The 40,402-nt window shown below is 55.5% G+C and carries 29 protein-coding genes and 5 pseudogenes; 29 read left to right on the forward strand and 5 right to left on the reverse strand.

Translation table 11 applies throughout. The annotated features are described in order from the left end of the window. The 7 genes and pseudogenes from QWJ46_RS27965 to QWJ46_RS27995 form a co-directional block, all read left to right on the forward strand. Positions 1-187, forward strand: a 187-nt coding sequence (locus QWJ46_RS27965) for a transposase (RefSeq protein WP_302755517.1), incomplete at its 5' end; no start/stop codon positions are given. Positions 188-885: 698 nt separating this feature from the next. Continuing rightward, positions 886-2,397 carry a tyrosinase family protein gene (locus QWJ46_RS27970; RefSeq protein WP_004668600.1) on the forward strand — a complete coding sequence of 504 codons (1,512 nt, stop codon included), beginning with the start codon at positions 886-888 and terminating at the stop codon, positions 2,395-2,397. Positions 2,398-2,428: 31 nt separating this feature from the next. Then, on the forward strand, positions 2,429-2,884 hold the full coding sequence (locus QWJ46_RS27975; protein WP_004668602.1) for a hypothetical protein: 456 nt from the start codon (positions 2,429-2,431) through the stop codon (positions 2,882-2,884). A gap of 472 nt (positions 2,885-3,356) precedes the next feature. After that, complete coding sequence (locus tag QWJ46_RS27980; RefSeq protein ID WP_004668604.1) at positions 3,357-4,886, forward strand: hypothetical protein; 1,530 nt, start codon at positions 3,357-3,359, stop codon at positions 4,884-4,886. A 65-nt stretch (positions 4,887-4,951) separates the two neighbouring features. Further along, a pseudogene (locus QWJ46_RS27985) lies at positions 4,952-5,121 on the forward strand (IS21 family transposase); the annotation flags it as partial. Between the two features lie 426 nt (positions 5,122-5,547). Continuing rightward, entirely contained in the window at positions 5,548-6,201 is a 654-nt protein-coding gene (locus tag QWJ46_RS27990) for a DUF3141 domain-containing protein (protein WP_004668605.1), read from the forward strand. A gap of 37 nt (positions 6,202-6,238) precedes the next feature. Continuing rightward, positions 6,239-7,939: pseudogene (locus tag QWJ46_RS27995) on the forward strand (DUF3141 domain-containing protein). Between the two features lie 223 nt (positions 7,940-8,162). On the opposite strand, the pseudogene QWJ46_RS31330 reads toward QWJ46_RS27995, so the two are convergent. Together QWJ46_RS31330 and QWJ46_RS28000 are read right to left on the reverse strand one after the other, a co-directional pair. After that, positions 8,163-8,488: pseudogene (locus QWJ46_RS31330) on the reverse strand (HipA domain-containing protein); the annotation flags it as partial. Positions 8,489-8,648: 160 nt separating this feature from the next. Then, a complete protein-coding gene (locus QWJ46_RS28000) occupies positions 8,649-8,984 on the reverse strand; it encodes a helix-turn-helix domain-containing protein (RefSeq protein ID WP_026188835.1) in 336 nt (111 codons plus the stop codon). A gap of 596 nt (positions 8,985-9,580) precedes the next feature. Between QWJ46_RS28000 and QWJ46_RS28005 the strand changes: the two genes are divergently transcribed. The 11 genes from QWJ46_RS28005 (at position 9,581) to QWJ46_RS28055 (ending at position 20,140) form a co-directional block, all read left to right on the forward strand. Next, positions 9,581-10,261: a GntR family transcriptional regulator gene (locus QWJ46_RS28005; RefSeq protein ID WP_004668612.1), complete on the forward strand. Its 681-nt coding sequence runs from the start codon at positions 9,581-9,583 to the stop codon at positions 10,259-10,261. A 314-nt stretch (positions 10,262-10,575) separates the two neighbouring features. Further along, positions 10,576-11,460 (forward strand): NAD(P)-dependent oxidoreductase, encoded by an 885-nt coding sequence (locus QWJ46_RS28010; protein ID WP_004668614.1) that lies wholly within the window; start codon positions 10,576-10,578, stop codon positions 11,458-11,460. A gap of 77 nt (positions 11,461-11,537) precedes the next feature. After that, complete coding sequence (locus tag QWJ46_RS28015) at positions 11,538-11,966, forward strand: carboxymuconolactone decarboxylase family protein (protein WP_004668619.1); 429 nt, start codon at positions 11,538-11,540, stop codon at positions 11,964-11,966. 77 nt (positions 11,967-12,043) lie between these two features. Continuing rightward, a complete protein-coding gene (locus QWJ46_RS28020; protein WP_004668622.1) occupies positions 12,044-12,427 on the forward strand; it encodes a hypothetical protein in 384 nt (127 codons plus the stop codon). After that, positions 12,424-13,320: an alpha/beta fold hydrolase gene (locus QWJ46_RS28025; RefSeq protein WP_004668623.1), complete on the forward strand. Its 897-nt coding sequence runs from the start codon at positions 12,424-12,426 to the stop codon at positions 13,318-13,320. Before QWJ46_RS28020 ends, QWJ46_RS28025 begins: the two co-directional genes overlap by 4 nt. 25 nt (positions 13,321-13,345) lie before the next feature. Then, positions 13,346-14,512 (forward strand): ABC transporter substrate-binding protein, encoded by a 1,167-nt coding sequence (locus QWJ46_RS28030; RefSeq protein WP_004668626.1) that lies wholly within the window; start codon positions 13,346-13,348, stop codon positions 14,510-14,512. A 91-nt stretch (positions 14,513-14,603) separates the two neighbouring features. After that, positions 14,604-16,157, forward strand: a complete 1,554-nt coding sequence (locus QWJ46_RS28035; protein WP_004668627.1) for a sugar ABC transporter ATP-binding protein — start codon at positions 14,604-14,606, stop codon at positions 16,155-16,157. After that, positions 16,154-17,128: an ABC transporter permease gene (locus QWJ46_RS28040; RefSeq protein ID WP_008534336.1), complete on the forward strand. Its 975-nt coding sequence runs from the start codon at positions 16,154-16,156 to the stop codon at positions 17,126-17,128. The genes QWJ46_RS28035 and QWJ46_RS28040 overlap by 4 nt, the downstream gene beginning before the upstream one ends. 11 nt (positions 17,129-17,139) lie before the next feature. Beyond that, positions 17,140-18,159 carry an ABC transporter permease gene (locus QWJ46_RS28045; protein WP_004668632.1) on the forward strand — a complete coding sequence of 340 codons (1,020 nt, stop codon included), beginning with the start codon at positions 17,140-17,142 and terminating at the stop codon, positions 18,157-18,159. Positions 18,160-18,182: 23 nt separating this feature from the next. Next, the gene (locus QWJ46_RS28050; RefSeq protein ID WP_004668634.1) at positions 18,183-19,670 is read left to right on the forward strand and encodes an NAD-dependent succinate-semialdehyde dehydrogenase; all 1,488 of its coding nucleotides are present in this window, start codon (positions 18,183-18,185) and stop codon (positions 19,668-19,670) included. Positions 19,671-19,954: 284 nt separating this feature from the next. Continuing rightward, the gene (locus tag QWJ46_RS28055; RefSeq protein WP_004668636.1) at positions 19,955-20,140 is read left to right on the forward strand and encodes a hypothetical protein; all 186 of its coding nucleotides are present in this window, start codon (positions 19,955-19,957) and stop codon (positions 20,138-20,140) included. Between the two features lie 68 nt (positions 20,141-20,208). Here the strand turns inward: QWJ46_RS28055 and QWJ46_RS31335 are convergent. Together QWJ46_RS31335 and QWJ46_RS28065 are read right to left on the reverse strand one after the other, a co-directional pair. Next, a pseudogene (locus QWJ46_RS31335) lies at positions 20,209-20,669 on the reverse strand (reverse transcriptase domain-containing protein); the annotation flags it as partial. A gap of 551 nt (positions 20,670-21,220) precedes the next feature. Beyond that, a pseudogene (locus tag QWJ46_RS28065) lies at positions 21,221-21,671 on the reverse strand (helix-turn-helix domain-containing protein); the annotation flags it as partial. Between the two features lie 398 nt (positions 21,672-22,069). Between QWJ46_RS28065 and QWJ46_RS28070 the strand changes: the two are divergent. Continuing rightward, positions 22,070-24,079, forward strand: a complete 2,010-nt coding sequence (locus QWJ46_RS28070) for a methyl-accepting chemotaxis protein (RefSeq protein ID WP_004673275.1) — start codon at positions 22,070-22,072, stop codon at positions 24,077-24,079. A gap of 521 nt (positions 24,080-24,600) precedes the next feature. Beyond that, a complete protein-coding gene (locus QWJ46_RS28075; protein WP_004673279.1) occupies positions 24,601-24,786 on the forward strand; it encodes a hypothetical protein in 186 nt (61 codons plus the stop codon). A 70-nt stretch (positions 24,787-24,856) separates the two neighbouring features. Here the strand turns inward: QWJ46_RS28075 and QWJ46_RS28080 are convergent, their stop codons facing one another. Continuing rightward, positions 24,857-25,852, reverse strand: coding sequence for an AraC family transcriptional regulator (locus QWJ46_RS28080; protein ID WP_004673281.1), 996 nt, complete (start codon positions 25,850-25,852; stop codon positions 24,857-24,859). A 1,195-nt stretch (positions 25,853-27,047) separates the two neighbouring features. Between QWJ46_RS28080 and QWJ46_RS28085 the strand changes: the two genes are divergently transcribed. From QWJ46_RS28085 to QWJ46_RS28125, 9 genes are all read left to right on the forward strand, one after another. Then, positions 27,048-27,797, forward strand: a complete 750-nt coding sequence (locus tag QWJ46_RS28085) for an SDR family oxidoreductase (RefSeq protein ID WP_011053351.1) — start codon at positions 27,048-27,050, stop codon at positions 27,795-27,797. Positions 27,798-28,008: 211 nt separating this feature from the next. Next, positions 28,009-30,522 carry a methyl-accepting chemotaxis protein gene (locus QWJ46_RS28090; protein WP_008534365.1) on the forward strand — a complete coding sequence of 838 codons (2,514 nt, stop codon included), beginning with the start codon at positions 28,009-28,011 and terminating at the stop codon, positions 30,520-30,522. Between the two features lie 184 nt (positions 30,523-30,706). After that, positions 30,707-31,906, forward strand: coding sequence for an ABC transporter substrate-binding protein (locus QWJ46_RS28095; protein WP_018247148.1), 1,200 nt, complete (start codon positions 30,707-30,709; stop codon positions 31,904-31,906). A gap of 431 nt (positions 31,907-32,337) precedes the next feature. Further along, positions 32,338-34,896 (forward strand): EAL domain-containing protein, encoded by a 2,559-nt coding sequence (locus QWJ46_RS28100; protein WP_004673285.1) that lies wholly within the window; start codon positions 32,338-32,340, stop codon positions 34,894-34,896. A 340-nt stretch (positions 34,897-35,236) separates the two neighbouring features. Beyond that, a complete protein-coding gene (locus QWJ46_RS28105; protein ID WP_237350508.1) occupies positions 35,237-36,133 on the forward strand; it encodes an MBL fold metallo-hydrolase in 897 nt (298 codons plus the stop codon). Positions 36,134-36,145: 12 nt separating this feature from the next. Further along, complete coding sequence (locus QWJ46_RS28110; protein WP_004673287.1) at positions 36,146-37,273, forward strand: zinc-dependent alcohol dehydrogenase family protein; 1,128 nt, start codon at positions 36,146-36,148, stop codon at positions 37,271-37,273. Continuing rightward, a complete protein-coding gene (locus QWJ46_RS28115; protein ID WP_018247149.1) occupies positions 37,273-38,067 on the forward strand; it encodes an N-acyl homoserine lactonase family protein in 795 nt (264 codons plus the stop codon). Before QWJ46_RS28110 ends, QWJ46_RS28115 begins: the two co-directional genes overlap by 1 nt. Before the next feature lie 120 nt (positions 38,068-38,187). Further along, complete coding sequence (locus QWJ46_RS28120) at positions 38,188-38,877, forward strand: GntR family transcriptional regulator (RefSeq protein ID WP_004673291.1); 690 nt, start codon at positions 38,188-38,190, stop codon at positions 38,875-38,877. Between the two features lie 129 nt (positions 38,878-39,006). Continuing rightward, positions 39,007-40,236, forward strand: coding sequence for an alpha/beta fold hydrolase (locus tag QWJ46_RS28125; RefSeq protein WP_004673293.1), 1,230 nt, complete (start codon positions 39,007-39,009; stop codon positions 40,234-40,236). The last annotated feature ends 166 nt before the right edge of the window (positions 40,237-40,402 follow it).

The following is a 40,402-nucleotide window of genomic DNA, read 5'->3' on the forward strand; positions in this document are numbered from 1 at the left end:
GGCAAAGCTGCACTCGACGAATCCAATTGAGCGTCTCAACGGCGAAATCAAGCGACGCACCGAGGTCGTCGGCATCTTTCCGAACGACGAAGCCATCGTCCGTCTCGTCGGTGCATTGCTGCTCGAACAGAATGATGAATGGGCCGTTCAACGCGCCAGGTATATGACGCTTGAAGTCCGACAGTAAGCCCGAATGAGTGGGCACAATGGGACTGAAAGTGGGATCACTTGGTGAGCCCGTTGTTCCCGCGCGGAGATCCCGCCGCTATTCTCGCAAATGTCGGACAGCCGCCGCCCTTTGTCGCATTTGTCGAGATCACGACAATCGGTTTGTCCCGCTCTGCTCTACGCACCCGTCAAGCCACGGAGTGGTGCCTGCTTCGCAGTTTTGAATTTGAGAGCGAGCGGGCTACGGCTCCGTCATTGCTGGGGGTCCGATAGCGAAAGCCTGTTCGAGATGCGTGCTTCTCTATCGTCGCACAGGGCGTTTTCAGCATCTTGGGCCCTCTCACCGGTCTGAACAACTGTTTCAGCTTGATCATTTGAGGTTTTCGCAACCGAACGTGCTTGCCGTGGCTGGTCGGCAAGCCGTCGCTCGAACGATCATGGAATGCGATACTAAGTTTTCCGGAATCTGGATTCCAACTGGAATGCAGGAAGACGATCGGTAGTAGCGTTTTTAGCTCGCATTTTACGCTGCATTTTCGAGTGGCACGTCGCTTGCTTCATTTCTCGTGCCGCCGATTCACCGAAACTCAGAAAGAGCCAACGCAAGCTCTATGGTGGTGCGAATTGCCCACTGCTCCCGCGCCCAGACGGCGCGGAACCGTCCTAAAAGCGGCATTAATCTTGGCGAAGGACAATTCAAATCCAAGGGAGAGTAAGATGAGCATCACACGCAGACATGTCATCGTTCAGGGTGGCGTCATTGCAGCAGGCCTGCTCGCCAGCGGCCTACCGGGGACAAAAGCCTTCGCGCAGATACCGTCAATCCCTTGGCGGCGCTCACTGCAGGGCTTGGCCTGGAACGACCCGATCATCGAGACCTATCGCGACGCAGTGCGCCTTCTCAACGCCCTTCCCGCCAGCGACAAATTCAACTGGGTCAACCTCTCGAAAATTCACGGCAGCGGTGACGTCGTCAAATACTGCCCGCATGGCAACTGGTATTTCCTGCCGTGGCACAGGGCCTATACGGCTATGTACGAGCGCATCGTTCGGCACGTGACCAAGAACAACGATTTCGCTATGCCGTTCTGGGACTGGACCGACAATCCGTACCTGCCCGAAGTGTTCACAATGCAAAAGACGCCCGACGGCAAGGACAATCCACTTTATGTTTCGTCGCGCACCTGGCCAATCACGCAGCCGATGCCGGACAATATAGTTGGGCCACAGGTTCTCAACACCATCCTAACGGCGAAGCCATACGAGGTCTTCGGCACCACCCGCCCCCAGGGACAGAACTCACTCGATCCTTCCTGGGTCACCACCAGCAGCGGCACGCAGGGGACGCTGGAATACACACCGCACAATCAGGTGCACAACAATATCGGTGGCTGGATGCCGGAAATGTCGTCGCCCCGCGATCCGATCTTCTTCATGCATCATTGCAACATCGACCGCATCTGGGCGACGTGGAATTTGCGCAACGCCAACAGCACGGATCGGCTCTGGGCCGACATGCCGTTCACCGACAATTTTTACGATGTCGACGGCAACTTCTGGTCCCCGAAGGTCTCTGACCTTTATGTTCCAGAGGAACTCGGATACAATTATGGTTTCCGGACCTACTTCAAGGTCGCGGCGGCGAGCGCCAAAACGCTGGCCCTGAACGATAAACTCACGTCCGTGATCGCGGCGACGGCGACCGATGCTGCAGTCGCCGGCGTGACGACCACCTCCACGGACAACAGCAAGGCGGCAACGGAAAACGTGCCGCTTTCGCTGCCGATCAAGATCCCGGCGGGCGCATTGCAGGAGATCGTCCGCCAACCGCCTCTGCCATCCGGCATGGATACAATGGATTTCGGCGCGGCACAGGAGCAGGCGGCCTCCGCTCCTCGTGTGCTGGCATTCCTGCGCGATGTCGAGATCACCAGTGCCAGCACGACCAGCGTTCGGGTGTTTCTCGGCAAGAACGACCTTAAGGCCGATACGCCCGTCACCGATCCCCATTACGTCGGTTCTTTCGCCGTTCTCGGTCATGACGGCGACCATCATCGCAAACCATCCTTCGTCCTCGATCTGACGGACGCGATCCAGCGGGTTTACGGCGGAAGGGGGCAGACGGATGGCGAGGCCATCGACCTGCAGCTCATTCCTGTCGGATCGGGAGCGGGCAAACCCGGCGCCGTAGAGCCCGCAAAGCTAGAAATAGCCATAGTGTCCGCCTAACATCCGGACTGGCTGGGTTGTGGAGACATCGATGCGCTATCATCGTTGGGTGCTTATCGCTATTCGTGCGGCGGCATTATCGATGCTGCGCATCGTCAGCCCGGTTCAAGCTAACGAGAGCGACATGCGGGCAACGACCAGTAAGCCCGCGACGATAACCATATCGAGCAGAGCAGTCCACTCATCGGCTGATACCAGTGCGCGGGTCGTCCTTACTGTCACTGGTTATGAACCGTCGACTTCAGGACCAGTGACGACGGTCGTTTCGCTTGACTGCGGCAGTAACGTTCGCGAAATTGGTAGGTTTGGTATTTTTCCGAACAAGGCGTTTTCGGTATTGGACGGGGCAAAGCCTCAACGATTTGGGTTTCCCTTGCCCGATGACCCGTCTTGCCGTCAGCCACAGACCGTCATTATCCGGCTGGAGCCTCAAACAGGCGGCGGTTCGGGCGCCAGCATCACTATCAGCGACGCAAGCATCGAATAGATTGGCAGTCGGGGCTGATTTGCCGCTAGCTCCAGAACCTTGGCGGCAATGAAAGTCCGCCGGATAAAATAGAGGGTTTTGATAGGTTGTTGTGACAAAGGTCCAACGCGCAGCGCCTATCGTGGTCAACAGTTTACAGTCTTGCCGCTGCATTCGGCGACTGATGGTCGTCTGCAAGCAGGCAAAGGTTTTTGGCCGACCCGAGACTAGGCTCAAGATAAAGTCGCTCTTAAAGGCATTGAACCAACGACGCGTTCCTAGATCAGTAAAGTGACTCTTCAACCACTTCAGATGCTTGCGCGGAGTCTGTCCGAAAGCTGCATTGACTTCGCACGCGGTCCAAAACCGATTCAGACTGCGCGTTCAATTCAAAACTGAAGATTAGACGTGTGCTTTTAATGGCACTGGATTTGCAAGGACACGGGCGGCGTGCGGCCATAGGTATCGTGATAGAGAGGCGCGGAGGTTAGTCTTGAAACGAAGAGATTTTTCGACTGTTGGGCTCACTGCTCTTCTCGCCGGGATCGTATTCCCGGCTTTTCCCAGCACCGGATTCAGTGAGCAGCGAAAGCCGTCCATCCCCGCACTCCCTGATCAGCGGAAACTTTGGAGTTGGATCAAAAGGCTCAACAGTTTCGGCCCCCGATTGACCGGCAGCCCGGCGCAAGCACGGGCAATCGATTATCTTGCTGGTGAGTTGAGAGGGATGGGCCTTGAGGTGAAGCGCGATCAACTCACGATGCGCCGGTGGATGCCACGAACCACCGCGTTCAAACTGTCAAATGGTGAAGTAATTGAGGTAGCGGCGCCGTTCCCGTATTCCGGGCTTACACCTCCCGGCGGTATCTCGGGTAAGATGGTTCTTTTCAACGGTCGGGTTCAGGCGTTTGAGAAAGCCCGCGGCAAAATTGCGGTGGTGACGGTAAAGCGTCGGGATCTGGCGGCATTCCTCGAACTGGTGACCAATCGACGCGGCAGCCTGCCGGAAGGCATAGACTTTCCCAAAGCCGTAACCACGCCGCTTATCACCGGTTTGCTTGGCGTACCGATCGACAAGGCGCGTGAAGCAGGGGTTTTAGCCGTCGTTTGCATTTTCGAAGGCGTCTCGGAAGTGCAGTTGAAGGGGCAGGTGCTGCCATTCACCACACCGTATTGGGGCTTACCTGCAATATGGGTGGCGCAATCTGAAGGAGAGCGGATCAAAGCCGCGATCAAGCACGGTTTGAGCGGTCGCCTGACCTTGGATGGCACGTTGGAAGACGTTGCGACCGATACGATTTATGCGGTTTTGCCGGGCTGCAACCTGCTTGAGACAATCATCATCAACACCCACACCGATGGACCTAATGCGTGCGAAGAGAACGGCGGTGCTGGGGTACTCGCTCTGGCGCATTATTTCTCCTCGCTACCGAAATCTGCCCGCAACCGAAGCCTCGTCTTCGTACTCGTCACGGGTCATTTCCAGCTTGCCCAGTTCGGCCGCCACGGGAATCAGGCGACGGCGACCTGGCTCGAAATGCATCCAGAATTGTGGGACGGCAAACCCGGCCATGCTAAAGCCGTTGCAGGAGCTACGATTGAGCATCTTGGATGTACCGAGTGGCGAGATGACTTTGCAAAAGGGCACCCCGCGCCCACCGGGAAGCCGGAACTCGATTTGATCTATACCAGTAATAAGTCGATGAGTGGCGTGTACATCGCTGCCGCACGCGGGCGCAAAAAGGTACGCGCGCTGATAGTCGCCCCAGCGGCGGCGCAGGTGATGTTGGGCGAAGGACAGCCATTATACGCATCAGGAATTCCGACGATATCAAGCTGTCCGATACCGGACTATCTTTGCCAGGTCTTGCCGGGCGGAGGCTTGGACCGGCTCGACCCTGATTACGCCTTTCAGCAAGTCGAAACCTTTGCCCGCACGGTCGACTTGCTCGACAGGATGCCGCGTGGTGAGATCGGAATCGTTCCGTTTAACCTGTCCACTGTTATCGGTGATCTGCTGTAAACCTGACCAACACTAACGCCAGCGAAAATGGCGGTGTCACGCGATCGGCACTTTAACTGGCGCCGAGGATCATCTGGCAGTTCACGATAGTGCCGGGTCATAGCCGTCCCATCTGGGCACGCTTCGTCATGCATGAGATGACCGGCCTGCGTTTCCACATCGCGGCCTTCGAGGCTCTCGGCGGCGCTCCGCGGGAGTGCTTTGCGACCGGATGAAGACTGCCGTCATCGGTGAGCGTCAGACAGAAGGCATCGTCTATAAACCATGCCACCACCAGCCTTAGCCCCAACCAAAGCCACGCGGACGGCCGCTGAAACATCCTAGTTGGTGGGATCCCACACCGCAGGCGAATCCATCACCTCCTGTCCTCCGATAGTCTCCAACGAGCTGGGAGAAACTGCTGATCCAGGCTGAATGAAGACTTTGTGTGGCATTCCCTGGCGACGAGCTTGCTGCCCCTCTCCCGGCGTAGCTGGCTGACCCAGTGCTTGGCATAGACATTGCAGGGGATGAATGCGGCGGTAACTCGTTGGGGTCGGAAGTCGTCAAACTGCTTTCCTAGGCGTCGGCATTGCCTACCGAGCACCTCGCCAGACGGAAGCACGATCGATCTGGCACGTATGTATGCGTACGGGATCATAACCATAGAGGAGTTGAAACGATGGCGGATATTCTTACATCTCTAAACCCGCTCCGGTGGATTGAAGCGCCATCCACGGAACTGGAGAGCCAAGTGACCCAAAGTCTATTCCCGATGTTCCAACGCTTGGCGGAAGCGGGCGCTGAAACCGCTAAAATTCTGCAGGTTGCCTTATTGCGCCGCGTGCAAGTCATGTGCGACAGCCACTCTACCCGCCAGGGAAAGCTCTTTACTGAGGCCGAACGTCTTGCCGAGAGTCTACGCGAGGTGCACGGCAATGGGAATTTGGGCTACGCTTGGGCGGAATACCTGCGCGACGCTAGTGAGCGCGCCATATTGTGCATGGATCTTCTCCGACAGCGCGGCGACATCTTCCTCGAACATGAAGCGGCAGGCTGTCCGCCGGTTTTCTTCTGCGACTACGAGACAGTTATGGATGGAAACGATCTGCCCTTGAAATCCAATTACGTGTTACTTCGAATGATCCCGCCCCAAGGTGTTAACGTCGATGACACGAAGCGCCCCTTCATAATCATTTGCCCGCGCGCCGGACATAGTCCCGGCGTCGGTGGCCACAAAGAAGACAGCCAGGTCGGCGTAGCGTTCCGGGAAGGTCACCCGGTTTATTTGGTGTCCTTCCGCCGAGAGCCAGAGGGGGGGGCAGTATCTCTCTAATGTCACGTATGCGGAAGCGGCCTTTGTTCGTGAGGTCATGCGCCTGCATCCGCTTGCCCGCCTTCCAGTCGTAGTCGGCAACTGCCAAGCTGGCTGGGCTACCCTTCTGATGGTTGCGACAAATCTCGACTTAGCTGGCCCGATCATCCTCAACGGATCGCCGGTGACACCTACCTCGGGAAATATCGGTGAAAATACCCTCCGCTACATGGCGGGCCTCTTCGGGGGAGCTTGGATAACCATGTTTTTGTCAGATCTGGGCGGAGGCATCTTCGACGGCGCCCATCTCGTACAGAATTTCTAAACGCTCAATCCCGAGCGCCAGTTATTCATGAAGTATGTCGAACTGTTCCGAGATGTGGATGCGGCGAGCGAAGCCTTCCTTAAGGCTGAGAAGTGGTGGGGCGGCTTCTGCCTGATGCGGGGAGACGAGATCCGCTGGATAGTTGAGCACCTCTTTGTTGGTAATCGACTGGCGCACAACAAGGCGTATGGGGAGCCGGACCGGCGGCATTTCGACCTTAAGAAGATCAGGGCGCCTATTATCATATTTGCCAGTCATGGCGACAATGTAACGCCGCCGCAGCAGGCGCTGAATTGGATCCCCGAAATCTATGACAACGAGGAGGAAATCCGCCTTCTCGGCCAGCACATTATTTATATGGTACACAACGACGTCGGTCACCTCGGTACATTCGTTTCCTCGAGAGTAATCAACAAAGAATACAATGAGGTTGCAAGCACGCTCGAGGCAATTGAGGCGTTGTTGCCTGGCCTTTACGAGATGCGCATCACGGACATTCAAGAAGATGCTGGACACAAGAGCTATAGTGTTGAACTGATCGAGCGCACCTTCGAGAATATCCGTGAGTTTAACGATGGCCATGACGATGGAGGTCCCTTCGCTGCCGTCGCCCGCGTCTCTGAACTGCAAGCGCAGATCTATCACACAGTTGCCCGCCCCTTTGTGCAGGCCGCGGTCACAGACATCTCAGCAGACGCCAGCCGAATGTTCCATCCAAAGCGGCTGGAGCGATCGCTGCTGTCTTCTCAGAATCCGATCATGGTTGGCTATAAGTCAATTTCAGAGCAGGTACGGAACTCCCGGGCGAACGCAGCAGCGGAAAATCCTTTCCTGGCTGCGGAAGCGCTCTATTTCAAGGCTGTCGAACAGGCGATCGTGGTCATGCGCGACTGGCGCGACATGGGTTATGAGCTCGCGTTTCACATGATCTGGAACAACCCTTGGCAGCGATATTTTGACAATCCCCACGAAGCATACCGCAAAGGGACGACACTTGACGATATGAGATGGCAGCCGGACATCGCCAATGCGCTCAGGAGGATCGCGATCGGCGGACTCGCCGATGCCATCATCCGTATGGTCGTACTCCTGGTGAGCGATCGTGGCGGGATCCGACGCGACCGCCTGGCGCGCTGGTCACGGGTGCTGACCGAGGACGAGCCCTTCCGCTCACTAAGCGCTGATCATTTGGCCGAAATCACTCGCGTGCAGACGGCTATCGTCACCTTTGAGCCGGAGCAAGCAATGGAGACGCTGCCGCTGTTGCTAACGGAACCGAGGCAACGGCAACTCGCTTATGCAGCCGCTTGCTATATCCCGGGCTCCAGGGCGGAGATGTCATCGAGTACTGTTGCCATGCTACAGCGCTTCGCGGACGTGCTTGGCCAGCCATCGATCGTCGATGTGATTGAGGATCCGCTGGCAGTGACATAGTTTGTTCGTAGAGTAGCGTCTCGATCTCACCGAATCACATAATTATTGGTTTTCGCTCGTTGGTCACGGAGGCGCTTGAAACAATTCCATCGCAAATTCAGCCAGGACCGCAGATCGGAAAATTGCCATTGGACATCCGTCCTTTACAACGCAACGATGCCGTAATCCGGTTCAGTGATCGGGCCGGCAGAGGGCGGATTGAAACTGTGGAGGAAGGCTCTCGTCATAGGGCTGGCGCTCGCTGCAAATCATCGTGATCGAACGCACTGGCCATACGGTTGATCTCGGCTGACCGCGCACCGACCGCCTTGGCGGTCTCGCGCCACCTTGCGGTGTCGCGACTTCCTTAATGATCGCGCGAGCCTCGGCGAGCGTTAGGGCGTAGAGCCCTGCAGCTTCTTCCAGCAGGTCAAGGGAGCAGGTGCCTTCATCAAGATCAATGTTTGTCGTCAGCGCGCGCGCCTTGACATCCGTAGGCACTGGATTGAGGTCATAGGCAGGGGACAACGACCAGCTGGCTTTATTGAGCCACAGAAAGCCGTGATTTTTCTCCCCAGCTCAGAGCTAGAGCGGGCTGCAGCGAGAAGCGGCCGGGGTCCTCGAGCCAGGCACGATCATACTCAAACACGATTGTTTCGGCACCACGGGCGCGATTGCTCCGGGCCAGATGGGACGTGTGCGGCCGTGAAGGTCGAGATGAACTTCCAAATCAGCCATCGCGTGACGATCCCGGTGATCGCCTTGGGTGAGCGTGCTTGGGCAACTCTGCATTGGCCAGAGACTGGCCGACGCTGTCGTTACGGATGTCGGCGACTTGGCTCAGCCCATCTAGCAGGCCGAGTGCCTGGAGGACGCCTGCATAGATGCCGATGCTGACATTGGTGTCGCCGGCCTCGATCTTTTGAAGCGTTGAGCGTGAGGTGAAGGCACGTTCGGCTACTACCGCCATAGGCAGGCGGCGACGTCGACGTGCGTCGTGGATGTCTGCGCCCAGTTTGCGCAGCGCGCGCCGCACAGCGGCCGGAGCGTTGTGAGGTGTCGGAATTTGTCACCTTCGCACTACAGATTGCACTAGATATGTAGCACGAAGGTTACAATTTTTCAAGAGAGATGGTCAGAGAGAAAAGTGGTTAGAATGGGAATCGCGGGAGCGATAGCGCAAGTACGAGCCAGGCTGGCAGGCGAAGAAAGATGGCGGATCTTGAGGTGCTCAAGATCGATGCCGCCTCCGGACTGGAAGCGCGATCGGAACCACTATCGTCTGCTGATGCGGCTTTTGCCGATTGCCAAGCTGCACCCGGCCCTTAGTCGAACGGGTGCTCCTGGAAGATGCGGTGGTGTCGGTGACCGTGGACACCTCGTCGATCAGGGTCGCAACCGTGGCTGGTTTTGAGAAATCGGCGGGCGGACATTGTCGGCCATCAGGACACCAATTGAACTAGGCCATTTGGACTAGAATTTCCACTTATGGCGCGCCAACCGATCGGTTCCTCATGGATCGGGAAGCCGACCTCTACACAGCGGGCTCAATCCTCTAGAATAGTTGCTAATGACCGCTCATCAGACAATCTGATTGAAAGTTCCCCGCGAAGCAGCCATATATTTAGCTCAAATTCATTAGTGCTACGTAGGACATTGATCATGGTAGATGTGGAGCTGCAGGTCGCTCGGCAAAATGCCTCTCTTCGAGTGCAAGTCGAAGAAAGGCTCAGACAGGCTATTGCGACGGGCAAGTTCAAGCCGGGGCAAAGGCTCGTCGAGCGCGAGCTTTGCGAAATGATCGGCGTGGGTCGCACGTCCGTCCGTGAAGCGCTTCGGCAGCTTGAGGCAGAGGGATTGATCACAAGCTTCCCCCACAAGGGTCCAGTTGTCAGTATCATAACCTATGAGGAGGCCGCTCAGCTCTACACCGTCCGCGCGCTGCTCGAGGGGTTTGCTGGTCAGCAGTTCGCCGAAAATGGAACGGCGGAAGATATTGCCACTTTGCAAGATGCCGTTAGAGAATTCGAAGCGTCGGCGGAAAGCGGCGTGGGACACAGGCTCATCGCTGCCAAAAACGCCTTCTATGACTGCTTGATGGATGGCAGCAAAAACGTCTTCGTCAGGCAAATGCTAACATCGCTGCACAACCGGATCAATCTTCTGCGCATGACTTCGATGACACAACCGGGGCGCCTCAAACATAGCATTGCAGAAATCAAAGAGATTGCCGAAGCGATCCAAAATCGCAACGGACCCAGGGCTGCGGCCGCTTGTAAGCACCACATTGATATGGCTGCGAAAGTCGCACTCGAGTACCTGCGCAACAACACCTCAGGCTGATGCCATAAGATTTTCTGAAAATTGACAGATTGTCTGATGCTGGAGGTGGCCGGGTGTAATTAAATCCTTCAGGGCACGGTGCTTTTGACAACGCAACAACCTCTCTGGTGTCCATCGGACGATAAGATGGGTGCTGCTTGCACGGTCATTTTAAGTGAGGTGATTGAAGAAGCGACGGCAAAATTGGCGTCGTAGCGAGGGAGGGCCGGCCCAAGCATGAATTTTCCGATTGACAGATTGTCTGATAGGTCGTTAACTACTCCTCACTAACGGAGGTAGCTGATTGTGCTTGCCTCACATTCGGGAGCGGGACGTTGTCACCACGAAAAAATCTGCGCGTCGCCTTTATTGGTCTCGGCGCAATGGGCGGGCCGATGGCACAACATCTGTTGTCGGCTCAATTCGAAGTCACTGGCTTTGATCTATCGGCCGAGGCTAGGGAAAGGTTCGCGGCCGTCGGCGGCGTTCCGGCAGAGACGGTAGCGGAAGCATTCAATGGGGCCGATGTTGCGGTTACCATGCTTCCCAACGGCAAGGTTGTTCAAGACGCGCTCTTCAAGGATGGGGCCTGGCAATCCCTGAGTGCTGACGCGCTTGTCATCGACATGAGCTCATCGGCGCCCAATGATACTCGTGAGCTCGCAGAACGCTTGCATCAGAAGGGCTTGCGGCTGGTCGATGCTCCCGTGTCAGGCGGAGTGAAGCGAGCCGTCGAAGGCTCTCTTACTATCATGGCAGGCGGTGCTTCTGACGATATCGATCAAGCTGATCCCATCCTGTGCGCCATGGGCGGCCAGATTTTTAGGACAGGCCCGATCGGCTCAGGGCACGCCATGAAAGCCATCAACAATTTCGTATCGGGAGCCGGGGTTCTGGCAGCTATCGAAGGCGTTCTTCTTGGCCGAACGTTTGGTCTCGATCCTAGAACGATCGTCGATATTCTCAACTCGTCGTCTGGCAAGAACAACGCAACAGAAGTGAAGATGAAGCAGTTCATCCTCTCGGAGACTTTTGGCTCTGGTTTTGCTTTGGGGCTTATGGCGAAAGACATTAGGATTGCAGCGGACTTGTCGAAGGCGCTCAATCTCCAGCTGCCGACATTGGCCGGTACCGCTGATGCCTGGGATGCTGCTCGGCATGCTTTAGGCCCCGATGTCGACCATACGAAAATTGCGCAGTTCGTGAAAGATCAGGCCTGACCGCGAAAAACTACGCCAAACTGACAGTTGAAAATTGTCTGATAATCTGTCAAATATGATGAAGGGAGCGAAACCCAATGGCCACTTTGGACAGGAAAGATAAGGGGTCTAAGGCCGGCGAGCGAACAGCTCCATCGGAGCAGTTCAAGCGCGGACTTGCTACTCGTCGGCAGGTGATGGGGGACGCTTACGTTGATGCGGCCCTCGGAAAGGCGACCGACTTCACCTGGCCGATGCAGGAACTCGTCACCGAGTATTGTTGGGACAATATCTGGAACCGACCTGGCCTCGACCGTCGCGCTCGATCGATCCTCAACCTTGGAATGATAGCGGTTTTAAACCGACCGCACGAGCTCAGAGGCCACATCCGCGGCGCCATCAACAACGGTGTTACGAAACAGGAGATCCAGGAGATCTTCCTTCAGGTGGCTATCTACGTTGGTGTGCCAGCAGGCATCGACAGTTTCAGGCATGCCCAGGAAGTATTCACCGAAATGGGCATTTGAGAATGTGCTGTCCCGTGAGGGGGCATGTACAACATGCGCGGAGTTCTCAGCGCTTATCAACAAGGGAGGAGCCTAAAATGGCGATAGATCTCAAGAAATTCATAGAATTCGTGCGGGAGGATTTCGAGTTCAAGCGCGAAACTCGTTATCTTAACGGTATATTAAAATGCGATTTCCCTACCCGCAGTGTAGCGCTTCATTTCGAGGACGGTACGTTGCTAAAGGTGGAAGAGGCCGAATACGACGACGACAAGTGCACTATCGTCATACGCGGGACCGGTTCACAGTGGGAGGCGCTGCTTCAGCACAAACCCTTGCCGTTTTATCAGTGCTTGCAGTCATCAAACATCAAGCATGGCCTCTACCTTAGCAGTAACAACGAAACCTTCGCGTATCTGCCTGCTCTCAACCGCATGACCACCCTGATGCGCAATGCCCGTTCTGAAGGAGCAGCAGCATGACCAAGTTTGACCCCATTATCGGCCGTTATCTCTATCTCACCGTAGAAGGTATCGAGTACCGCGTCTATTACGAAGAAGCGGGCCAGGGGATTCCGCTTCTCGTCGGTCATACGGCAGGGTCCGACGGTCGCCAATACCGTCATATGCTTTGCGATTCCGACGTGACGAAAAATTTTCGCGTCATCGCGTTCGATCTGCCGTATCACGGCAAGTCCCTTCCCCCCTACGGCGTTCGCTGGTGGGAGAAGGAATACAACATGACCAAGAAGTTCATGATGGACTTCCAGCTCGAACTCTCAAAAGCGCTCGACCTAGACCGCCCCGTTTATTTGGGCAGCTCCATGGGCGGCCATCTCGCGATCGACCTGGCATCGAACTATCCGGACAACTTCCGCGCCACGATCTCGGTCGAAGGTGCGTTGCGCTCGGCGGCGGAGTACGTCGACGTCGGTATGGCTGGCATCCGCAGGGAGTTCGACAATCCAAACGTCAATCGCACCTCCATCGGTGCGGCGATGATGCTGAATATCTCACCGTACTCGCCAGAAGCGAATGTCCGTGAAATCCAGTGGGAATACAGCTGCGGTGGACCGGGAATCTTCGCGGGTGATCTTTATTACTACTACTACGACCACGATGTGTCGCCAGAAGAAGCCAGCAAAATCGATACGTCGAAATGTATGCTATACTTCCTCACGGGCGAATACGATCCAAACACGTCCCCGGCCGATACCAAGATTGCTGCAGACCTGGTCAAAGGCTCCAAGTTTTGGACAATGGAAAAGCTCGGACATTTTCCCGTTACTGAGGACTATAGCGAGTTCCGGAAGTATCTGTTGCCGATTCTTGAGGAGATCCAACAGTCATCAGCAGCCCGGTCTAAGGTTGCCTGATCCTTTTCTCGGGAGGAGAACTTCAATGAGGTGCATTCTGAATGTCACACTTGGGGCGCTGATCTCGGTTAGCGCCCTGGCGACAACCGCTTACGCGGATGGTGTCGATCAGCTACCGGCTACAGAAAAGAAGATCTATGAAACTGTAGATCCGCAGATTCCATTGGGGGCGAGCGCCTACAAAGACTTCAAGCCCAAAAAGGGTCCTCCGTGGAAGATCGGCTATGCAAGCAGCTACGCTGGCAACACCTGGCGAGCCGCAGCTCTCGATGCGGTCATGAGCGATCTTTTACCGCGATCAAAGGCTGCGGGCCTGGTGTCTGATGTCGTGGTCACCCAGTCGGATCTTAAAGACGCCGTTCAGATCCAGCAGATGCGTCAAATGGTGGACGAAGGCGTCGATGCAATCATCATCTGCTGCTCGAACGTCACGGCTCTTAATCAGACGATCGAATATGCCTACAAAGCCGGTGTGCCGGTGTTCTCATTTTCGGGCTACGTGACGTCGCCATACGCCATCAATGGCGCGGCCAATCACGCGCAGGGCGGTGCCGAGATGGCGACGTGGCTGGCGGAAAAAATAGGAAAGAAGGGCAATATCCTTCTCGTTTCTGGTATTCCCGGTTTCGCTTCTTCGGACAGCTTTGACAAAGCGGCTAAGGAAGCACTTGCTAAGTACCCCGACATAAAGATCGTCGGTGAAGTTGCAGGGAAGTGGACCGACCAGGTGGCCCAGGTCGAAGTTCAGAAGTTTCTTGCGACGAACCCGACGAAGATTGATGGGATCCTCACGCAGGGGGCCCAAGAGAACGGCGTTCTCAACGCAATGCTGCAGTCAGGTCGAGACATGATCCCGATTACTCTCGGGGGGGAAGCTTCCGCCGCGTGCTACTGGCGCAAGAACCCCGAGTTTGTGGACAGGAGTTTCCATATTTGGCCGCCGCGTCGCGAGATGCAACAGATGTGGGAGATCATGCTCCGCACATTGGAGGGACAAGGCCCTAAGGTTCAGTCCTTCCTTCGACCCGTCTTGCCTTACACCATCGATGAAGTCCGCGCGGCAATACCAGAAGATTGCGACTTGAACTCGACAGACTTCGTGGAGCCCAAGGCGGACGGGTGGTTTCCTGCTGCGATTGCTGCAGACTACTTCGAACGCCCGGCTAATCCCTGGAAGCCTGTGTCGAAGTGAAACTGTTCTGCCCGGTGGGTCTTGCCACCGGACAGAAGTTTCTCTTGTGGGAGGACCGCCTCGCGCGGCCGTTGGGATTAGAGGATCTCCGATGCAAAACCAAACTACGATCAAGTTGATCAATGTTGCCAAGTCTTTCGGCGAGACTAAGGCCTTAAAGAAGTGTGATTTTGAAGCCCGGGCCGGAGAAGTGCACGCCATCGTCGGAGAGAATGGAAGTGGCAAAAGCACGATGGCGAAGATCATGTCTGGAGTGTTGCACCCAGATTCCGGGAGCGTTTCGGTCCTTGGAGAAGAGATTTCGACTCCGACTGACGCCAAGCGCATCGGGCTGACAACGATCTTCCAGGAAGTGCTGGTGGCCGACGAGGCCAGTGTATTGGAAAACCTGTATGTCGGGCGCGACGGCATCTTCCGCTCGCAGGGCGGCAGTGGTCGGCGTACCGAGGCTGAGGAGATCCTGAAACGCCTCGTCGGCAAGCCCGTGGATCTCGATCAGAACGTTGGGGCATTGCCTCTGAGCGTCAAGCAATGGATAGTTATTGCGCGAGCGGTCTTGCGCAGGCCGAAGGTCCTCATCCTCGATGAATCGTCTGCGGCATTAGACCTCGATTCCACGATCCGCCTCCACGAGGAAATTGATCGTCTCCGTAGGGAAGGTGCGACCGTGCTGATCGTAACGCATCGGATCGCTGAACTTGTCCGCATCGCCGATCGAGCCACGATCCTTCGCGACGGCGTCACCATTGGTACGCTCGAGAAGCATGAAATAACTGAAGAGAACCTGCTTTCAATGATGACGCCCGCGGACCGAAACGCAAGCGACGCGAAGGCGTACGAATCAAAGCAAGTAGGCGCCGCCGCGCCGGCCGTGGTAGCGGTAAGAGACCTCGTTACTCACAGCGCGGCAGCGCCCTTCGATTTCGATCTACCGAAAGGAGCGATCATCGGTGTTGCAGGACTCGACGGGCAGGGGCAGGACGCTTTCGTACGCGCCGTTGCGGGTATCATCCAGCCTTTTGGTGGTAATGTCCAAGTCTGGTCATCCAGCACCGAGAGAATGAAAAAGGTCGCATCGCTCGAAGACGCTACCAAAGCAGGAATCTCGTATATTTCCGGCGACCGCAAGCGTGAAGGTATCTTCCCTCAGCAGAGCATCTTCGAAAATCTTGCCATCGGCGTCTATCGAAAGAACCTCGGTCCTCTTGGTATAATCAATAAGGCCGGCCTCAAACCCATGTTCAAACGCGAGGTGGATCGGCTCCGGATTAAGATTGGAAGTCCGGCGAACAAGATCACCTCACTGTCGGGCGGAAATCAGCAAAAAGTTTTGATCGGCCGTGCCTTTGCAAACGAACCGTCCGTCATCGTCCTTAACGATCCCGCTCGCGGTGTCGACCTCGGAACGAAGCGCGATCTCTACCGCGAACTGCGCCTGTTCACGGAGAAGGGTGGCAGCGTGATTTATCTATCAAGCGAAATCGAAGAGTTCATCGGCTTTGCGGACCGCGTCGACGTCTTCTTTGCTGGAAGGCTTTTCCGGTCGCTAGCAGGCGAGGACATAGCGGAAGAGCCAATCTTGGCCGCAATGTTTGGAAAATCGCCAAACGCCTCCATCGAGTTCGATCTGGAAAGGACTGCATGATGTCTGGAATCGCATTCCGTCAAATCACCCAGGACCGTTCCCTCTTCGTGCCGGCCGGCCTATTCATTGTCCTTTTGGTCGCCGTTGCCCTACGCGGACACGGGCTATTCACGAACAACGGCCTCGCAGGTGCAATCCTTGTCGCCACGCCCTTGATTCTAACGGCGCTTGCCCTCACCCCCATTGTCATGGCGGGTCGTGGAGCAGTGGACCTTTCAGTTGGCCCCTTGATGGGGTTCATCAACGTTACCCTTATTACCTGGCTTGTGGGTAACGGAATTACCAACCCTATCGCAGTGATAGTATGGGCAGTCGGCCTGGGAGCGGCATTCCAGCTACTCCAGGCGCTGGTTATCATTTATGTGCGTGTCGCTCCGATAATCGTTACGCTGTCGGGTTTTCTTGTCCTCTCCGGGTTGAACCTGATGGTGATGTCCCGACCGGGTGGAGTCGCGCCCGACTGGATGCTTAGCTGGGGGGCGGGGACCGACATCATGTCACCTGTTTTGCTGTTGCTGGTTGCAGCGTATGCATTATGGCTCCTTCTCAGGGGGACTATGTTTTACCGCAACCTTCGCATGACGGGTGCGGATGAGCGCATGGCGTATACGAGCGGCGTTCGAGTGGACGCAGTCCGCATCATCGCCCACGTTGTTGGTGGAGCATTCGCTGGACTTGCCGCCCTCAGCTACACGGCGCTGATCTCCTCTGGTGATCCGACGCAGGGCAGCACCTACACCCTTCAGGCTGTTACGGCCCTGGTTCTCGGAGGTGCGAGCCTCTCCGGTGGTCGTGGTGGAGCACTTGGATCTACGCTTGGCGCGATCAACATGTTCCTCATCTCCTATCTCCTCTCCACCTTCAACTTCGGCACGGTTTCGGGGTTCGTTACCCAGATGGCATTCGGCTTAATCCTCGTCGGATCACTTCTCGTGAACGTCTTTGTCATCAGTCGCCGCGCGGTTGTGTAAGGAGCAAGATAATGGTCGCGACAGTTATGAATTCCGAAATCAAATCGGCTCAGAAGTCTAACCCGCTCAAGGCTCATCGGAGCATCGTCATTGGCTTTGTTCTTCTGGCCTCTCTCTTAGCACTCGGTGCATTGCTGGTCCCCGGCTTCGTATCATCCCAAAACGCGCGTTCAATCCTTCTTCTCGCAGCGTTTCTGGGGCTTGCCTCCATTGGCCAGACCCTGTGCGCTCTGGTCGGTGCGCTCGATCTTTCGATACCATATATTATTGGAGGCGCGAACATCCTCCTTCCCAGCCTTATGGTCGCAGGTATTCCCGCTCCCCTCGCGATGCTGGTTGTCATGCTCCTCGGTGCGCTTGTCGGGGCCGCCAATGGCGCCCTGAGCTTCCGTCTCCAAGGGCAAGCGCTGATCATGTCGCTCGGAGTTGGCTTCGCGGCCGTCGGTGCGGTCCAGATCTACACCTCACTCGGCTCGGCGTTTGGTGGTACAGTGTTTGCTCCGGTACCCGAATGGCTGAGGAACATTTCGGCGTTCAACGGAAAGTTTTTCGGCCTGTCGCTGCCTCCGGTCATCGTGATCTGGGCTATCGTCGCCATCGCGCTTGGATGGTTCATGTACAACACCTGGTTTGGCCGCAGCATTTACGCCGTCGGCGGAAGCCGGACGGCGGCCGCCCGCCTCGGAATCTCCGAATTCAAGGTCTGGACCGTCATCCATAGCGTCAGCGGTGCCATGTCTGCAATCACGGGCATGCTGCTACTAGGGTTTTCCGGTGGTGGCTTCGTCGGCGTGGGCGACCCTTATCTTTTCACCACCGTAGCAGCGGTGGTGATTGGAGGGACGTCGCTTCTTGGTGGGGCGGGCGGCTATGGCGCGACAGTGCTCGGTGTTCTTGTCCTGACTGTACTGACCTCGCTTCTAGTTGGCCTCGGACTGAACTTTCCGGCGCAGCAGGCTGTCGTCGGTCTGCTCATCGTTCCGATGGTCGCGATATACGCACGGTCACCACACATTCGAAATCAGATATGATCAATGCATAGAAAGGAAGATCCATGGCAATCTCCAGCACCCTGCTAGGCCGTTTGAAGGACCAGACTCTCGTTCGCGAGCAGATGCTGGTTGGAGGAAAGTGGTCGAGCGAAGGGGTAAACGGCACACGCATCAACGTGCTAAACCCCTCCACGATGGACGTCCTTGCCTCTTTGCCTAGCGCTGGCCTTGCTGAAGTGCGAGCCTCTATCGATGCTGCAAAGGCTGCACAGAAGAAGTGGGCTAGGGTTTCGGCGAAGGAACGCTCGCTGATCATGCGGAAGTTCTACGAAGAGGTGGTAGCTAACGCTGAAGACCTGGCCGTAATTCTGACATCGGAAATGGGCAAGCCACTGGCGGAAGCGCGTGGCGAGATTGCTTACGGCGCTTCCTACATCGAATGGTTCGGTGAGGAAGCCAAGCGTGTCTATGGTGACACCATTCCAGGTCACCAGGCCGACAAGCGACTGCTTGTCATCAAGCAGCCGGTTGGCGTTGTGGCCGCCATCGCTCCTTGGAACTTTCCGTCGGCGATGGTGTGCCGCAAGATCGCGCCGGCGCTCGCGTCCGGCTGCGCGATCGTATTCAAGCCTGCTGCCGAGACTCCGTTATCGGCGCTTGCATTGGCGATCCTCGCGGAGCGTGCCGGAATACCCGATGGCTTGTTCAGCGTCCTCCCGACGGATAATGCAAGAATGTTTGGCGAGGAGGTCTGCTCCAACCCGGTCGTCAAGAAACTGACCTTCACCGGTTCGACCGAAGTTGGCCGTATCTTGATGGCGCAAGGCGCCCAGAAGATCATGAAGCTGAGCCTGGAACTCGGCGGCAATGCGCCGTTTATCGTTTTCGACGATGCAGATCTCGACCAGGCGGTCGAGGGGGCTATGCTTTCTAAGTTTCGTAACGCGGGTCAAACCTGCGTGTGCGCGAACCGTATTTACGTACAGAGCGGGATCCATGACAGGTTCGTCGAGAAGCTGGCAATGCGCGTGAGTGCCTTGCAGGTTCTTGACGGGTTTGAGAGCGGGGCGACGATCGGCCCGTTGATCAACGATGAAGCGGTAGCAAAGCTCTATGGTCATATCGATGACGCTGTGACCAAGGGTGCGACTGTCGTGGTTGGTGGTGACCGCGATGCTCGCGGAGGCACGTTCGTCCAACCAACGCTTCTCTCGGGTGCCACAAAGGATATGAAGGTTGCGCGTGAGGAAACCTTCGCGCCTCTGGCTCCGGTGTTCAAGTTCGATACTGTCGAGGAAGTCATCGAACTCGCGAACGATACGGAATTCGGCTTGGCAGCCTACTTTTTCGCCAACGACCTCAGGAACGTTTGGAAGGTCACAGAGGCGCTGGAATACGGCATGGTTGGCGTGAACACGGGTCTGATTTCCACCGAATTAGCGCCATTCGGCGGCGTCAAGCAATCCGGCTTCGGCCGAGAGGGCTCAAAGTACGGAATGGATGACTTCTTATCCATGAAATACGTCTGCATGGGCGGGATCGGCGCATAGCGATCGCCCAAGGGTCGCTCGCCGACTGAACTTAAAGGGGGAGAGGTCTGTTGAATAGAGGCAGGACAGCAACATCCTCTCCGCCGGTTGCGAGGTCTCAAAAGGCTGGACTTTTCTAGAGGTTTCGCGGGAGCTGTCCTACGGATCTTCCCTTCCGACCCCTTCTGGGGCCGGCCTTGCAGACGAGATTTCTGCCTGTCTTTTCGATTGTCGATCCTTCCGCCAATGCCCTACAAGGTAAGTCTTTCCCAGATAGCTTGTAGCCTTCGAAGAGGTAACACGACATGAACGAGCTGTTGCACCGTGGCGTTGTCGTTTCAACGTATCGGAGTCCTGAGCAGGAGCATGATCACCACCCGATCGATGCACGCGTTCGTCCTGAAATCGATCAGGCCGACGATGCTGCACGTGCCAGCGTGGAGGGTCAAGCGAAAGCCATTCGCGTCAACCAGCGACGCGTCAAGGTGTAGTTGTCGGCGGCCGCACCCTCAGTGTCGGTTTGACGTAGCCGCCGATCTTCGCCGGCGCCAGGCCTTTATGGTAGATCCGGATGCGTCCGGGTCATCCAGACGTCAAACGCGTAATGCAGGAAGAGATTCGATAGGATCGGGCTGACCACGCCCCCTTGCGGGGTACCACGCATCCGCTCAATGACTTCTCCGTTCTTTTCCATAGGCGCGGTCAACCATCTTTCGATGTAGAGCAGAGCCCAGTTGCATTTAACGTCTTTTCTGACCGTCTTCAGCAAGAGATCATGCGGAAGATTGTCGAACAGCTTTGATGTCGGATTCCGGATCAATCATCTGCTTGACCACCATCTGCGCGATCCGATCACTGACCGCCGATTCCAGATCTTGTAGAGATTTCTCGCAAGGTCTTTGTCAAACATCTCCAGGGTCTCACCGTCCACCCGGCTGCACCACGGTTGGCTTTGACCGCTTTGTAAGCTTCGTACACTTGCCGCTTCTCAATCCGAAACGGCTTGTCTGTCGTACCTATCGAAGTCCTGTTTCCAGTTGTTCCAAACAATACGACCACCTGATCCGATCCCTTTGCTCCGGCCCCATTACAGGGCCCTCAACGCTCATACGGATCGGTCCGCCCCAGTCTCCTGCATCGGTACTCTCGCCTTACGGTTTCTCCGCTTGGGCTTCTCCCTTGGCATCAGGAGCCTGGTTCCTGCAGTTCCGGGTGAAAGCCTGTGTCCAACTCACGCCCCCTCTACGCCGGTCGCCGCCCGCCCAATCATCAGGCACCCGGCGGACTTGTCCCAGGATGACGAAACAGTCCTGGTTTCGACGACGCTTATATTCATAACGGCGCGTCTTCGGAGGGTTCACTTTCGTTCGTCTTCGGACACGCACCTGCTCGGATCTCGTCCGAACTTTTCATCCGGCGCTCACCACCACGGCTCTTTACCGCAGCAGCTCGGACTGGTTTGAGACCCGCTCCTGAAAGCCGATCCCGGAGGGCCATCCTCCATCATTCACGCAGCTTCACGTTACGGGGTTAGCTCACACTGAACTCCTTCCGTGCCTCTGCAGCACACTTTCGTCGATGAAGATCAGTTTCTCCGGATCGAGGTCCAATTGACCATCGAACCAGGCGCGCCGGCGCTTCAGGACGTCCGGTCGGTCCTGCTCCAGTGCGTGTGCGGTCCTTTTTAAAGGTCCACCCACGGCTTCGAAGCCAAGCGCCAAGTGCGCTGCGGCTGATCTTCACCTGCCGCTCGACGGACAAGCGCTCAACCATCTCATCGAGCGTCACATCCCTACGCTCGTTGATCAACGCGACAACGAATTCCTCGTGTGCATCCACTGCCGAAGGTCGTCTCCAGCCCTGTGGCCGAGCAGTCAGCTCACCCTCTTTCGCTCTTGCAATCCAGCGGATCGCCGTCGAAATCCCAACTCCGAAACGAGCCGCAGCCTGTCGAGCCGACATGCCCGCCGCAGACGCTTTCAAAACCCGTATTCGAAGATCATCGCTCAGGGCCTGTCCCATCATCCACCTCTTCTCTGTGGAGTTGAATCAGCTTCGATGGACGCCGTCACATCACAATCGATTCATCGATCGCAGGACTTGCTCTAGGTCGCTCGTGGCGGGGCGAAACTCGGTTGCTGAAAACGATGATGCTCTTCGAACGGCGCCAAATGAAATTTTGCCGGCTGCATCCTCCTTGTAAGCGCGGACGATCCATTGGACGCCTGACTATCCTTAAAACGTCGTCTTTTTGCATTCGAGACGGGCAGGAAAGGCTTCATTAACCAACGCAACCAATAGGTATTCTCAGCTATGTCACAGACCCACAAGATTGATCTGCCGTTCGAATGAATGAAACGGCAATTGGAAGATTTGAGTAGACAAGTCGATCGTCCACCTCACCTAAAAGGTTTGCCTTTATGCCCAAGTCCATTAGACTCGCTTTATCTTTGATATTTGTTCTGCTCTCTCTTCTCGCGGCGGGCCAGGGCATCGTGAGTATCGTCAAGCTGCTGTCCATTAGGAGCAATATATCCGAAGTTGCCAGCAACTGGCTGCCATCGATCGATGTGATAAATCGGATCAATACGATCACCGGGGACTACCGCATCCTGCAGTTCAGGCTGGTGACAAACTCATCAGATTCGACGAGCCTTGCGCATAATATCACCACCTTCCGCCAGAAGATGGAGGATCTCGCGAATGCCCGTGGTGAATATGAGCCGATGGTGACATCCGGCGAGGAGCGTCAGGCCTATGACGCGTTCTCCGCTTTGTGGACGCAATATCAGGAGGATGGCGAGCGGATTGTTAAACTAATGCAGGCAGGCAAGAAGGATGAAGCATTTGCTCTTCTAACGAGTGACGCCACGACGAAACTGTATAATGATAGCGGAGCGCTCCTTGACCAGGATGTCGCAGTTAACAAGCGTGGTGGAGTCGCGGCCGTCGGAAACACGATGGGCGCCGTTTCATCGACGGTTTTGGTCACCATTCTTGCCATGGCGCTGGCAACTACGACGGGCATTATAGCCCTGCTTTACTGCATCCGGAAGATTACCGATCCGATCTCGCGGTTGACTACCACGATGGGCGTACTGGCAGATGGTAATCTCGACACTGAGGTTCCTTTCGCAATGCGCGCCGACGAAATCGGCAAGATGTCGAGAGCCGTTGAGGTATTCAAGCAAAACAGCATCAAGGCCCGCGATCTGAACGCGCAGGAGGCCGCGTTGCAGGCCAAGAGCGCCGACTTGCAGTCGAGCATTGCCGAGGTGGTGTCAGCCGCCGTAGCCGGTGACTTCACCCATCGCATCACCAAGAAATACGGCGATGCGGCTCTCGACCGTTTTGCAGGAAGCGTCAATGAGCTGGTCACCTCTGTTGACCGGGGCATCGCCGAAACTCGCCGAGTTATCTCAGCGCTTGCCGATGGGGATCTGACGGAAAACATGTGCGGCGAGTTTCAGGGAGCCTTTGGTGAACTGAAGAGTAATGTCAACGCCACCATGGCAGCCCTTCGATCCGTATTAGGCGAGGTTCGCTCCGCCGTCGACACGATCAACGGCGGAGCCGGCGAGATGCGCATCGCCTCAGGCGACCTTTCAAAGCGCACGGAACAGCAAGCCGCGGCCCTGGAGGAGACCTCTTCGGCGCTTGAGGAAATCACGGTGGCGGTAAAAAGCTCGACAGAAAGAGCCACGGAAGCCAGCCATATGGTCGATGAGGCACGCAGAAGCACCGAGCAGTCGAGCGCGGTTGTCAAAGACGCGGTCGCCGCCATGGGCCGCATCGAGCAGGCCTCGGATGAAATCGGCCAGATCATTAACGTCATTGACGAGATCGCCTTCCAGACCAATCTTTTGGCCCTTAACGCCGGCGTCGAGGCGGCGCGTGCGGGTGACGCTGGAAAGGGTTTCGCCGTTGTGGCTCAGGAGGTGCGTGAACTGGCACAGCGCTCCGCCACTGCCGCCAAGGATATCAAGGCGCTGATCAACCGGTCCGGCGACGAGGTCAAAACTGGGGTCAGGCTGGTAACGGCCACAGGCGATGCCCTTGGTCTAATCCGAGGCCACGTGATCAAGGTGAACGAGCACGTTCATACGATCTCGACGGCGGCACGAGAGCAATCGACCGGGCTGGCGGAAGTCAGCACTGCGGTCAACCAGATGGATCAGACGACCCAGCAGAATGCGGCGATGGTGGAAGAATCGACGGCGGCCACCAACCGGTTGGCGGATGAGGCTTCCAATCTGGCGCGGCTTATTGCGCGCTTCAGGCTCGACGGTTCGACTTTTGTACGGCGTGTTGCCCACCAGAACGGTAAGCCGGCCGCCTCGCCAGCGCGTGCCCTCTCCCAGAAGCTTGCCGGCGCCTTCGGCGGACGTACTACAGCCGCTGTCGCGACTAAGGAATGGGAAGAGTTTTAATGAATCATGTCATAATTCACCGCAGGATATTATCGGTTTCCATCTGGCAGCCAGCAGTTCTGCATGAAGACGACGTTGATCCCGGAAATCCGGGGGTTAGCAGAGGCGACGCCGCTGCCCCTAACGCATGTTCTCGGTTCAGGGATCTGCCGGTTCTGTCATTCCGGTGATAGAGCTTGCTGCCGAGATAACCAATCCCATCGGTCTAGCCACAGCGCCATTGTCGTCGTTGAGGTAGCAGATGGTATCATCGGCCCGGTCGTCGATCAGGTCTCTGGCATTCTATCGATCAACGGCGATCGGATCCAACCGGTTCGGACTTAGGCGCGACTTCGACCCAACCTTCAGCTACGGAATCACTCCGCTTGAACAAGGGATGGAATGCTCCCTTAGTTTTGAGCAAAGGTTTGGCACCAATCAGGACGCATCGCAGCTGCCTAGCAGACTTTTGCTTTTTCACCTTCCGCGACTGTCTTCCTTCAAGACGCGGAGTATTAACGAAATTCAACGAGAGTTCGAAGATGTCCAAAGTTATCGCAATCAATTTCGGGCAACAGGCTAAGACAGATACCCACTTAGAAAGCCACGAAGATGCACAGTCGCAGCGCCTGGAGCAAGAGCGGCTGCAAATGATCCAAATCACCAATCACCTTGAAGCACTGTACGCTCGGCTGCTGACCGTCTGTGGCGACAGACCGAAAAATTAAGGGCGCAGCGATGGTATAGCCCGGTGGAGCGCTGCGAACCACAGCGCCATCGCGAAGGGCTATTTCCGGGTCAGCTTTCGGGCGGAGAGGCCATCATATGCACTGTTTTAGATGGCAGTTCGCCGTAACGTCTCTTGTACTCTGCAGCAAAACGGCCGAGGTGTGTGAAGCCCCACTTAAGCGCTATTTCCGAAACGCTGATTTTAGCGCCGTTTTGCAGCAGTTCCTGTCGAGCTGCGCACATACGCAAGTCTCGGAGGTGCATTGTGGGGCTGGTATTACGAAATTGTCGGAAGCCGTGCTGCAAAGTCCGCACGCTGACCTTGGCCGCAGCGGCGATATCGTTAAGGGAAATGGGTTGAGCCATATGCTCTTCCATAAACTCCATTGCCCGTTTCACGTGGCGAGGCGTGGGAGACGGAGACGGACGACGAAGTTCATCGGTATAGCGATGCATACAGCTTTCGATCAAAAGGTACTCTATCGCGTCGAGGAGCGAGCTATAGGCCGACGGGCATTGTCGCAGAGCCCCCCCGGCACTGAGGCCGCGATGGGCAGACAGGGCTAGTTCTCGCATGAGCGTTCCCGCGCTCGATGCAAGATCAAGGGTCGGCTGAATTTGCAGATTTCCGCTGATCGTCCGATCGAGCATGCGAGAAAGCTTGTCACGCAAGGATTGCGTATCGATCGTCAATGACAGTTGAGATCTTATGCCATCTTGTCGGGCATTCAGCGGAGCATTTGCAACATGCGGCGACTCTACCTGTTGCCCAGACCAATGAAAGACTGCATTCCCGGACGCCGGCAGGAAGACCGTTACGACGTCAACTGGGGAATCTATCATGACCGAGAACGCCCCTTCATGATGGGCATCCGCAACGCCAAAACCATCAAGGGAAATTCGACTGCAGCGAGAGTTAAGCGATCTACTGTCGTGTTGAGCAAGGTCAGAGGACGCCAGGGGCGATGATATCAAAGGCAAAAGACGTTCGGGATCGGAGCCCTCGATAAAGTTGTCTTTCACTAAGGTCCCTTCATCGGGCTTGCTGAACAAACTTTCGGTCATCCAATATAAACCTATCTATGAACACCAACTCGCACATGCCGGGACTAGTTTTCCAAACCTTCAAAGCTCGAGACCGGATGGCGTGCGAGCGATTTTGATCGCGTACATGACCGATTCGGACCTTTGTGGAGGCCGGTTGAATCTCTCATTCCCTAGGCTTTCGTCATGGCGGATCATCACCAGCACCGACATCCACGTTCTCCCGCTCGAGATGGCCTCCTAGTTTTTCAGCGCTGCAGTTGGGAAGCCTCTAATGATGCGATGACTGGCTTCCACAAGCCTCGAACAGATTGACAGATTGTCTGATATACGTTAATGCTATTCCTGATCAAAGGCAAGGCAGCATCAGGGAAATCTGCCACGGTTCTAGTGGAGTTCCCGCACGGCAAATCAATCTAAAGATGCCTCCCAAGGCGAGGGGTGACGGGCTGCTTTCGATCGCAGCCCGTCACGGGAAGGGTGGGAGTGCTATGAGTGGGAGAGAACCTACGCCAACCGACCTTGGAGGCCGTTGAGTCGACACGGAGAAAAATGATTGTGCTGTAGGATGGCCCCACGATTTCGCCACACGCTGGTCCTCTTATCCTGCGCATCAGCATACTTCGGTTATGACGTATAAGAGAGGCACGCTCCAGGCTCAACACTCGGAGACGCAAAGACGTCGACGAGTTCTTTTGGCCTACTAAGCGAGGCGGTCGCGGCAAATATCAATGCGTAAGCCGCGCCTCGTCGCATTGAGTTGACTTTGCGCTCTTCTTAGCGGGTACGGACTCCGGGCGTCTGATTGGGCAAAAGAAGAGCTTAAGGACGAAACCTGATGATGGTCAAACAGCTTGTGCTGCCATAGGCGTGCTGTTGTCTGTGCCGCGCGAACGCGAAAAGCGCGATCAAATCGGAACGTGGCGGCGAGAGAAGACTAACAGGAAAGACCACATCAAACTCAACCGGGTGTCGGAATACCGATGCTTACGGCATTGCGTGCATGAGGCCTCAAAATGACGCCGGTCTCGACCTGTGTCCGCCGAAAATCGCAAAAAGGAATTGACAGATTGTCGGACAAAAATTTTACTATATCGCCCGCGCATTGCTTGTTCGCGGGAGACGCAGCGACGGACCGGGAGTTATAAGTGCTAAACTTGGCCAAAAATGCACAAATTGTCGACCTTCTTAATCTGCCGGAAGCGGCGACCGGCGCGTGATACAAGCGTCTCTGACTCACAAGGCGTGTCATACTCCATCGACCGAGGTACTGGTTGAACGTGACAGTGACGCCAACATTTCTCCTGGGGAAAAAGTCTGTGTCTTGATAGGCGCGTCAAATCCTGTTGGTCTTTGTTTGGCGCGCTCATTTATAGAAAAAGGCTATCGGGTCGCCGTAGGCGACGCCAATCCCGCCGACTTCGCCTCCCTGGCTGAAGGCCAGGGAAACAATTTTTTACCGGTCAAAGTCAACCCGAACAGAGACGTTTACGTCAACTCAATGGCTGACCAGGTGTATTTGCGCTGGAGACGGGTCGACGTTCTGGTGAACATAGTTTTCCGCAGAAATGAAACAACCCAAACTGTAACGGGATCGCTATCCAGCGCGAATCTGGGGCTTGATGCCGTATCCAATCTAATCAGAGTTACAGGTGCCTTTAGCTCTCGACTTCAGGGCGCGGAGCTTGCCGTAGTGGACGTCGCATGGTTCGAAGAGACGACCTCGCTGGAAGCAGAAGCCGTCCTTCAAGCGGCGTTGCGCACTACTACCTCCGCAATTGCTAGGCAATATTTCGGTTCCGGGCTGAGGATAAATGCTGTACACGCCAGCGATGTGAACTCTACGTCTTCAAGCGAAAATGACGTGCTTCGAACAGTGATCCACGCCGTGCAATTCCTGGCGAATTCGGAACTGTCCGGAAAGCTGACAGGGAACGTGCTGGAGATCGATCCTCGGTGCAGATAGATCCACTCCCACGTTCTGATCCGGCAAATCTGCAGGTATTAACCTTCCGTTAAGTTTCTCGAAAGACGCAATGGGCAAGAGGTCAAATCCTAACAACACGTAAAAAAGTTTCGATTGTTTTAGTGAAACTCTTATCCATGTTCGTTCAGGCTCAAACATTACTATTCCAAAAGCGAGGCCCCAGCACCGTTTGAGCCCTTTGGAGGTAAGTATGTTCGTCGATCGCCTGTTGTCCACCTTTACCATAAGAGCAAAGGTGTTATTGGTACTTGTACCCTTGATCCTGATATTGGCGGCAGTTGGTGGGGTCGGCTTAAAAGCAACTGGCTTGCTTCAGTCTCGTCTTCGGCTTTCAAATGAGGTTCTTCAGACCTTGAGCGGGTTTCGAAGTGTCGCGGAAAGTATGAACCGCTTTTTGGCGCAAAGCTCAACGGAGTACCGAGATGAGGCGCTGACAAGTTTAAACGGGCAGAGCGCAACCATGCAGTCGCTCCAGGAAGCGGCGGCAGGTAGCGGGAGCGAAACTGGTGCGCTCGAAAACAGTGTATCGGCAATGTCCGTTATCTCGGGCAGCATCGGCCGCATGTGGTCTTTGCATAATGACGAGGAATCCGTTCGCAGCGACATTGTTTCCAACTTGTCGAAGATCAAGGAGGTCGGAGGCGCCCTTAAATTGGCTGCGGTTGATGTGCGCTCACAAGTACGCAATCAGGAGAACTCCGGGAAAACCATGCTCCGGGAGGCTACCCGCTCACTCGATACGGCATCAGTTATGCAACACATGGCGGAAGACTTGGTGAGCTTGCCGGACGGAGCGAAGCAGCCTCCGACTGTCGCCCAGCAAGGGCTTGTGATCAAAAAGTCGCTAAAAACAGTTAAGCGGGTAGTCTCGACTGCTGACGAGCAGGCCGTTACTAAAATTGAGAGGACTATCGCCAAGCTAATCGCCAACCCCGAATTTGTCGACCCTTCCACACGGCTTGCCGGCTCTGACCTACAGAGCTTTGCGACGAACCTGCGAGTGGATGCGATCCAGCACATGATTGAAGGAACAAATGCGATCCGGGCGTTGGATAAAGCGTTGACGGATTCCGAAATGCTTGTTGCGACGGCGACAACGATCGGCCAGGACGCCGATTCGATCGAAATCGAAATCAATAACCTGTTCCGTACAGCCAACGCAGAGAATCAGCAGCGCCTCGTTGAGCAACTTACAAAATTGGCGCGTGACACCGTGGCAGTTGGAGGCGTTGCCAGCTCGATATCTGGCTTCGATAAAATGCAGGAAGATCTATTCGCCCAGGTGGATTCTATCCAAGAGAACACAGAGAAGCTGGTCAAGATAGCGGAAGCCCGCCAAGCGCAATATTCTGAGGCGGACAAAACCGGCCAGGAGATCTGGAAAAACCTCGTAACCTTTGCAGCAACTCAGGAAAACGATGCTCGCAATGAAAGCAATCTTGCCCGCTTGCTGTCAACTATCGCCACAGTGTCCGGCGTCTTGGTAGCCTTGGCGGCTGGCGCCGGCCTGATGGCGACACTTCGCGCCCCGATCGAACGGATCGCGAAGCGCATGCAAGAGCTGGCAAAGGGCGATCTTCGATCGCAGATTGTCGGACGTGACCGGAGAGACGAAATAGGTGAAATGGCTCGCGCACTCGAGGTTTTCCGTGAAAATGCTGTCTCGAAGATGGACATCGAGACACGAACGGAAGCCGATAGGAAAACCGTTGAACAGGAGCGGATGGATCGTGAACGCGAACGCGCTCAGATGGAGGAGGAGGTCGCAACTGCCGTCACCATTCTAGGAGAGGCGTTATCTCGATTGGCGCGTGGCGACATCTCTCAAGAAATTGACCGCCAATTCCATCCCAATCTTGAGCCGCTGAGGCGCGATTTCAATCACTCGCTTTCGATCCTGAGAGAGACAGTGTCTCATATCGACGAGAATACCAATCAAATTCAATGGGGAACCAGCGAGCTTTTCAAAGCCTCAGATGATCTGTCGCGGCGAACTGAATTGCAAGCCGCCTCACTGGAGGAGGCTGCGGCCGCCGTCGAACAGGTGACGGTCACGGTCAGAAAATCATCCGAGAATGCCTATGAAACCCAGGCTTTCGTGTCCGTTGTTAAAGAACACGCCGAGGGTGCGGCAACCATTGTGACCGATGCGATCAACGCAATGGGCAGAATAGAAGACGCGTCCCACAAGATCGGCCAAATCATTGGTTTGATCGATACGATTGCGTTCCAGACAAATCTTTTGGCACTAAATGCTGGTGTCGAGGCGGCTCGTGCTGGAGATGCCGGAAAGGGTTTTGCAGTCGTAGCCCAGGAAGTGCGCGAACTTGCCCAGAAATCATCAGCTGCAGCCCGCGAGATTCGCCACCTGATTTCGGAATCCTCTTCGGAGGTGGCGATCGGCTCAGATTACGTGGGGAAAGCAGGTGAGGCGTTACACAACATAACGGCGTCGATCTTGAAGATTTCCGATCGGATTGATCAAATCGTCAATTCGAGCCGCGAGCAAGCGGCGTCCCTCGCCGAGATCAACAATAACGTCAATGTACTTGACCAGGGAACACAACAAAACGCTGCCATGGCCGAGCAGACAAATGCCGCGGCAAAGACTCTCTCGGATCAGACTAACGAACTCAGCGAGCGGCTCGCTTCATTCAAATTGACCGAAGATAAGTCGACGCGTCGGGTTAGGTTAGTGGCGTAAGCTACGCATCGAACGAGACTGCCACGCGTCGGATGGCCACTGTGATAGCGGCGTTCTACTGAAGGGAAATCCGCTTACGGAAGCGAAATCCGGCCTTAGGCTCTTGGTCTCCCTTTCGCCGCCCGTCTGACTGTAAAAAACCCACCTAGAGCCGATCAACCTTCAAGAGATCAACTGCTTTGCAATGCTCAGAGACACGAGAGGTATCAAATCCGTGCGCATACGTGAAATTACAAGAGCCATTATTCTAATCACCGGCTTGGTGATCCCTTCTGTAGCGGCCGCCGGTGGCCTTACGGAATTGCCGCGGGAGGAACGAAAAACCTACGAGTTGCTCGATCCAAAGTTGCCTACAGGTGAATCTGTCTTCCGCACGTTTAAGGCACAGCGAGCACCGCCGTGGAAAATTGGGTACGCATCGACATATGCTGACAATTCTTGGCGTGCGAGTATTCTTGATGAGTTCACAAACAAGATTGTTCCAGCTTTCAAGAAAGCGGGGCTGGTCTCCGAGTTCATCGTCACCCAGTCAAATCTTGAAGACGCTGTCCAGATCAGGCAGATGCGGCAGATGGTAGACGACGGCGTTGATGCAATTATTATCTGCTGTTCGAACCTCACGGCGCTTAATCCTACGATAGAGTATGCGTATTCAAAAGGAGTGCCTGTGTTCTCGTACTCTGGTTACGTAACATCGCCGTTCGCCGTCAACGCAACTGAGAACAACATGCAAGGCGGGTTTGAGGCGGCGAAGTGGCTCGCTGAAGAAATCGAAGGAAGTGGCAATGTGCTTCTCGTTTCGGGGATCTCCGGCTTTGCCTCCTCGGACAGCTTTGACGTCGGCGCAAAGAAGGCTCTGGAGTATTATCCCGAGATAAAGATCGTAGGTCATGTCGACGGGAAGTGGACAGACAAGGTCGCGCAGGCCGAGGTGCAAAAATTCCTTGCAGCGAATCCCGGTCGAATTGATGGTATTATCGTTCAGTCGGGAGCTGAGAATGGTGTTATCAACGCGGTGCGCCAGTCCGGGCGCGACATGATCCCAATCGTTCTAGGGGGCGAAGCTTCGGCAGCCTGTTACTGGCGACGGAACCCCGACTTCGTAAGCAAGAGTTTTCATTTCTGGCCGCCGCGCTCTGAGGCGGGTTTCGTATGGGACGTAATGATGCGAACTCTTGAGGGACAGGGCCCCAAAATTCAGACAATCCTGCGGCCAGCAATTCCCAGTACCATAGAGGATGTAATGGCGGTTTTGCCAGCTGATTGCGATCCTAACTCTGAGGATTGGATCGAGCCGAAGAATACAGCTTGGTGGTCTGCCAGCGCTGCTGCTAAATATTTCGATAACCCAGCGGATCCGCTCTCCTGGAAGCCGGCCGATTGAAGATCGCATGCGGGGTCTGTGTGGAATGCGGTGCCTTCATGATCGGCTCTCGTGCAAGGTAGGCTGCGCTAAGGAATGACAGTTCAAATTGGGAAATGCCCGGGTCGCCTCAGGAGACATGAGACAAGCGATCCGGTTCCAACGAACATATTTGCTCCGCGGTAGCATTCTTCCTCCGGCCCTCCTCTCGCCAAACGGGACAACATACTCATTGCGCCTTTCGATCTACGTGCTGCCGCGAAGGTTGTTGCTTCGAATGTGAAAGCAAAGTTCATTTCCGACCGCACTATCCGGCTCAGGCCGACGCGCGGTTCGACGCCTTACTGACATATCTGCATCAATTTGTTGCTCGAATGATTTGGGTGGCGTTCCCGGAATTCCTGATCGGATGGATGATGCATCTGTCTTGGCCCTCGGTAAGGAGCTTCACGATGAATTCGACTTTACAACCGCTTTGGCAACGCTCCTTTTTTCAGAAAAGGCGCAATCGCCGGAGAGACGAAGCGCTGCATCATGATACCTCAGCCGACCGAGGAGCGCTGCTTGAAGCATTGATCGGCGTGTTGCCCCTCCCAATTTTCTTCAAAGATCTGCACGGTCGCTATGTCGGTTGCAACAAGGTTTTCGAAGATCTCCTCGGTCGCTCGCGCGACGAGATCATCGGGAATACAGATTTTGATCTCAGTTCAACGCAACTGGCGGAAATTTATTCTATTGAAGAGAAAGGCCTTCTTGAAAGGGGTGGAGCCCAAGTCTCCGAGCGTAAGATCGCTCTCGCAAACGGCGCCATCCTGGATGTTGTCTGCAACAAGGCAGTTTTCAGAGGTCACGACGACGAGCCCGCGGGTCTGATTGGCGTTATCATCGACATAACCGAACACAAGTTGGCGGAGCAGGAACTCAAAAACGCTCTCGAACTAGCCCAAGGGATCGTCACCGCTATTCCAGACGTTCTGTTTGAGGTCGACGAGGATGGGCGATATCTTCAGGTCTGGACCAGAAATCCCGAACTACTAGCCCAGCAGCGGGAAATGCTACTGGGTAGGACGGTCGACCAAGTTCTTGCGCCTGATCAAGCGGCTATTGCAATGGAGGCGCTTCGAACTGCAAGCAGTGAAGGAGTTGCCTACGGTCGATGCATTAGCGTATCCTTGCCAAACGGCGAGACCCGATGGTTCGAGTTGTCGGTGGCTAGACGACCAAGCGCCGATCCTGACGCCGCCACCACGCTCCTGGCATTTTCGCGTGATGTCACGGAACGAAGGCAGGCGGAAGACGCCATCAACTCCGTGCGGACGCAATTGCTAAGTGTGCTGCAAACCATTCCTGACATGGTTTGGGTAAAGAATGTCGATGGCGTACACCTGTTGTGCAATCATGCATTTGAGCGGCTGACCGGGAAATCGGAGGCGGAGGTCGTTGGAAAAACGGACCTTGAATTGTTCGGGGCTGAGAGAGCTCACATTTCCGGAAAATCTGATGAGGCCACGATCGAAGCCGGTGGCATACTTATCGACGAGAATTGGGTGGTTTCCCCGGAGAACGGTCAGTCCATTCTTCTCGAAACACGTAAACTTGCGGTCCTCGGCGCCGGGGGAGAGGTTACAGGAGTCCTCGGGGTCTCTCGCGATGTCACGGAACTGAACGCCTCGCGGGAAAAAATCAGGCAAATGGCCTTTTACGATCCGGTGACTTCTTTGCCGAACCGCTTGCTGTTTAACGAGCGATTGCAAAAGGTCGTCAGTGACGCGTCGTCTCAACGTCGGCGGACAGGGGTAATGCTGATTGACATCGACCATTTCAAAGTCGTGAACGATACGATGGGTCACCCTGTGGGTGATCAACTACTCTGCCAGGTCGCTACCCGGCTTAAGAAATCTGTCCGCGATCTCGACACGGTTGCGCGTCTCGGCGGCGACGAGTTCGCGATTCTGTTGCCGGAAATCCAGACAACCGACGATCTCGATTGGGTTGCGTGCTCGATCCTCGAGAGATTCAAGGAATCTTTCCTATTGGATGGCAAGGAAGTCTACGTGTCATGCAGTGTAGGCATCGCGATCTCGCCCGACGACAGCACAGATGTCAACGATCTGGTGAAATACGCCGACTCTGCGATGTATCTTGCCAAACGCTCGGGGAGAAACAGTTTTCGCTTTTATTCGAAGGATTTGACTGTGGGCGTGGAGGAGCGGATGCAGTTGGAATCTGAATTGCGCCGCGCTATCGAGCGCGAAGAATTGGAGCTGCACTACCAGCCCAAGGTGCTTCTGGACAGCGGCGTAATGATAGGATCGGAAGCGTTGTTGAGATGGCCTCATCCCGAGATGGGCATGATTCCGCCGGTTCGATTCATTCCGGTCGCTGAGGATACCGGGCTGATCGTTGAACTCGGGCGATGGGTGCTGCGTGAAGCGTGCAAGACGGCGAAGGAGCTGAACGCCGATTGCCACCACCTGCACAAGATTGCAGTCAACCTTTCGGGTAAGCAATTCCAATGCTCACGGTTGGTAAACGAGATCGCTGCAATCCTCGGTGAAACCGGTTGCCGCGCGGAATGGATCGAAATCGAAATCACGGAGAGTCTGCTTCTCGATCGGAAGGGCGAGACCCTGCAGACGCTTCTTAAGCTGCGTCAAATGGGATTTTCGATTGCTATCGATGATTTTGGCACCGGTTACTCGGCGCTCAACTATCTAGCCCGCTTCCCGATCGACACGCTGAAGATCGATCGGTCATTCATAAATAGCTCGGACAAAAGGAACGAAGAATTGGTCAAAGCGATTCTGTCCATTGCACAATGTCTTGGGCAGGACGTGGTGGCGGAAGGTGTTGAGACCGCCGAGCAGGCAGCATTTCTCGCAGCGAACGGATGCGGTTCGGCGCAAGGCTTCTTTTACAGCAAGGCCCTGCCGAAGATGGAATTGATCGCTCTTTGGGTGCGCGCGTCCGCCACCGGCTTCGTTTCAGATCGTTACGCCGCTTCGCGATGATGAGCGCGAATAAGGGAAAATGTCACCTGTCTGATGGACGGTGATGCGGTGCGCGCTGTGAGACAACTCAACTTGAGCCTCGTCAATCTCTGAATGTCTGCGGTTTTTCGCGGAACAGGGGGCAACGCTGGGTCAACGACCATGCGTTGTGCGGCCCCGCGAGCCGCATTCTCGAATGCTCTGCTCCTACTGCGCGGCATTCGGTAGGCCGGGGAAAACGCGGTACACCGGCTCCTAAAGCAAGGCAGTCGCTCTCGATATGGCTTTCTTCAAAAATATTTGACAGATTATCATACAATCTGCCAAAAATGTCGCCAAGCACCTGATGGGAGGAAAATCAGTGTCTCTTAGTATGCATCACCTGGCCAAGCTTCCGTATTTTTATCCGTTCGAATTTGGCGATGGAAAAATCACGGTACTGTCCGACGGGCCGTTAGAGCTAGGAGATCCTCGCCTGAACTTCTTGGGGGTAGAGCCACGCACGGTCAGCCTGATGCTAGAGGACAATTTCCTGCCAACGAACAAAGTTGTACTCGAGCAAAACGTGCCGCTTGTTGAGATAAATGGAAGAACAATTCTATTTGATACCGGGATGGGGTCTTCCAAAGCTTTCGGGCCCACCACAGGTCGACTCCTAGCCAGCCTGAGAGAGGCAGGTCGAGATCCGACGGAGATCGATGCGGTGGTTCTGTCGCACGCCCATATCGATCATATCGGCGGTCTGTGCGATGCCAATGGAAGGTTAAATTTCCCGAACGCCGACATCTTCATCAGTGAGCGAGACTTCACGGACTGGACGGACGGGTCGTCGATCGATTCTTCATTTCAATTTCAAATCGATAACGCTCGGCGAAACCTGCTTCCCCACAAGGATCGGACCTTCTTTTTCAAAGACGGCGAGGAGTTCTTGCCGGGCGTTCACGCGATTTCGGCCCCCGGCCACACGCTCGGTCATCATTGTTTTATGCTGCAGTCGGGAAACGATCGCCTCTGTTTTCTCGGCGACCTTACGCACCATCATATCCTGTTGATGGAGAGGCCGATGATGGAATTCCGATACGACACGGACCCGAAGCTGTCAGCTAGATCCCGCACGCGCGTGCTTGATATGCTGGCGACAGATCGCATTGCGGTAATGTCCTATCACTTCGCATGGCCAGGTGCCGGGCATGTGGTGCGAAACGGAGACGGATTCCGCTATATCCCCTCTCCAATGCAGTTGCTTGCACATCGATAAGGAATTTCAAAGATGCAGATGCGTTCGGTAATCCTCAGGGAGTCGGGTCTGCCGAAGCCCTATTCAAATTCGAAACCTCTTAAGATTGAGCTTGTGGAACTGACGCCGCCTGGCCCCATGGAGGTGTTGGTCAAGATCAAGGCTGCCGGTGTCTGCCACTCTGACCTGTCCGCAATCAATGGGGACAGACCGCGTCCGCTTCCAGTCGCTCTAGGCCATGAGGCATCTGGCGTCGTCGCAGCAATCGGACCGAGTGTCGAGAAGGTTGAGGTTGGTGACCATGTAGTCATGTCATTTCTGCCGGTTTGTGGCCATTGCTCATATTGCGCTGAAGGCCGCGCCAGCCTCTGCGAACCGGGCTACCAGGCCAATGCTGCAGGAACGCTTCTATCCGGCGGCAAGCACATCCGTTTGAGAGGATACGAAATTAACCACCATAGCGGCGTTTCTGCGTTTTCCGAATATGCTGTCGTGTCGGCGAGCTCGGTAGTCAAAGTGACCAAAGATATCGATTTGGCGACAGCTGCTCTCTTCGGCTGTGCCGTTATGACCGGCGTTGGAGCTGTGATGAACACGTGTGGGGTCCGCCCAGGCCGTAGTGTGGCGGTAATCGGGCTCGGCGGCGTAGGCCTTTCGGCGATACTTGGCGCTGTTGCGAGCGGTGCAAGCGATATCGTGGCGATCGACCTAATCCAAGCGAAGCTGGATCTTGCCAAGGAGCTGGGAGCGACGAAGACTTTTTTGGCCACCTCGCCGAATATTGTTGCCCAAGTAAAAGGCGCGACAAGCGGCGGGGTAGACTACGCGATAGAGATGGCTGGATCCAAAAAGGCATTCGAGCTTGCATATGAGATTACCCGGCGCGGAGGGATGACCGCTACGGCCGGACTGGCCAGCGCAAATTCCCGTTTCGAGGTTTCGCCCTTGCCGTTGGTCGGAGAGGAGAGAACGATCAAGGGCAGCTATATGGGTTCCTGCGTGCCATCGCGCGACATACCCCGCTATATCGACCTTTACCTCAAAGGTAAGCTGCCAGTGGACAAATTGCTGTCGAGCACTGGCCCCCTTGATGAGATCAATGAGGTTTTCGACCGTCTTGACAGGGCCGAGATCAATCGACACCTAGTCTTGATGGACTGATGGCGGGGAGAATTCTCTTGAACGAGTGGACAGTGCTCGCCATCCATTACGGCACCGCGCAAAGACCAGTAAGTGACCTGATACTAGAGACGAATGACATTCATGATCGTCCATCACAAATCGACTACTTCGTGTGGCTGATCCGTCTCGAGGACCGATTAATTCTTGTTGACACTGGTTTCGAAGCCGGAGAGGGCGCGGCCAGAGGGCGGACCCTCTTGATCCATCCGGTGGCAGCACTGAGCAGCCTTGGCATCAAATCCAGCGAAATTACTGATGTCGTTGTGACACACCTGCACTACGATCACGCCGGAAACCTCCCGGCCTTTCCTAACGCCACTTTTCACATTCAGGATCGGGAGATGGCGTATGGAACGGGGCGGTGTATGTGCCATGAGCGAATGCGTCGGCCTTTTGCTACAGAAGGTGTCGTCGACGCGGTCCGGCTCGTTTTTCAGTCACGGGTACGGTTCCATGATGGGGATGGGGAAATTGTTCCTGGATGCAGGGTGCATCTGGTTGGCGGTCACTCGAAAGGTTTGCAAGTTGTTACGGTGGCAACAGGCGGCGCTTTGCTGGTTATCGCTTCCGACGCGCTTCATTTCCAGCACTATCTTGAAAATGACGGCGCGTTTCCCCTGTTTGCAGATTACCTAGAGGTCATCGAGGGTTACAACAAGCTCCGCGTCCTTGCCGGAGCAAACGGACTCATCATTCCGGGTCATGACCCTGAGGTGCTACAGAAATTTTCTCCCCTTGCGCCAGACCTCCAGTTCGCTAGAGTTCTCCTGTGACCCACAATAAACCGATTGAAATTTTTTGCTGTTTGCAGACAATCGGGTTGTCCTACGAAACGCTCCGGCAGTATATTGATTCTGTGCGTCACTAGAAATTTCATCGAAGGTTTGTTGTGAATGGGAACGATCGACCTCCAGATTAGACGTCAAAACGCCTCTCTTCGAATCCTTGTTGAGGATAAGCTCCGGCAGGCTATTTCAAGTGGCCGTTTCAAGCCCGGGCAGCGGCTGGTGGAGCGCGAGTTGTGCGAACTTATCGGGGTTGGCCGAACTTCAGTTCGCGAGGCGCTACGCCAGTTAGAAGCTGAAGGGCTTATTACTAGCTATCCGCATCGGGGGCCGGTTGTCAGCACTATCAGCTACGAGGAGGCTAGGCAGCTTTATAGTGTACGCGCGCTGCTTGAAAGCTTTGCCGGCCAGGAGTTCGCCGAGAACGGTTCGAATGAAGAGATCGTTGCTCTCCTCGAGACCGTGGAAGCGTTCGAAGCCGCAGCCAAGAGCGGTTCCGGAACGCGGATCATCGAAGCCAAGACCGCTTTTTACGATTGTTTGATGACCGGCAGCAAGAACGTGTTTGTGAAGCAAATGCTCACGTCGTTGCACAACCGGGTCACATTGTTGCGGATGACATCGATGACCCAGCCAGGGCGGCTGCAGAACAGCGTTTTCGAAATAAGAGAGATTGCGGCCGCTATTGCGTTGCGTGATGGCGACAGGGCAGCCGCGCTTTGCAAGCGCCATATCGAAATCGCGGCTAAGGTGGCGTTGGACTACTTGAGCAAGAACCCCGTCGAAACCTCCGAGTAGTTCCACAAAACGAAGTTCAGGCGACGGCTAAGGTTGACAGATTGTCTGAAAATCTGCTTACCTCTCTTATGGGAGGTGAGACACAGGAAGTGCGGCTTCCCAACAACATCATTTTGTTAGGGAGGACGTATGGGCGCCCATGCCGAGCTGATTAAACGCGTAACCCTGGCGATCGAAGATCCGGAGCTACCGCGACTGACCCCAGGTCTTACAACACGGATCTCGTTGCAAGTTGGACCAGAAAAGTCATCACTTGCTGTGGGAGGCGGGATAGTCGCACTGGACGGCGCGGACGAAAATGCTGACGTCATACTGAGTGCCCCAGAAGGAGCTTGGGAAAAGGTTATGCAGGTGCCGCCGCCGGCAACCTACCATTCGTTCACCGCCTTTCAACTCGCTAACCCTGAGTTCACGTTATCTGGTTCGCCCGTAGCAATCGCTCAAGCGCGTCCCGCTCTGGAGCGACTGTTCGAAATCGTCGTAGCGTCTCCGCCCCTAGTTGCGCCGAAGATCGATCGAAATATTGAACAGGTCACCGGACGCTATAAGCGGGTAGAGGTCGGCGGCGTAGAACACGATATCTTTTACGAGGAAGCCGGTGCAGGAACTCCTATCCTTTTCCTCCATACGGCTGGCGCAGACGGCCGTCAGTTTCTACCGCAACTCTCCGACACTGGGTTTGCGCGTACGAACCGATTGATCTCAGTTGATCTGCCGTTTCACGGACGTTCGATGCCTCCTTTAACTTGGGACGGCTCGCCCTATCAACTCACAACGGATCTCTACCTGACCTGGTGCACGGCGATACTCGACCAGCTCGTCGGAGACAGAGCTATCGTCGTTGGAGGATCTATGGGCGCGGCGATGTGCATGGTGCTGGCGGCGGAGCGACCGGAACGTCTAATGGGTGTAATTGCGGTCGAGCCGCCGTTGAAGTCAAAGGGCCGTCGCAACCCCTTTCAACACAACGTCAACGTTCATGGGTCGCTTCATAACTCAGCCTATGTCCGCGGAATCATGAGCCCGCTCAGCCCGCAAGAAGAGCGACGCCGCGCCAGTTGGATCTACTCGCAGGGTGCTCCTGGAGTTTATCCCGGCGATCTTTCGTTCTACAGCGACGAGTTCGACGGTGCCGTCGTCGGTCCGAAGATTGATGCCAAGCGAACACCGACCGTTCTTCTCTCCGGGACCTATGACTACTCTGCGACGCCTGCAGACGGAGCAGCGCTAGCGGCCCTCATTCCTGGCAGCCGTCATGTCGTTATGGAGGGGCTTGGGCACTTTCCGATGTGCGAAAATCCTGACTATTTCCGGAGCTTCTTGCAAGACGCTATTCGGTTCGTCGAAGATAACGGCTGATCACAAAGCAACCGCGTTGGCCATTTACCGATCGTGTCCCAGTACGTGGCGTAGGTGACGGTAGGGAGTAAAGCCGAGCGCCCGCGCGCTTCTCGTTGCGCTGTAGCGGGTGATCGGCTTTGCGGGCGGCCATCAGTGTTTTCCGCTAGGGTCGGGTTGTTCAAGA

The sequence above is a fragment of the Rhizobium sp. CBN3 genome, from assembly GCF_030518245.1.
GTDB lineage: Bacteria > Pseudomonadota > Alphaproteobacteria > Rhizobiales > Rhizobiaceae > Rhizobium > Rhizobium aethiopicum_A.

What these genes read in the sequence shown, in the direction of transcription:
- QWJ46_RS28090 (WP_008534365.1), top strand. Translation starts at nt 28,009, where the DNA reads ATGTTCGTCGATCGCCTGTTGTCCACCTTTACCATAAGAGCAAAGGTG.
- QWJ46_RS28035 (WP_004668627.1), top strand. Translation starts at nt 14,604, where the DNA reads ATGCAAAACCAAACTACGATCAAGTTGATCAATGTTGCCAAGTCTTTC.
- QWJ46_RS27990 (WP_004668605.1), top strand. Translation starts at nt 5,548, where the DNA reads ATGGCGGATATTCTTACATCTCTAAACCCGCTCCGGTGGATTGAAGCG.
- QWJ46_RS28070 (WP_004673275.1), top strand. Translation starts at nt 22,070, where the DNA reads ATGCCCAAGTCCATTAGACTCGCTTTATCTTTGATATTTGTTCTGCTC.
- QWJ46_RS28005 (WP_004668612.1), top strand. Translation starts at nt 9,581, where the DNA reads ATGGTAGATGTGGAGCTGCAGGTCGCTCGGCAAAATGCCTCTCTTCGA.
- QWJ46_RS28100 (WP_004673285.1), top strand. Translation starts at nt 32,338, where the DNA reads ATGAATTCGACTTTACAACCGCTTTGGCAACGCTCCTTTTTTCAGAAA.
- QWJ46_RS28115 (WP_018247149.1), top strand. Translation starts at nt 37,273, where the DNA reads ATGGCGGGGAGAATTCTCTTGAACGAGTGGACAGTGCTCGCCATCCAT.
- QWJ46_RS28030 (WP_004668626.1), top strand. Translation starts at nt 13,346, where the DNA reads ATGAGGTGCATTCTGAATGTCACACTTGGGGCGCTGATCTCGGTTAGC.
- QWJ46_RS28040 (WP_008534336.1), top strand. Translation starts at nt 16,154, where the DNA reads ATGATGTCTGGAATCGCATTCCGTCAAATCACCCAGGACCGTTCCCTC.
- QWJ46_RS27975 (WP_004668602.1), top strand. Translation starts at nt 2,429, where the DNA reads ATGCGCTATCATCGTTGGGTGCTTATCGCTATTCGTGCGGCGGCATTA.
- QWJ46_RS28025 (WP_004668623.1), top strand. Translation starts at nt 12,424, where the DNA reads ATGACCAAGTTTGACCCCATTATCGGCCGTTATCTCTATCTCACCGTA.
- QWJ46_RS28110 (WP_004673287.1), top strand. Translation starts at nt 36,146, where the DNA reads ATGCAGATGCGTTCGGTAATCCTCAGGGAGTCGGGTCTGCCGAAGCCC.
- QWJ46_RS28080 (WP_004673281.1), bottom strand. Translation starts at nt 25,852, where the DNA reads ATGACCGAAAGTTTGTTCAGCAAGCCCGATGAAGGGACCTTAGTGAAA.
- QWJ46_RS28045 (WP_004668632.1), top strand. Translation starts at nt 17,140, where the DNA reads ATGGTCGCGACAGTTATGAATTCCGAAATCAAATCGGCTCAGAAGTCT.
- QWJ46_RS28075 (WP_004673279.1), top strand. Translation starts at nt 24,601, where the DNA reads ATGTCCAAAGTTATCGCAATCAATTTCGGGCAACAGGCTAAGACAGAT.
- QWJ46_RS28120 (WP_004673291.1), top strand. Translation starts at nt 38,188, where the DNA reads ATGGGAACGATCGACCTCCAGATTAGACGTCAAAACGCCTCTCTTCGA.
- QWJ46_RS27970 (WP_004668600.1), top strand. Translation starts at nt 886, where the DNA reads ATGAGCATCACACGCAGACATGTCATCGTTCAGGGTGGCGTCATTGCA.
- QWJ46_RS28125 (WP_004673293.1), top strand. Translation starts at nt 39,007, where the DNA reads ATGGGCGCCCATGCCGAGCTGATTAAACGCGTAACCCTGGCGATCGAA.
- QWJ46_RS28020 (WP_004668622.1), top strand. Translation starts at nt 12,044, where the DNA reads ATGGCGATAGATCTCAAGAAATTCATAGAATTCGTGCGGGAGGATTTC.
- QWJ46_RS28015 (WP_004668619.1), top strand. Translation starts at nt 11,538, where the DNA reads ATGGCCACTTTGGACAGGAAAGATAAGGGGTCTAAGGCCGGCGAGCGA.
- QWJ46_RS28050 (WP_004668634.1), top strand. Translation starts at nt 18,183, where the DNA reads ATGGCAATCTCCAGCACCCTGCTAGGCCGTTTGAAGGACCAGACTCTC.
- QWJ46_RS28055 (WP_004668636.1), top strand. Translation starts at nt 19,955, where the DNA reads ATGAACGAGCTGTTGCACCGTGGCGTTGTCGTTTCAACGTATCGGAGT.
- QWJ46_RS28095 (WP_018247148.1), top strand. Translation starts at nt 30,707, where the DNA reads ATGCTCAGAGACACGAGAGGTATCAAATCCGTGCGCATACGTGAAATT.